The sequence below is a fragment of the Arthrobacter sp. 10T416 genome (assembly GCF_056394165.1).
Window position 1 is genome coordinate 57,672 of record NZ_JBFTHI010000006.1, and the last position, 55,818, is coordinate 113,489.

Genomic DNA, 55,818 nt, shown 5'->3' on the forward strand with positions numbered 1-55,818 from the left:
GTGGACCATCACGCTCGGCGAACTTGACGAAAAGATGGGCGTCAAGATCCTCGAGCAATCAGTGGAGCGCGTTGTGGCGACCATGCCGGTGGAGGGCAACCGCCAGTCCTTCGGCCTGCTGCACGGCGGTGCCTCGCTGGCCGTGGGCGAGGCAGTGGGCTCCTGGGCCGCGGTGATTCACGCCAGCACCATGGGGAAAACAGCGGTGGGGGTGGACGTCTCGGCAACCCATCACAAGTCCGCCCGCGGGGGGCTTGTGACGATCACCGCCACTCCGGTGCACCTTGGCGGCACGCTGACCACCCACGAGGTCCTGATCACCAACGAAGCCGGCGACCGGCTGTGCACCATGCGGATCACCAACCTGCTGCTGGACCGGAAGAACTAGCCAGGGCCGAAGCCCTAGCGGACGGCCCGACGCCGGCTGGCGGCCAGCAGCGCGCCGCCAAGCAAGAGCGCCCCTGCTCCCCAGCCGGCGGCGGTCAGTGCACCGCCGGCGCCGGTGCTGGCCAGGGCCGCCGGGCCACCCGGCTGCTGGACGGGGCCGGCTGCCCCCAGGGCGGCTGCTCCCGGGGCGGGGGCAGCAGGTGCCGCAGCGCCTGCTGGTCCCGCCGAGGCGGCGGGTCCGGCCGAGGCGGCCGCGGCTGCCAGCGGATCAATACGGAACCGGAAACCCGCCGGCGGCGAGGCAACTCCGTCGACCGACTGGGACACCGAAACAATATGCGGGCCCAGGGTCAGGCCCTCCGGGAACGCCACACTCCAACGCCCGCCGGCCACGACAACCTGCGGCACCAGCGACCCGGACACTCCCTTCGTCCCCATCCCTGCGGCGCCGGCGCGCGCTGCCCCAACGGCCCGGCCGTCGATCAGTACCGTGACGGACGCTGCGTCCACGCCGGTCCCCGAGATGGCGGCGGGCACCTCGCCCTGGCGGAACGAGGCCCCGGCCCAGTCCCCGTCGACCACCGGGGCCGGCGGCCGCACGCTGAACTCCGCCGTCGTCGCCGGACTGTCCGTATGGCCGGCCGAGACCTGGACGGCCGAGACGGAAACCTTGCCGTAGACCGGTTGGTTGCCCAGCGGGATACTCCACTGTCCGTCCGGCGCGACCGTCGCCGAGCCCGCCAGGTCGCCGGAGAGCGTCACGACGCTGCCCGGGGTGCCTGTGCCTTTGACGCTGTCGAGGCCCGTGGTGGTGGATCCCGGCGCGGGCGTTATGATTGCGGGCGCCAGCAGTGCCGAGACGTTGAGGCGGAAGTCCTTGGCCCCGGACCTGCTGAAGCCGTTGACGGTTTCGGCTGTGAACTGGAACGGGCCCTCGGCTGCGGGTGCGCTGAACGACCAGTTGCCTGCCGCGTCCACCGGGAGGTCGACGGCGGCCTGGTCCGGCCGTGTCAGGCGGACCTTGGAGTCGGCGGCAACGGCCGAGGCGGGGGCGGCGGCCACGTGCCCGCGGATGACGGAGCCGGGCAGGACCGTGCCGCCATCGGCCGTTCCGGCCAGGTTGGGTTTGTTCAGGAACAGCCGGAGCTGGACGGGGCCAGGCACGTACCCGAGCGCATCCTGCAGTGTGGTGGCGACGGCGAAGTTCTGCGTGGCGCCCTTCGGTTCGCCGGCGGAGTGGGTGCCGACCGCGTAGTTGCCGCTGATCCAGGGGCCGCCTGAGTCGCCGCCGCTGGACTGGACGTCGTGGGACAGGAATCCCTTGAAAGCGCGCAGGTCTGCCGGGTCCGTGGTCCGTCCCGCCACCACGTAGATGCCGGTCTCCGCCACCGTGCCGCAGGACCACCCGGTGGTCCGGCCGGAGCGGCACACGGCCTGGCCCTGGTACGGCGCGGCGCTGCCGATGATCTTCACGGACGTCCGGGCCGGCCCGGCAGGGTTCTGCCAGGTCGTGGCCGACGGCTGGACGTCGAGGCCCGGCCGCACGTCTTTGATCACGGCGATGTCGGTGCCGATGTTGCCGGGGTTGGCCTCGGTGCCGGTGATAACCGAGTTGTTGGGGCCGCCGAACTGGCTGAAGCCGAACGTTCCGAGGAGCCCTGGAGCGGCTGGCAGCGCCGTCGTTGCGCCGCCCGCCGGTGCCGCGGTGGAGGGTTCGACGTCGGCCCGGGCTGCGGTTCCGTCCTCGGCGCAGTGGCCGGCGGTAAGGACCAGCGGCAGGCCGTGCGGATCGAAGGCGCTGAAACCGGCGGAGCAGATGGTCATGTTGTCGATGACAAAGCCCTGGCCGCCGAAGTAGTCCTCCTCGGTCTTGATGGCTGCGCCCTTTTCCAGCTCCACGTTGGCGTAGCGCGCCACGAAGTCTGCCGCCGAGATCTTGCCGGGGGCGGGCTGCGCTGCCGGATCGGCGGTGCCGGCGGCCGGCACCTGGAACGGGCGGGCACTGCCGGGCGCCAGGAGGCCGGCGGTGCGGACCTCGGCGGTGTTTGTGCCGCCGGTGCGGATGATGAAGTGCCCGTCCGCGTAGGCGACGGCTTGCAGCCCGTCCGGCCCCACATCTCGGACGTAGGCCTGGAAGAGCTGTTCGGCGCTGCCGGCGCGAAGTTCGGGCGCGGCCTTGGGTGCGGCCTTCGGTGTTGCCTTGGGAGCCGGCGAAGCTGAGGGCGAGGGTGCCGGCGCCGTCGCGGCAGCCACCGCGGGTGCCTCCAGCACGAAGTCGGCCGGGGCGGTCTTGTTGAGTTCGTTGACGCCCGCCTGGAGCTCGGTCCCGTGACCCTGGACCACGATTTTCCCGTCCCGCAGGACGATCCCGAGGTACCCCGGCAGCGCGCGCAGGGTGGTGGCTGCGGCGGCGGCCCGTTTGGCCTGCGCACCGGCGGCGTTGAACTCTTCCATCGTCATGCCCAGGTCCCGTTGCACGGCTTCGGCAAGTCCGGCGTCGCTGATGTCCGACGACGAGGGGGAGGACGCGGCGGGGTCGGGGGCGTTGGCTTCGGCGTAGGCCGGGACGGCCAGCGAAGACCCTCCGAGAGCAACGGCGGTGGCCGCCACTGCCCGCATCACAAGGCGGTAGGTGGGAGTCTTCACCCGGTTACTCTAACGCGCCAGTTTGAACCGGATGGCGGCCAACTCGTGGACCGTTACGCCATTGTGGCCCAAAAATTCGGCGGTGGTTACCTCCCGGACGAACCGCAACAGGCTGTTCCGGCGTCGTTCAATCAGGGGCGCCAGGACGTCCTCGGGAAGGTACCGTTCGTGCGGGTGGGGCATCCCGGACCGGCGGTGGTGCTCATTGATTCCCCGCATGGCGCGTTCGTAGGCCGCCGCGATGGCGGGCTCCCCGGCCCCGCCGAGGTCCTGGAGCATAGCCGCGATCATGCCGCTGCGGTCCCGGCCGGCGGAGCAGTGGATGACGACGCCGCCGCGCGCTGCGGCCACAGCCTTGAATACCTGCGCGAGCTTCCCGGGGAAGATCCTGGCGTTGTCCCGATAGTACGCGGGGTCGTTCAGGTAGGGAACGCAGAGTTCACCGAATTCGCTGTTCGCCGGGTCCTCCGTGGGGGCGTGCACGACGTCGAACGCGGCCAGGGTTTCGGCGCCCACCACGGGGTCAGTGTCGCGGCGGCGCAGCTCCTCGGGGTTGCGCAGGTCAATGACGGTGCGGATGCCGCCGTCGTACGCCTGCTGCCAGCCGGTCTCGGTGAGCCATTCCCGGCGTCCCATCCGGTACACGTCCCCCGCAATATGCCAGGCGTTGACGGCACCGTCCCAATCCACGGCGCGGCCGTCATCCGGCGGGCCGGCCGGGGCAACGGGCTCCGGCCGCATCCCCGGGCTAGCCATCGGCCCGGCCGTCCGCCGAGCCCCGGCGGCGGCCGACGAGGCGGTATTCCAGGCCGGTCCGGACCATCGGCCATTCGTGTTCGAGGATGGAGAACACCACGGTGTCCCGGAGCTGACCGTCGGCCGTGCGGCTGTGGCTGCGCAGCACACCGTCCTGTTTGGCGCCGAGCCGGGCGATCGCCTCGCGCGACTGGTGGTTGAGCCAGTGCGTGCGGAATTCCACCGCCGGGCATCCGAGCGTCTCGAAGGCATGCCGGAGCAGCAGCAGCTTGGAGTCGGGGTTGCTGCCGCTGCCGTGGGCGGAGAGCGCGTTCCAGGTGGAACCGATTTCCACCCGCGGTGTGGCGGCGTCGATGTTCATGTAGGTGGTCATGCCGATCACCTGCCCTGGACCCCCGGTGGCCGGATCGAGCAGCCGCGTGGTGAAGGGCAGCATGGACCCTGCCTGCTGGAGGGCCAGTCGCCGGTCGATCTCGGCTGCCATGGCTTCCGGGGCCGGCACGGAGGTGTACCAGAGTTTCCAGAGTTCGCCGTCGCGGGCAGCTTCCACCAGCCCGTCGTGGTGCGCGTGGCTGAGCGGTTCCAGCACCACGTGCGTGCCGGTGAGGGTGATGGGTTCAATGCGCGGCGGGGCGGTAGTCACCGCTCCATCCTAGGCATGCCGGTCCGGCTCAGGCAGTCCAGTCGAAGAAGCCCTTGCCGGTTTTGCGGCCAAGCTCGCCACGGGCCACCTTGTCACGGAGGATCTGCGGCGGGGCGAAGCGTTCACCCAGCGTCGAAGCCAGGTATTCGGCAATGCCCAGCCGGACGTCCAGGCCCACAATGTCGGTGGTGCGCAGCGGGCCCGTGGGGTGCTTGTAGCCCAGGACCATCGCGTTGTCGATGTCCTCGGCCGAGGCCACGCCTTCCTCCACCATGCGCATCGCCTCCAGGGCGATGGCTACCCCCAGCCGTGAGGACGCGAAGCCGGGGGCGTCATTGACGACGACGGCGGTCTTGCCCAGTGCCGCGACCCAGCCGCGGGCGTCCCGGGCGAGGGTTTCGCTGGTCTGCTCGCCGAGCACCACCTCGATCAGGGTGGAGGCCGGAACCGGGTTGAAGAAGTGCAGGCCCAGGAAGTTCTGCGGGCGCTTCAGCTCGCGGGCCAGGCCGTTGACGGACAGCGACGAGGTGTTGGAGGCGAGGTAGGCGTCGGCGCCGAGGCGTTCCTCGATCCCGCGCAGCGAGGCGACCTTCAGGTCCCAGTCCTCGGGTACGGCCTCGACAACCAGCTGCCGGTCCTTGAAGTCGTCGTAGTCCACAGTGACGGAGAGCCGGGAGACCATCTCGTCCAGGTTGCCGTCGGTGGCGCCGAGTTCGATGCTCTTGGCGGCGGCGGACTCCACCCGTTCCCGGGCGGCCTCGGCGGATTCGTCGTCGCGTTCCACCACCAGGACGTTGGCCCCGTTGATCAGGAAGGCGTGGGCGATGCCCGCGCCCATCCGGCCGCCGCCGAGCACTCCAACGGAGGCGGGGAGGGCGGGAACGTTGGCGGGAACTACGGGGATGCTCATGGCTGCTTCTTCCGGTCTGAAGAGGTCTCTGGCGATGCGGCGGCTGGTGCGGCGGCTTTCTTGGCGGACTTCTTATCCAGGAAGGCCTGCATCCGGTCGAACTTCGCCTGGGATTCGAAAAGGATGCCCTGGGCGAGCTGGTCGATCAGCGGGTGTGCCTCGGCCGGGGCATGGAACACGGACTTGGTGATCCGCACGGCGAGGGGGTCCTGCTGCCCGATCCGGTCTGCCAGCGCGTGCGCGCCGTCCATCAGCTGCGCGGGTTCGTGGACCTCGGTGATAAGCCCGACGGCGAGCGCCCGGTCGGCGCGGAGCACAGCACCGGCCAGCAGGATGTCCTTCGCGACGGGCTCCCCCACCAGTTCCTTGAGGCGCCAGCTGGCCCCGGCGGCGGCGAGGATGCCCAGGCCCGTCTCGGGGTTGCCGATCCGGACCCCGGGGGTGCCGATGCGGAAGTCGGCCGCGTAGGCCAGCTCTGCCCCGCCGCCGAGGCAGAAGCCGTCGAGGGCGGCGATGACCGGCATCGGCAGCTTGGCGATGCGGACAAAGATGGTGGAGTTGATGCCCTGCAGGGCGTCGTCACGGCGGCGTTCACGCAGCTGTGCGATGTCCGCGCCGGAGGCGAAGACGCCCTCCGTGCCGGCCAGGATCAGCACCTTGGGGGTCTGCTCCAGATAGGCGCAGACCCGGTGGAGCTCGTCGACCATCTGCTGGTCGATCGCGTTGCGGACCTCGGGCCGGTTCAGCAGCACCACCAACCGGTCCTGCTGCTCCTCGACCAGGAGCGTGCTGAAGCCAGCGGTATCCAGGCCGGCGGGCTGGGCCGCCATTAGACGCGCTCCAGCAGCATGGCGGTGCCCTGTCCCACGCCGATGCACATGGTGGCCAGGCCGATCCGCGCATCTTCGCGTTCCATCCGCCCCAGCAGGGTGATCGCGATCCGGGAGCCCGACGAGCCCAGCGGGTGCCCCAGTGAGATCGCGCCGCCGTCGCGGTTCACAATCTCCGGGTCCAGACCCAGCCGGCGCATGGAGGCCAGGGACTGCGTCGCGAAGGCTTCATTGAGTTCGACGGCGCCGAGGTCACCGACGCCGAGGCCGGCGCGGGCGAGGACCTTTTGGGTGGCCGGGACGGGCCCGATGCCCATGATCTCGGGTTCGCAGCCGGCGGACGCCCCGTCGATGATGCGGGCCCGCGGGGTGAGGCCCAGCTTCTGGATGGCCGCCTCGGAGGCGACGATGATCGCGGAGGCGCCGTCGTTCAGGGTGGAGGAGTTGCCCGCGGTGACCACGGAGCCCCCGGCAACCACCGGCCGGAGATTGGCGAGCACGTCCATGGTGGTGCCGGCGCGCGGGCCCTCGTCGGTGTCAACCACCGTTTCGGCCTTGCGGGTCTTGACGGTCACGGGGACGATCTCCGCGGCGAAGCGGCCGGCGGCGATCGCCGCGAGGGAGAGTTCGTGCGAACGGACGGCGAACGCATCGGCGTCCTCGCGGGTGATGCCGTCCACGCGGGCCACTTCTTCCGCCGTTTCCGGCATGGAGTAGGTCATCTTGCCGTCGCGGGAAAGTTCACCCTTCTGGAACAGCGGGTTGGCGAAGCGCCAGCCGATGGAGGTATCAAAAATCTGGCCGGGCTTGGCGAAAGCGGTCTGCGGTTTTTCCTGCACCCACGGGGCGCGGCTCATCGATTCGACGCCGCCGGCCACCACGATGTCCGCGGCACCCGATTTGATCATCTGGCTGGCCATGATGATGGCGCTCAGGCCCGAGGCGCACAACCGGTTGACGGTRATGCCCGGGATGTGGAGCGGCAGGCCGGCCAGGATGGTGGCCATCCGGGCGACGTTGCGGTTTTCCTCTCCGGCACCGTTGGCGTTCCCGAGGATGACCTCGTCGATTGCGTCCGGGTCGACGCCGGCACGGGCCACGGCCTCGCGGACCACGAGTGCGGCCAGGTCATCGGGACGGACCCCGGAAAGGGCGCCCCCGTACCGCCCCACCGGAGTGCGGGCACCGCCAACAAGAAAAGCCTCGACCATGAGAACATCCTTCACCAAGGGAGCTGGGCCGCAATAAAATTACCGACCGTTCGTTCTATAAAGATTACACACCGGCCCAGCGGGGTCAACCGGACGGCCCCTGATGACGCCGCCGGGCTCAGGCGACCGTGATGCCCAGGTGGCCTGCCAGCAAGGGGGCGAGCAGGGTGAGCTGGTACTCGTCGACGACGACGCCGGAGAGGCTGCCCAAGCCGCTCACAGAGCGAAATTCCGTGCTGCGGAGGTCAAAATCCTTGAGCCGGGCGCCGCTGAAGTCCACGCTTCCGATGATGCAGTTCTTCAGCGCGACCCGGGTGGCGGTGCAGGAGCCCAGGTCCAGTTCGTTGATGATGCAGTCGCTGATCTGCACGTCGGTCAGTTTGGACCCCCGGAAATTGACGTAGTCCAGCTTGCCACCGTCGATCCGCACGGACTGCCAGCCGCTCTCATACAGTTCCGCCGAGCCCCAGCGCGGATTGCGGATCTCGACGTCGCGCAGGTGTGAGCGCGCGGCCGTCAGCACCGGGGCATACACCTCGGCCAGGATGCTGTCCCGGAACCCGGCACCGCGCAACTGGGTCTCGTTGAACGAGGCGCCGTTGAACTCGCATTCGGCGAAGTCGGTGCCGCTGAGCTCCAGTCCGTCGGCGTCCGCCCGGCTGTATCGGACGCCGTCGTACCTCATCCCGCGGCGGAACTGCGGCGCGGGATCATCGACGAGGTCCGGGAGGCGGACCGGCGCGAGCCGCGGCGCGGTGATTTTGGATTTCCCCGACGCCGCCATCAGAGGCCTTCCGCTTTGCCGGCGATCTCGGCGAGGTCCCGGGCCAGGCCCTTGCGCGTGAGCCTCATCCCCAGCGGGCCAAAAACCACCATCGCGGCCCTGGCGAGCCGGGTGGTCCGGACGGGAACGGCGGTGAACGTCAGGGTGAGGTCCGTGCCGCCGTCGCGCTCCGCCAGGCTGAACCGGGACGTGTAGTCGGTGCCGCTCTGCCGGGCCTGCACGGTGGTGCTTCCGGTGCTCCCCGCACTGCCAGCGCGTCCCGGGGAGGGCGGTTCGCAGCGGGAAACCCACATCTCCACGGTCTCGGGCCGGCCGAACATGGTCCGGGTCTCCCGCCAGCGGGTCCCTTCGGCATAGGCGCTGCCGGTGATGAGCTGGACGGATTGGACGGCGGACAGGGTTGCGGGCGAGCCGGGAATGTCCGTCACGACGGCCCACACCTTGGCCGCCGGGGCGTTCACGTGCTGGGTGAGGGTGGTTTTTAACTCCATGGTTCGAGCCTAGTCCGGCGCCCCAAGATCCCTCAGCCACACCCTGGCCGAAGTCCGCCGAAAAAAGGACTTGAATTAGTAAGCATGCTTCGTGTTAGGCTAAAACTGCGTTGAATTTCAACCGGAAACGAAAGGTGGAGCACACCATGGGTATCGGAGACAAGATTCAGAACGAAGCGGAGCACCTCGGCGGCAAGGCCAAGGAAGCTACCGGAAACGCCACGGACAATGACCAGCTGAAGGCCGAAGGCCAGAAGGACCAGGTCGTTGCCGACGCGAAGAAGGTTGGCGAGAACGCCAAGGACGCGTTCAAGCGCGACTAATCCGCACATAGACGGCGTCGGGCGTTCCTTTGGGGGACGTCCGGCGCCGTTTTTTGTGCTCTTTTCACTTTGGTGCCCGGCCGGATCTTGGGAGCCCCCGGCGCGCACGCGGTGCACACCCGGGGCTTCCGGCGCGCACCCGGCGCGCTTCAGTGCAAGACTGTCGGCAACCGCCCGCGACCAGCGGGCAGGACACCACAGGAGCGCAGATGGCCAGGAAAGCTTCGGACCCGAGCGGCCCGGATACAGAGCGGCACAATGTCGACCTGAGCGCGGCCGGTATGGCGGCCGGGGGCTCGCCCCGTCTTTACGGCTACCTCGCCGAGCCGGCCGGGGACGGGCCGTTTCCGGCCCTGCTGATGATCCACGAAGCGTTCGGGCTCGATGACATCACTATCCGGCACGCGGAACGGATGGCCGCCGCCGGTTACCTGACGCTGGTGGTGGACCTGTTCAGCGACGGCGGCGCGCGACGCTGCCTCGTGTCGACCATGCGCGCCGTCACGGCGGGGCAGGGACGTGCGTTCACGGATCTCGCCGCCGCACGGCAGTGGCTCTTGGATTCGGGCCGCACCACCGGGAAGATCGGCGTGATTGGCTTCTGCATGGGCGGCGGTTTCGCGCTCCTGCTGGCCAATGACGGGTTCGACGCCGCGGCCGTGAACTACGGGCGGCTGCCGAAGGACCCGGAAACGGCCCTCGCCGGCGCCTGTCCGATCGTTGCCAACTTCGGCGCGAAGGACCGTGGGCTGCGGAACGGGGCGGCGCAGCTGGAAGCGGTGCTCGGGACGCTGGGAGTGGTGCACGACATCAAGGAATTCGAAACTGCCGGCCACTCATTCCTCAACGACGCCGAGATCGGGCCCAGGCCCCTGCGTCCGCTGTTCCGCGTCCTTGGGGTGGGCCCGGATCCGCAGTCGGCCCCCGAGGCCTGGCACCGGATCGAGGAACACTTCGGCCGGTACCTGGAGAATCCCGGATCGACTGCTCCGTAACCGCCCTTTTGGGACCCCAAAACGGCGGTTACGGAGTAATCGATGGGGCTGGAGACTAGCTGAAGAGCTCGCTCTTGGGTTCGTTGTGCTTGACCTTCTGCCAGCCGAGCCAGAGCACCACCGCGAAGAACGGGATGGTCGCGAGGGTCCACAGGCCCAGCTGGAACACCTCGCCGGTCTTGCTGGTCATCGTGTCGAAACCGATCAGCACCGTAATGGCGAGCAGTGCCACCAGGCCGGCCCAGCTGGTCCACGGCGAACCCGGCATCGGCAGGGACGAGGCGTTGCCCTTGATCTTCCGCAGCGCGATCTGGCTGGCGAAGATGGAGCCCCAGGTGAAAATGACGCCGATCGAGGCGGTGTTCAGGGCGAGGTCGAACGCGTGGGAGCCGCCCAGCCAGATGTTCAGCAGGATGCCCACGAGGTAGACCGCGCCGATCGCCAGGATCGCGGCGTAGGGTACGTGGCTCTTGGACATCCGGGTCAGCCACTGCGGGGCGTGCCCGTTGTTGGCCATGGTGCGGAAGATCCGGCCGATCGAGTACAGGCCCGAGTTGCAGGAGGACAGCGCCGCGGTGATGACGATCATGTTCATCACATCGCCCATCCACGGCAGGCCCATCTGGCCGAAGACGGTGACGAAGGGCGAGGTGCCGGCCTTGTACTGGTCAGAGGGCAGGAGCATGGCCAGCAGGGTGACCGAACCGACGTAGAACACCACGATGCGGATGACGACGGCGCGGATGGCCTTCGGGACCTCCTTGGCCGGGTCCTCCATTTCGCCGGCGGTGATGCCGACAAGTTCGATCGCGTTGTAGGCGAAGATCACGGCGTTGAGGACCAGGATCATCACCAGGGCACCCTTGGGGAACATCCCGCCGTCGCCGGCAAAGAGGTTGGTCACGGAGGCGTGGCCGTTGCCGACCTTGGCGTTGGTGACCACCATGAAGGTGCCGACGGCCAGGAAGATCAGGATGGCGGCGACCTTGAGGACCGAGGCCCAGAATTCGAATTCGCCGAACGCCTTAACGCTCAGCAGGTTCACGCCCACCAGCAGCAGCAGCGCCGCGATGGCCGTCAACTCGACCGGCACGTTGGGGAAGAAGAACTGGAAGTACAGGCCGATCGCGATCAGCTCCGCGATTCCGGTCATGGCCCAGTTGATGAAGTACATCCAACCGGAGAGGTAGGCGCCCTTCTTACCGAACATCTCCCCGGCGTAGCTGACGAAGGAGCCGGAGGTCTGGCGGTACATGATCAGCTCGCCCAGGGCCCGCATCAGCAGGTAGGCGATTACGCCGGCGATGGCGTAGGAGAAAATCAGCGCGGGGCCGGTGGAAGCCAGCCGGCCGCCGGCTCCCATAAAGAGGCCGACGCCGATCGCGCCGCCCATGGCGATCATGGTGACCTGGCGGCCGCTCAGGGACTTCTTGTAACCCTCGGCGCTGAGGGTCGAGTCGACGGCGGTTTGCTCCGGCGCGCTCTTGGCTTCTGTGGAAGTACTTTGTGGCACAACTGTTCCTTGTATGTCGGGGTAGCGCCGCAGCGGGAGGCGGCTCCGGGAGCACAGGCACAGGCCCGTCCTGCGCCCTCAGCGGAGGAAGGCGGACAGGGACGGGGACCGGAACTCACAGGGGGTCGCAGCGTCGCGCGGCTCGTCCATAGTACTAGCTTTCGGGGCCGCACCGTGACGCGGGCAACATCTTCGGCTGCCCGGAGGACGCCCCGCCGCGGCACCCGGACCGCCGCGAATACGCATTTTTAGACAACGTTTTGATACATAAACGCTGGTCAGGCCGTTGTTTCCATTACTCTGAGCGAACCGGCGGGAACTTCCCCGCCGGTTCGCCTGCACACTTCGTTGCAGGCCATGGCAGAAGTGCCGTGAGTCAGGGGGAGACTATGAAACGGAGAGCGCTACTGCCTGCAGTGCTGCTTCTCGCTTTAGCGGGGTGTTCAAGCGGCGGCCCAGGGCCCGCCACATCCAGCGCCGGCACCACCGCAGCACCATCCGCACCAACATCATCAGCGTCAGGATCGGCGGCACCGGACACGTCCGCGCCCGCCGACGTGTCCACATCCCTGAACGCGCCCTACGCCTGGCGGCAGTACTCCTGCAGCCCCTCCGCGGACGGGTCCTGGTCGTTCAAGGGAACCCTCGATAACACCAGCACCAAGAGCAAGGTGTTCACCGTGGCGATCGCGGTCACCGCGGGTCCCCTGGTGGCAGGGCACACGATCATCACCAAGACCATCGCGGCCGGCCAGTCGGCCGACGTCGATGCACCCGACTTCGCCAAGACGAAGGACAAAACCACGGCCTGCACGCCGGTCGTTTCCGTAGAGGATGCCCCATGAAAAAACTACTTCTTGTCTCGGCGGTGGTTTTTGGCCTGGCGGCCGGCCCGCTCGCCGTCGCCCCGGCATTCGCGGAGACCGCTACTCCGGCGCCCTCGGACACCGCCAGCCCTACGGCGACGCCGACGGACACCCCGTCACCGACCGGCTCCGCCCCGGCACCGGCCGATCCCGCGCCGGTCATCAGCCCGACGCCGACCACCACGGCCACCCCGGATCCGACCTCACCGGCGGTCGACCCAACACCAACCCCGGCACCCACCCTGACTCCCCCGCCGGCGCCGGATCCCGTCGTCGTCGTCGGCCCGATCGGCCTGAAGTGGACCTCGCTGAGCGGTGCCGCCGGCGCCCTCGGCGCTCCGACGGCGAACCAGCTGTGTTCCGGCGACGTCTGCAGCCAGGCGTTCGCCGGCGGATCGGTCTACTGGACCGCGGCAACGGGCGCCCGGCTGGTCCTGCGGACCGCGGGCCACACCGGCCCCTGGTGGCATGCGAAGGGCGGAGCGGCCCTGTACGGCTACCCTGTCACCGACGAAACCGCGGTGGCGGGCGGGACCATCCAGAAGTTCTCCAGCGGCCGCTTCCTGACTTGGACCACCAAGGGAGTCCAGCAGATCTGGTCCCGCGGCGGGATCGGAAACCTATGGCGGGCACAGGGTGAAGCCGCCGGACTCGGGCTGCCAAGCACGGCCGAGGTCTGCGGACTGACCGCCCGGGGCTGCTACCAGTACTTCGCCAACGGCGCCGTGTTCTGGTCCCCGAAAACCGCGGCCCGGGTTGTCCAGGGCGTCATTTACACCCGCTGGAAGGCCTCCGGCGCACAGGCCGGCGTGATGGGCTATCCCACCACCGCGAAGGCGTGCGGGCAGGCCGCCGGCGGATGCCTGCAGCGTTTCCAGGGCGGAACCGTCTACTGGTCCTCGGCCACCGGAGCCTGGATTTCCCGCGGCGCCCTCGGCGCCCGGTACCTCCGGGTCGGCGAGACCCGGAGCAGCCTGGGCTACCCGCTGGCCAACGAGAAATGCGTCCCGGGCCAGTGCATCCAGGCGTTCCAGCGCGGCTTTGTGGGCTGGACCGTCAAACCCGGGTACCGGATCTTCGGGATGTCGGAGTGCCAGAACCTGAACAACGGCAAGTCCAAGTACTCCACGTACGGCGCGAACCGTGTGCTGCTGACCTGGACCCAGGGATACGGGCTGAACCATGCGACCAACCTGTACTGCATGAAGATCGCCGGAACGTATGTCCCGGACTGGCGCACCGACGGGTACGTGGGCAAATCCGGGTTCAAGCCGCCGGGAGTTCCGTCCGGCCCCACCCGGAACCTGTTCTCGCCCACGGGATCCTTCTCCGTGACCGAGGCGTTTGGTCTCGGCAACCCGGGCACCAAACTGGCATACCGCACGCTSAAYCCSCGCTCRCGCTGGGGCGGCAACCCSTGGACGSCSACSTACAACAAGTACCACGAGTCCTCSTCSTGGGTYGGCTGGGACGAGAACATGTGGTGGTTCGCCAGCCTGGGCTACTACCGGCAGGGCGTGGTCATCAACTACAACCGGCCCACCATCGTCCAGGACGCCGGTTTCGCCATCTTCCTGCACATGAACAAGATCCCGACGGCGGGCTGCATCTCGCTCGATGACTGGGCCGTGGTGGATTACATCCGCAAGTCCACCCCGGGTGACCGGATCATCATGGGAACCTACTCGGCGCTCTTCCGCTAGGACTCCGCACCGTATCCACCACAGCTAACGCCCGGCGCCCTCGGCCCGGGCGTTAGCTGTCTCCGGACCCACCCAGGCCCACCGCGCGGGCCCGCCGCGCGGGCTAGGCTTGGTGGCATGGGCACCGCACTCCGACAACCACCCGCGCCGCGTCCCGAACTGTATGCCTTCTCCCGGCTGGACTACGTCACCGCCGGCACCTATGTGGCGGTTGCGGCGTTCTTCGCCACCGCGTCCGGGCTGCTCGCCCCGCTGGTGGTGCACCTCTCGTCCAACCCGGCTGTCGTCACTTACGCCGTGAACCTGGTGTTTTACGCGGCCATCGGCCTGCTTGCCCTCTCCGCCGCCCACCAGGTGGCGCGCCGGGATCTCCGGGTGCTGGCCACCAGGCCGTGGTTCACCCTGCTGATGGTGCCCCTGGCCGTGGTGGCCGCGATGATCCTCACCGCCGTCCTGGTCGCCGTCACCGGTCCGCCGCAGACGTCCGCCAACCAGGCAGGACTGCAGGCCCTGATGCAACAGGTTCCCGCCTGGCTGATGGTGCCGCTGCTGGTGATTGTGGGGCCGTTCGTCGAGGAGTACATCTTCCGGCATCTGCTGATCGGCAAACTGAGCCGGCGGCTGAACATCTGGGTGTGCTGCGCCCTGTCAGTGGTGCTGTTCGCGGCCCTGCACATCGTGGGCCAGGAAGCGCTGACCCTGCCGGCCCTTATGCCGTATCTCGCTATGGGGGCGGTTTTGGTGTTCGCCTACGTCTGGACCGGCAAGAACCTTATGTTTTCGTATTCAGTCCACGCCGCCAAGAACCTGCTGGCCGTCATCTTTATCTACGCGATCCCGCCCGAAGTCCTCGAGCAGCTCCAGTAGGCCGCCCAAAAAGCCGGTACGGGGCGGAACTTCCGCCCGGCACCTAGCTTCCGGGCCGCCGTCGTCGTAGGTTTTTCCCATGGCACTGAACATCCAGATAGCTGTCGATTGCCTTGACCCGCATGCCCTTGCCGACTGGTGGGCCGAGACCCTGGAATGGGCCGTCGAACCGCCGGATGAGGCCTTTATCCGGTCCATGATCGAGCAGGGCTTCGCGACGGACGCGGAGACCAAGCTGCACCACGGGAAGCTGGTCTGGCTGACCGGCGCCGCGATCCGTCCGCCGGGGGACCTCGATGCCAAGCCGCCCACCCGCAGAATCCTGTTCCAGACAGCGCCCGAGCCGAAGACCGTGAAAAACCGGATCCACTGGGACGTGAACCTGGCCGGGGCGGACAAGGACGCGGCACGGGCCGCCCTGGAAGCGCGCGGCGCCACGTTCCTCTGGACTGCCAATGAGGGCCCGCATTCCTGGCACACCATGGCGGACCCGGAGGGCAACGAGTTCTGCATCAGCTGAGTCGATTACTACACTCGGACTGTGAGCAACGAAATCCCCGCCAAGGTGTCCGACGTCTTTGACCCCACCCGCTGGCGCACCGTGACCGGCTTCGACGACTTCCAGGACATCACGTACCACCGGCAGGTGGAGCGCGCCGCGGACGGCACCGTGGTGCGGGACCTGCCCACCGTCCGGATCGCCTTCAACCGGCCCGAGGTACGCAACGCGTTCCGGCCCGGCACCGTCGATGAGCTCTACCGGGCCATGGACCACGCCCGGATGAGCCCGGATGTCGCCACCGTCCTGCTGACCGGCAACGGCCCCTCCCCCAAGGACGGCGGCCACTCGTTCTGCTCCGGCGGCGACCAGCGGATCCGCGGCCGCGACGGCTACCGGTACGCAAACGGCGAGACGACGGAAACGATCGATCCGGCCCGCGCGGGCCGCCTGCACATCCTCGAGGTCCAGCGCCTGATGCGGACCATGCCCAAGGTGGTCATCGCCGTCGTCAATGGCTGGGCGGCCGGCGGCGGGCACTCCCTGCACGTCGTCTCAGACCTCACCATCGCGTCCCGGCAGCACGGCAAGTTCAAGCAGACCGACGCGACCGTGGGCAGCTTCGACGCCGGATATGGCTCGGCCCTGCTGGCCCGCCAGATCGGGCAGAAATCAGCCCGCGAAATCTTCTTCCTCGCCCGCGAATATTCCGCTGAGGACATGGTCCGGATGGGCGCGGTGAACGAGGCCGTCGACCACGAGCGGCTCGAGGAAGTGGCGCTGGAATACGCCGCCGACATCGCCCGGCAGTCCCCGCAGGCCATCCGGATGCTGAAGTTCGCCTTCAACCTGGCTGACGACGGCCTGGCCGGCCAGCAGGTGTTCGCCGGCGAGGCGACGCGGCTGGCGTACATGACGGACGAGGCCGTGGAGGGCAAGGAAGCCTTCCTCGAAAAGCGCGATCCCGACTGGTCCAACTTCCCGCACTACTTCTAGGCCGCGCCATGACCTCCGTAGCGGTAGACATCGAGCCCGCCCTCGCCGCCCTTGCCGCCGCCCTCGGCGGGGAGGGTCCCGCCGTCGAACTCTCCGCCGGGCCGGATGGCTCCCCCGCCGTCTCGCGGGTGGAAACGCCCGGCATCGAGGATGCCGCCGTTGTGGTCCGGACCTCTGGGTCCACCGGCGCGCCCAAAGCCACGGTCCTGACCGTGGACGCCCTTGCGGCCTCCTCCATGGCGACAGCCATGGCGCTCAAGGGCGAGGGCCAGTGGCTGCTGGCGCTGCCCGTGCAGTTCGTGGCCGGCGTCCAGGTCCTGGTCCGGTCGCTGTTCGCCGGCACCCGCCCCTGGGCCATGGACCTCTCCGACGGGTTCACCGCAGAGGCCTTCACCGCCGCTGCGCAGGAACTGACGGACAAACTCCGGTTCACGTCCCTGGTGCCCACCCAGCTGCAGCGCCTGCTCGACTCGCCGTCCCAGGAGACCCTGGCCGTGCTCCGGCGCTTCAACGCCGTACTGCTGGGCGGCGCCCCGGCGTCGGCGGACCTCCTCGCGGCGGCCCGGGATGCCGGTGTCCGGGTGGTCACCACCTATGGTTCTGCCGAGACCTGCGGTGGGTGCGTGTACGACGGCGTGCCGCTGGACGGCGTCGAGGTCAAGATCGCGCCCGACGGACGGATCTTGCTAGGCGGGGCGACCATCGCCGCCGGCTATCTCGACGAGCCGGAGCTGACCGCCGCGACCTTTGTCGACGACGGCGGGATCCGCTGGTACCGGACCAATGACCTCGGGGAGTTCGCGCCCGACGGGACTCTCACAGTGCTGGGGCGCGCGGACGACGTCGTGATCACCGGCGGCGTGAAAGTCTCCGCCGCGCACGTGCAGGCGGAGTTGGAGCGGCTTGAGGGTGTGCAGGCGGCGTTCGTGGCGGGGGTGCCGTCCGCCGAGTGGGGACAGGCCCTGGCCGCCTACGTGGTGCTGGCCGATGGCTCCGCCGAAGCGGCCGAGGCCTTTACCGCCGGGATTCTCAGTGGTGCCGCGGGTGCCCTGACCGGCGCGCTGGTCCCGAAAACCGTGCTGACCGCCGCGGAACTGATGATGCTTCCCAACGGCAAACCTGACCGGCTGGGCATGAGTGTTCTGCTGGACGCCCGTCATCGGGGAAAATAGAAAAGTCCTTCCACCAGATCACCACCGAACCAACGAGGTACTGACCGTGGCCACAGCCGCACAATGGATCCAAGGCGCCCGCCTGCGCACCCTGCCGGCTGCGGTCGCTCCGGTCCTGATCGGGTCCGCCGCGGCCTACGAGATGAACGCGTTCCGCCCGGTCAACGCCCTACTGGCAGCCCTGGTGGCCCTGCTGCTCCAGATCGGCGTGAACTTCGCCAACGACTACTCCGACGGTATCCGCGGCACCGACGAGGACCGGGTGGGCCCGCTGCGGCTGGTGGGATCCGGTGTGGCCAAGCCGGAACACGTCAAGCGTGCCGCCTTCGCTGCGTTCGGCCTGGCGATGCTGTTCGGGCTGGTCCTGGTCATCATCACGCAGGCCTGGTGGCTCATCCTGGTGGGTGTGGGCTGCGTGATGGCGGCGTGGGGCTACACCGGCGGTAAGAACCCCTACGGCTACCTCGGCCTGGGCGACCTGTTTGTGTTTGTGTTCTTCGGGCTGGTGGCCACGCTGGGCACCACCTACACCCAGGCCGGACAGCTCAGCGTCGCGGCCATCATCGGCGCGATCGGCACGGGCCTGATCGCCTGCGCCCTGCTGATGGCCAACAACGTGCGGGACATCCCCACCGACCGTGTGGCCGGGAAGAAGACCCTGGCTGTGCGCCTCGGCGACAAGCACGCCCGGGAAAGCTACGTGCTGATGCTGGCCGTGGCGATCCTGCTGGTGATTGTGCTGGCGCCGGGACGGCCGTGGATGTTGATTGTGCTGCTGCTGATCCCGGCCATCCTGATGCCGTCGTGGCTGATGATCGCGGGCCGCCGCCGCAAGAGCCTGATCCCGGTGCTGAAGCAGACCGGCTTGATCAACCTGGGCTACGCCGTGCTGTTCTCGCTGGGCCTGGTGCTGAGCCGCGGGTTCTAGGGCAGGGTCGGTTATTCGGGGGGTTCGCCGGAGCCGGCGAGGGGCTGCCGGGACTTAGCGTCGGCCACGGAACCTCCGGTGCCTCCCGGCACCTGGCCTCGGCCGCGGAACTTCCCGGGCCTCCCGGCACCTGGCCTCGGCTGCGGGCCTAGCCTCCGCCGCGGAATCCCCCGGGCCTCCCGGCACCTGGCCCCTGCCGCGGAATCCCCCGGGCCTCCCGGCACCTGGCCTCGGCTGCGGGCCTAGCCTCCGCCGCGGGACCTCCGAAACCTAGGAGTCCTTGGGGCGGATCTCGTTTCGGACGGTGACGTCCGGGTGCTGGTCGACGAGGCGGTCCTCGGCGTCGGCGTCGTCGATCTCCCCGGCGCTGCGCAGCGGCTTGGCCTGGCCCGAGAGGCGCGAGTGAATGGCGGCGGTGGCCTCGTCGCGCTGCTTCTGGAAGAAGAGGAAGCTGATGGCGAAAGCCATCATCCCCGCGCAGAGGGCGGCCAGCAGCCAGCCGAGCTGCAGGTAGATGAACAGCGCAAACAGCGGGGCGAATAGCGCGAGACGGATCAGGGAGTATTTCAGGAAAGCCACGTACCCAGTTTAGCCGTCCTGGCCGGGCCGCCGCCCGACGCCGGAAGCTCGCGCGGAGGCTAAACTGAAGCTATGCTCCGTGTCGTGGTACCAATCCTTGTACTGGTCGTTTTTATCTACGGTCTCATCGACCTCATCCGGACCGACGCACGCCTGACAAAGGGCATTTCCAAGCCTGCCTGGATCGTAGTGCAGATCGTCCTCCCCGTACTCGGAGCGGTTTTGTGGTTCCTGATCGGCCGGCCGCGGGGCCAGGCTCCGGAGGCCCCAGTCAGCTACCGGCACCCCACTGCGCCGGACGACGACCCCGATTTCCTCCGCAACCTCGAACAGCGCCGGCGCAACCAGTCGGAGGCTGACCGGCTCAAGAAGCTGAAGGCCGAACTCGACGCGAAGGAGCGCGAGCTCGGCAACAACAGCGGGGAGAACCGCGGCCCGGACTCCGGCGAAACCCACGGCAGCGGCGACACAACGCAAGGCACCGACGAGGTTAAGTAGCGGTACCCGGGTGTAGGTGGGCCCAGTCCCCGCAGCTTGGCGCGGACTGCACGCCGCCCACAACCCGCCCGTCGCATCCCCACACGCCGCAGGCACGCCCATTTGCCACAAACGGCCGCTTCATCTGCCTCATAGCGGCCATCTCTGTCATCTCGGCGTGCTCCCCGCGCCAGTGGCCCGCCACGGACCTCGTTGTCCGGCCCACCCAACGCCCCGCGTGCACGCCCATTTGCCACAAACGGCCGCTTCAGGAGACCCATAGCGGCCATCTCTGTCATTTCGCCGCGCTACTACATCCACGAACGGCCGGCACGGCCCAAGTCCACTACTTCCCCCACACCGCGCCTGTCCTGTGGATAACGCCGCGACGACCTTCTGTAGGGCCCAGAATTTTCCTATGCGCCAACCGAGCAGTCTCCCGCCACAGCTTCGGAGTAGACCCTTCACCGTCGCGGAGGCCCGCGCAGAGGGGCTGAGCCGCCGTCGGATCCGCGCGCGCGACCTCGTCACCCCCTGCCACGGTGCGCGTGCCGCCGCCTCGCTTCCAGACACACTGCTGGAACGGCTCCATGCGTTGTGCGCGGTGACGGGTGCGGTGGTGAGCCACCTTTCGGCCGCCGTCCTGTGGGGGTTTCCGCTGCCTACGTCGCTGGCCAATCCCGCCGTCGTTCACCTGACAAGCCAGCGGGGCCAGCGTGCCGTGCGCCGTAAGGATGTCGTGGGTCATCAGGGCGTCCTTGAAGCGGACGACATCGTGGCCGGCGCCCGCGTTCAATGCACCTCCCCGCTGCGCACGTGGTTCGACCTCGCCGGCACACTGAGCCTGGACGAACTTGTCATGGCAGGCGACTATCTGCTGCGTCGACGGAATCCCTTCACCACCGTGGCTGAGCTTGACGCCTACCTCGCGCGTCGAGCCGGCATGCCGGGCTACCGACCCGCAATGCGGGCGCGGGCGCTGGTTCGCGCCGGCACGGACTCGCCCAAAGAGACGGAACTCCGGCTGCTCCTGACCCGCCACGGCCTCCCCGAGCCGGCCATTAACGTTCCAATGTTCGACGCAACCGGCGGCTGGATCCAGGATCCTGATCTGTCTTATGAGCGGGAAAAGATCGCGATCCAGTACGACGGCGGACACCACGCCAATCCAACCCAACGGCGAAGCGACATCTTTCGGGATGAAAACGCGCGGGACGCCGGGTGGCGGGTGGTTGTGTTGACGCAGTGGGATCTGACCCCGTTCGCGCCCGGCATGGAGCCGACGGCGGTCACCAGGGTGCGGGCGGCGCTGGCCGAACGCGGCTGGACCCCCAAGACCAACAGCACCCGGCGCTGACCCACAGGGGTTGGCCTGCGCCGTCTAGAGGGCCAACGTCGTCCATCTGACACAAATGGCCGCTAAACCGAGGGGTTTAGCGGCCATTTGTGGCGAATCGTCGAGCGTAGCGCGTGGCGGACCGTCGAGCGTCGTCGCGCGGGCGGAACCAACTAGGCCGGCGCGCCCCCAGAAACCTACAGCCCCGAGTAGGAGTGCAGGCCGTTGAAGAACTGGTTCACGATGGTGAAGTTGAAGACCACGCAGAGGTAGCCCACGATCGAGAGCCACGCCGCGCGGGTCCCGGTCCAGCCGCGGGTGGCACGTGCGTGCAGGTAGCCGGCGTAGACCACCCAGATCACGAACGTCCACACTTCCTTGGTGTCCCAGCCCCAGAACCGGCCCCAGGCCTTCTCGGCCCAGATGGCGCCGAACATCAGCGTGAAGGTCCAGCCGACGAAGGCGATCGCGTTGATCCGGTAGGACAGGTTCTCCAGGCTCAGCGCGTTCGGGACCAGGCGCATGAAGCCCAGCTTGTCCGCCCCGCCGGCCGCAATGGTCTTCTGCCGGTGCGACTGGACCAGCTGCAGCGCCGACATGGCGAACGTCAGCGTGAAGAGCGCAGAGGACAGCACGGCGATGGAGACGTGGATGATCAGCCAGTAGCTCTGCAGCGCCGGCACGAGGTGCCCCACGGGGGTCCAGAACGCGACGGACGCGGCGACCAGCATGATGATGGCCAGCCCGATCACGAAGGTGCCGAGGAACCGCAGGTCGCGGCGGATCAGCACCAGCAGGAAGACGGCCACAGCGACGAAGGCGCCCGTGGTCAGGAACTCGTACATGTTGCCCCACGGCACCCGGCCCGCGCCAAGGGCACGGGTGATGACGCCGGCGGCGTGGATGGCGGCACCCAGCACGGCGAGGGCGACGGCGACCCGCGCCGGAGCCCGGCGTTCACCGCCGTAGCGCATGCCGCCGTCGGCGGTCAGGCCCGCCCCCTGCCCACCGGAGACGGACGACGTCGGACGCTCGGCGCGCCCGATCGGGCCGCTGACGTCGGAATCGGCCCGGTCCACACCCGCGGAGGAACCGCCGACGCCTGCGCCGGCACCGGCAGAAACGCCTGCGCCCACCGGGACGCGGGCGGCCTCGGCACCGGAGAGCTCCGCGGCCTTGAGGTCCACGGCGCGCAGCGTCTTGCTGCTCTTGGCCAGGTCCCACGCGAAGGCGATGAAGGCCACGGTGTAGGTGCCTGCGGCGAGCAGCATAAAGAGCTCGCTGTACTGGCCCATGGTTTCGTTAATGGGGAACATTACTGATCCTTCTTTGACTCGGGAGAGCCTGCTGTGGACTGGGTGGAGTCTGTTGCGGGTTGTTCCGGGGCGGTCTGTACGCCGGATTGGGCGCCTGCATCCGCCCGGTCATTATCCGCTGTCGCGCTGGGAGCAGGCTGGGAATCGGCGGCGGGTTCGTCCACCGGCCATGCTGCGGAGAGCAGTGCACGGATGGCGGCGGCCTCGCCCGCCAGGCGGTGGTCCTCGCCGCGGGCGAGGAGCCCGTATTCCACCATGGTCCGGCCATCCTCATGGGTTCCGGTGCGGACCCAGACGCGGCGGCGGTTGACGTACAGCGAGGTGACCAGGCCAGCGACGGCGAGCAGCGCGAAGATGAGCGCATACACCTGGCCCGGGTTGTGGTGGATGTCCACGCCGACGTAGCGCTTGACGCCGTCGAAACTGATGGTGCCCTTGCCGTTGGGCAGCGTGTGGGTGGTGCCCGGGGTCAGCACAATGCCCTTCGTGGGCAGGTTTCGGGCGTTCAGCGGCGTCAGCTTCTTCACGTCGAGCTCGAAGACGTTCTGCGGGGACCCGCTGTCCAGGCCGAGGTCGCCGTAGTAGGAGTTGAGGGTCAGCTGCGGGTTGAAGAGTTCGGGGTCGCCGCTGAAGGACACTCCGTCCTTGGTGATGAACGCGGTGGGCAGGAAGAAGCCGGCGAACGCCAGCTGTTCCGGTTTCGCGTCCGGGACCTTGATGACCACCGAGGAGTAGTAGTTCTCGCCCTGCAGCTTGGCCACCACCGGGCCCTGCATGGCGATGTTGCCCTTGCCGTCCCGCACGGTGACCACGGGGGCGTAGCCGTTGCCGGTCAGGTAGATGCTGGTGCCGCCGAGGCTGAGGGGATCGTTGACCTTCAGCACCTCTTTTTTGGCAGGCGCACCGGGGTTTTCCTTGGTGGTGACATCAGCCTTGAAGTCGATGGGCTGGCCGAACTTGCCCTTCGATTCCCGGTCGAACGTGATGTGGAACTTGTCCAGCTGGATGGAGTACGGCTCCAGCTGGCTGCTCTGGAAGTTGGTGCCCGGGGTGAACTGGTCGTAGCCCACCAGGGTGTTCACGAACGTGTCGCCCTCGACCAGGATCCGCTGGCCGCTGTACCCGAACAGGCCGCCGGCGGCGACGGAGACCAGGACCCCGATCAGGGCCGTGTGGAAGACAAGGTTGCCCACTTCCTTGAGGAAGCCGCGTTCCGCGCCCAGGGAGGGCCGGGCGCCGTCGCGGTCCCGGACCTCCACCCGGTAGCCGCGCTTCTTCAGCAGGGCAGCGGCGTCGTCAATAGCGGCCGACGCCGGGATCCCGGCACCCGCGGGGACCACCAGGGTTCCGTATTCGGGCAGCCGGGACAGCCGGGCCGGGGTGCGCGGCGGCTGGGAGCGCATGGCCTTGTAGTGCACGATCGCGCGGGGCACCACGCAGCCGATCAAGGAGATGAACAGCAGGATGTAGATGGCGGAGAACCATGCCGACGAATAGACGTCGTAGAGCTGCAGCGAATCGAGGAGCTTGCCGTAATCCGGGTGGTCCTTGATGTACTGCGTCACGATGGCGGGGTTCGCGGGACGCTGCGGGAACAGTGAACCGGGCACGGCCGCGACGGCGAGCAGGAGCAGGAGGAATAGGGCGGTGCGCATGCTGGTCAGCTGCGTCCACGCCCAGCGGAGCATGCCCAGCGGCCCGAGCGTGGGCAGCACGGCGTCCGACTTGGCCTCCGCCACGGTGCTGGAACCGGTTCCGGGCGTGCCGGGGGACGGGGTTTTATTCTCTACGTTCACTCGCTCGCTCATCAGATCGGCAATGTCACATCGGTTTGGAACCAGTACTGCAGCCCGGACACCCAGGCGCCCCACACTCCGCTGGCCATCAGCAGGCCCAGCACAATCAGGATGCCGCCGCCGCTGCGCTGGATGGCGAGCCGGTGCTTCCGGAAGAAGGACAGCACACCGATGCCGCGGCGGACGGCCAGGGCGATCAGCAGGAACGGGATGCCCAGCCCGAGGCTATAGACGAAGGCCAGGAGTGCGCCCTTGGCAGCGGAGGACCCGCCGGAGAGGCTCAGCAGCTGGACGGCCGAATACGTCGGGCCGATGCACGGCGCCCAGCCCAGGCCGAAAGTGATGCCCAGGAGCGGGGCGCCCCACAGGCCGGCCGGCGGCTTCGCGTGGATCTTGGCGTCGCGCTGCAGCCAGGAGAAGCCGCCCAGGAACACCACGCCCATCACGATCACCACGAGCCCCAGCACCTGCGTCACCCAGGCGTTCTGCGAGCCGGTGATCAGTGTGCCCAGCTGGCCGAAGGCCCCGCCGAGGAGGACGAAGATCACCGAGAAGCCGAGGACGAAGAGTCCGATGCCGGCCAGCATCCGGCCCCGACGCTGCTTCTGCAGGTCGACGCCGGTCAGCCCCGTTACGTAGCCAAGGTAGCCGGGGACCAGGGGCAGCACGCAGGGCGAAAGGAAGGAGACAAACCCGGCCAGCAGCGCCACGGGGATGGCGAGCAGCAGCGAACCGCTCAGGATGGCTTCGGCGAAGGGGCTGTTCATGGCGTTGATGCCCGGCTACTCGGCCACGGCGGCGGCGATGAGGGACTTCAGGGTGCCCTTTTCGATTTCGCCGAGCACCCGGGAGGCGACGCGGCCCTTTTTGTCCAGGACCAGCGTGGTGGGAACGGCACCCGGCGGAACGAGCCCGGACACGGACAGCAGCACGGCGCCGTCCTTGTCGTTGAAACTCGGGTAGGTCAGGTTGAAGGTCTTGTCGAAGGCTTCCGCCGTCGGCTTCTCATCGCGCAGGTTGACCCCGAAGAACTGCACGCCCTGGCTCTTGAACTCCTGGTGCAGGGCCTCCAGCGAGGGTGCCTCCACCCGGCACGGCGCGCACGCTGCGAACCAGAAGTTCAGCACCGTGACCTTGCCCTGGAACGCCGACGCCGAGACCTCGGTGCCGTCGAACAGTGTCCCCTTGATGTCCACCGGGCGTTTGCGTTCGGCGGCGGCGAATTCGGTCACGGAGCCGTCGCCGGCCACATAGTTTTTGTTGTCGCCGGCTTTGGCCTGCTTGGCCAGGTCATCCTCCTGGGCGCAGCCGGAGAGGCCCAGCACGACGGCGAGGGCGGCACCGCCCGCGGTGAGGACGTTCCGGCGGGACAAGCGGGGATCGTTAGCCACCATGCTTATGCCCCCGGGGTGCTGGAGGCACCGGGCAGCAGGGCGGCAGCAGGTTCGCTGTAGTCGACGCGCAGGATCTCACCGGCGTCGTCGAACACCAGGGACGTGACCGAGGTCAGGGTGCATTCGCGTTTCCGCGGATCGTGCCACAGCGGTTTTCCCTCGGCGCTGAGGCGGGTGGCCCAGATGGGCAGCTGGTGGCTCACCAGGATGGCCTCGGCGCCGTCGCCGCCCAGTTCAATGGCCCGAAGGCGCGCGTCCTGCACCGCGGCAGCCACCCGGGCCGCCTGCTCCTTGTAGGGCTCGCCCCAGGAGGGCCGGAGCGGGTTGCGCAGCATCGGCCAGTGCTTGGGCTTGAGGATCTCGCCCTTGGAGACCTGGAGGCCCTGGAAGTAGTTTTCAGCCTCGATGATCCGCTCTTCGGTGACGATGTCGAGGCCAAGCGCCTCCGAGATCGGCTGGGCCGTTTCCTGGGCGCGGGTCAGCGGAGACGCGACCAGATGCACGATTTTGGCGCCCTGCGCGGCCTGTTCCGTGAAGTGCTCGGCGAGCGTCCGGGCCATCTCCCGGCCCAGCTCGGAGAGGTGGAACTCCGGCAGCCTGCCGTACAGGACGCCGTCGGGGTTGTGGACCTCGCCGTGGCGGAGCAAATGAACAGTGGCTTGGGGCATGTGTACCAGTTTCTCAAAGGGCAGGGGCAATGACGAAATCTTCTACGAGAAGTAGAACTGAAAGTTTTTTCGAAATGTTCCCCGGAAGTGGAATAAAAGATGCAAATGCATGTTTATACTGGGTGAAGCAGTTAGTTGAGTCTTCAACAAATGAAGCGTCAACCCACGATCAGACGAACTCAGGCACCACCCCACCCGACTCAAGGAGAACCACCATGGCACTTCCCGCTAACCTCACCACCGGCACCTGGACCCTCGACAACTCGCACAGCGAAATCGGCTTCACCGTCCGCCACGCCGGCATCAGCAAGGTCCGCGGCCAGTTCAAGGACGCCGACGCAACCCTGGACCTCGCCGAGAACGTCGCCGACTCCAAGGTGAACGCCACCATCAAGACCGCGAGCTTCGACTCCGGCGACGCCAACCGCGACGGCCACGTCCGCGGCGAGGACTTCTTCGACGTCGAGAAGTTCCCCGAGATCTCCTTCGTCTCCAACGCCATCGTGGCCAAGGGCGACGCCTACGAGCTGCAGGGCGACCTGACCATCAAGGGTGTCACCCGCCCGGTGGCGCTGGAAACCGAGCTCAACGGCGTGGCCGTTGACCCGTTCGGCAACACCCGCGCCGGTCTGACCGCGGAAACCACGATCAGCCGCAAGGACTTCGGCCTGACCTGGAACGCAGTCCTCGAAGCCGGTGGCGTGCTGGTCAGCGACAAGGTTGCCATCAACCTTGAGCTCGCCTTCATCGCCCCCGCAGCCTAGTTCCCACGCCCTCCAGGGCGGACGAGCTCACCGGCTGACCGCCGGCGGCCTCCTGGACACCCCGCACCGCCTCCAAGGCGGCGCGGGGTGTCGTCGTTTAAGCCCGGCACTCCGCGCCATGAGCCTGGTGGTTCCGCTGCGTCGGTGCCGGGCGCATCGGGTGCTTGCGGGACGCCGCGCGCCAGTCCCGGAGTCCTCTGGGAACCCCCAGCCTGGCGGTCTAAAGTGAAATCCATGAGCAATTCCGGCGACGTCCCCGAGCCACCCCAGCCCGACGGCACAACACCGCCGGAGCCGGGCGCCGCCCTGCCCGGCCCGGCCGACGGCCCCGCAGCGGGCGGCACCCCCGGCCCCGGACGGGCACCCGGGTTCCGCTTCCGTTGGCCCGAGGACCGGCCACGGACCTTCCGCGAGGCACTCCCCGTTGGCGGCTACTCGTCGATACTCAACGTCCCGGCGATGCCTACGGAGCTGAAGATCTCGTATTGGGTGTGGGTGGTCGGCGGCGTATTGGGACTGCTCGCAGGGGTGATCGGGCTGTTTGGCACCCTCGTCCTGTTTGTGGTCTCACCGCTATCCGGCATCCTGCTGCTCTTGCTGGTGCTGGTCTCTGTGGCCCTCGCCGCGGTGCAGGTCACGCTGGCGATGAAAATGGCGGAAGGCTGGGAATGGGCCCGGTTCGGCCTGACCCTCGCGGCCGGTGTCAGCCTGGTGCTCGCCGCGCTGAGTTCTGGGATGGCCGGAGGCGGAAGCTGGCCCGGCTTTGTCATCAGCCTCGTGGCGACGGCCCTGATGTGGCTGCCCCGGTCACAGTCCTGGTTTGAGGGCTTCAAGGGACGTTTCCGGCCAGGTCCCGCGGCATAGTCGCGGCCGGGAAACGGGACCCGGCCACCCCGTCCTCCCGCTCCCGCGTGCCGCCGCTCGTGCCGCCGTTCAGTGCGCCCCTCGTGCCGCCGAGAATACCTCTTGGGAATGACCCAAACGGCCGCGTGTGCGCGGTACGGTGTACTTAAACCACGCTGGGGGCAGGGTTGTAACGCTGGTCCCGGTAGCCCATTCCGTCAACCACATGCAAAGGACCGCCATGAGTAACCCGCCAGTCGAGCCTTCCAGCCCGGACGGACCCGAGTCGGGCAAGCAGGCCCCGCAGTACGGCCAGCAGCCTCCCCAGTACGGACAGCAGCCGCCGCAGTACGGGCAGAAAGCACCGCAGGCCCCGCAGTACGGCCAGCAGCAGCCCCAGTACGGGCAGAACGCGCCGCAGTACGGCCAGCAGCAGTATGGGCAGCAGTCTCCGCAGTACGGCCAGCAGCAGTACGGCCAGAACGCGCCGCAGTACGGGCAGCAGCCGTCGGCCTATGGCCAGGCTCCCGGCCAGTTCGGCCAGAGCCCTTACGGCCAGTCGCCCTACGCGCAGTATCCCTCGGAGCTCCCGGGCGGCGGCACCGCGACCCGGCCCGCGCAACTGGATCTTGCCTTCTGGCTCATCATCGGTGCCGGCGTCCTCGCGTTCGTCAGCAGCCTGGTCATTGCCTTCACCGGTGCGGCGTACTTTGAAACCGCCATGCAGGAAGCTGCCGTCCAGCAGGGCAAGAGCCTCTCCCCCTCCGAAATCAACGCCGTGCGTGGAATCATCCCGGCCAGCGGCATCATCGGCGGACTCATCTCCCTGGGCCTGTACGCACTGGTAGCCTTCCCGGTCCGCAAGGGCAAGAACTGGGCCCGCATCCTGGGCACCGTATTCGCCGCCATCTCGCTGCTCGGCCTCTTCGGCGGAGCCTTCTCCTTCGGCGTCGTCTCCGGCATCCTGCAGATCATTGTGATCCTGATGGGTGTGGCCGGCATTGTGATCCTGTACTTGCCGACGGTCTCGCCGTACTTCCAGAAGCAGCAGCCGTTCACCAACCCCTACGCGCAGAACCCCTACGGGCGCTAAGCCAGTACCCGCAGCCAAGGGCGCGGGATCCGGACGGGCAGGCTGATCCTAGTCAGCGTCCTCCGGGTCCTGCGCCCTTTGTGCGTGGTAGGCGAGGATCTGGAGTTCGGTGGCCATGTCCACCTTCCGGAGGTTGACCCCGGCCGGCACCTGCAGCATGACCGGGGCAAAACTCAGGATGCTGCGCACCCCGGCTGCCACCACACGGTCACATACACCCTGCGCCACGGCCGCAGGCAGCGCCAGGACCACCATGTTGGCGCCGGTGCGCTGCAGCACGGCCTCAAGGTCCGCGGCGTCGCTGACCCGCAACCAGCCCACCTCGCTGCCCACCACCATCTGGTCGGCGTCGAAGATCGCCACGATGTCAAAGCCGCGGGACTCGAATCCGCCGTAGCGGGCGAGGGCCTTGCCGAGGTTGCCGGCCCCGACGATCGCGACTTTCCAGTCGTGCGTCAGCCCCAGGGCTGCCGCGATATGCCTGTTCAGGTACTGCACCTCATAGCCCACGCCTCTGGTCCCGTAGGAGCCCACGTAGGAGAGGTCCTTGCGGAGAGTGGAGGAACTGACGCCCGACGCTTCGGCGAGGGATTCCGAGGACACGCGGTCCACGCCGTCGGCCAGCAGGGTGGTGAGGGCGCGCAGATAGATCGTCAGCCGGGCCACGGCCGCGGGCGGGATCTGCTTGGCGGCAGTCCCGGTTCCGCCGGGCAGGGCATCGGGTGAGGAATCCAGCGAAGTCACTATCTGCTCCATTGAGTCGCGTTGTGCCTCCACTCTAGGGCCCCCGCAGTTCGGGCCACAAAGCCGCGCCCGGGGGCCCGCTTAGGCGGGCGGTGACTCGGGCAGGCCCAGGGCGCGCCGCAGGGTGCGCGCCAGCCGGACTTCGTCAATCCGCCAGAAGTCGCGCTGGACGCCGTCCACCAGCAGCACCGGGATCTCCTCCGCATAGCGGTCGCGGAGTTCGGCGTCGCCGTCGATGGATTGCTCGGACCAGCCAAGTCCCAGCGCGGCGGTGACCCGGCCGACGGCGGCACGCGCGTCGGTGCAGAGATGGCAGTCGGCCTTGGTGATGAGGACGACGTCGGGGGCGGGTTTGGTCATGGCTCCACGGTAGCCCGGACCCGATCCGGTCGTCGACGCCGGCACGGTTTCCACCCCCGCCGGCGCGACGCCGGGCAGTCCTGCGCGAGGGATCCCCGTGCATTGACTAGACTCGTGGCATGCCCGAGGAGAAGATCGTCGCTGTGGCCACGCCGCCGGTTGCGTCTGCGCAGCACGGCGAAGCCGCCTTCTTCGACGTCGATAACACCCTCATGCGGGGCGCCAGCCTGTTCCATGTGGCCCGGAAGATGCACCAGCGCGGAGCGTTCACCATCCCGCAGGCCGCCGGGTTCGCCTGGAAGCAGCTGATGTTCGTATTCCGCGGCGAGAAGCTGGACGATGTCCACGCCGTCCGTGACACCGCGCTGAGCCTGGCCTCCGGTTTTACCGTCAAGGACATCGAGGCCCTCGGCGAGGAAGTCTACGACGAGATGATCGAGTCCCGGATCTGGCCCGGGACCAAGGCGCTGGCCGAACAGCACCTGCGGGTGGGCCGCCGCGTCTGGCTGGTCACCGCCACCCCCGTGGAGGTAGCCACCGTCATCTCCACCCGGCTCGGCCTCACGGGCGCCCTCGGCACCGTGGGCGAGATCCACGATGGCTCCTACACCGGACGCCTCGTGGGTGAAATCCTGCACGGCCCGGCGAAAGCCGTGGCGGTCCGCGCCATTGCCGAGGCCGAAGGCCTGGAGCTCGCCCGCTGCTGGGCCTACAGCGATTCGCACAATGACATCCCGCTGCTGAGCATGGTGGGGCATCCCGTGGCCATCAACCCGGATGCCCGGCTGCGCCGCCACGCCCGTGAACACAACTGGCCGGTCTACGACTTCCGGTCCGGCCGCCGGGCCGCGACGCTGGGGCTCAAAGCCGCGACCGTCGGCGGAGCCGTCTACGGCCTTTGGCGCGGGTTCTCCAGGTTCCGCGGCCCGACCGTCTAGCAGCCACTGCCTACAGCCACCGCCGCGTCCGGCCAGCCGCACCTGCCGGGAAAACGGAAAATGCCCGCCGCCGGAAGGCAACGGGCATTGACGCTGGGGAAGTATCTCTACTTCTTGTTGCGACGCTGGTGGCGCGTCTTGCGAAGCAGCTTGCGGTGCTTCTTCTTGGCCATACGCTTGCGACGCTTCTTAATAACTGAACCCACGAAAGTTCCTTACCGGCTAGATGCATTACCTGCCTGTTGGGAAGGGTCCGCGGGCTAAGCAGCAGACTGAACAACTGACAGGTTCTTACAATGACGTAAAACGTTCCTTAACAGGGTACCGCCTATCGGGGGCACACCACGACCGCAGGCCCCGCGAGGGGGTCTGCTGCGGCACGGCGCGGCGGCAGAAGACTCAGGCCGTCTCAGTGCGTCCGTCGACGACAGCACCCTTGAGGTACTGTTCGACGGCGTTTTCCGGAACCCGGTATGAGCGGCCGAAGCGCACCGCCGGCATTTCGCCGGAGTGCACCAGGCGATACACGGTCATTTTCGATACCCGCATCACATCCGCGACCTCGGCCACGGTGAGAAAGCGCGCGTTGGAGAAGTTGGCCTCCGAAGACATTTCCCTTATTCCTTTTGCTCAAGCGAACGGCTGCCCCGTCTGAACGACATGGCGGTGTGCCGATGCTGAGCCATCAAACAACCATGTGCTAGATACTCTAGGGGTTAGTGGTGCCAATGTGAAAGGTTTCCGCAAGAATCTGCGAAGGATTTCCGCAGGATTTGCGCAGCGGCCACCCTTCCACGCCTGGCCCTTAGCCCCGGTTCCGCCGGGCCCGCGCCGAGGCCGCCAGCTCCCCGAGCAACGACGCCGTCACATCCCAGTCCATGCAGGCGTCGGTGACGCTCTGGCCGTACCGGAGGCTGTCGGTTCCGGCCGCGTGGTCGGCGACATCCAGGGCCTGCGCGCCCCCGACCAGGAAGCTCTCCAGCATCACGCCGGCGATGGCAGCCGCCGAGGCTCCGCCGTGTTCGAGCTGGGCACCAATTTCGAGCGCCACCTCTGCCTGCCGGTGGTGGTCCTTGCCGCTGTTGGCGTGGCTGGCGTCCACGATCAGGCGCGGGTTCAGCTGCTGGGCGGCGAGCCTGGCCGAGGCGGCCTCGACGTCGGACGCGGCGAAGTTGGGCCCGCCGCTGCCGCCTCGGAGGATGACGTGGGTGTCCGGGTTACCGGCGGTGCTGACCAGGGCGGCGCGGCCGTCGTCGTCAATTCCCAGGAACGCCTGGGCGGCACCCGCGGCGCTGCAGGCGTCAAGGGCCACCTGGAGGCCGCCGTCGGTCCCGTTCTTGAACCCGATCGGCATCGAGAGGCCGGAGGCGAGCTGGCGGTGGATCTGGCTCTCCGTGGTGCGGGCGCCGATGGCCCCCCACACGACGAGGTCCGCCATGTACTGCGGGCTGATCGGTTCGAGGAATTCCGTGGCGGTAGGTAGCCCGAGTGCCGTGACCTGGCGGAGGAACTGGCGGGCGGCGCGCAGGCCGGCGGCGATGTCATGGCTGCCATCGAGCCGCGGGTCGTTGATCAGGCCCTTCCAGCCCACCGTGGTGCGCGGCTTCTCGAAGTAGGTGCGCATGACGATGAGGAGGTCCTCGCGGTGCTTTTCGGCCTGGCTGACCAACCTCCGGGCGTATTCCAGCCCGGCCTTGGGGTCGTGGATGGAGCAGGGGCCCACGATCACCAGCAACCGGTCGTCGACGCCGTCCATGATCGCCCGCACCTCGTCCCGGCCGCGGCCGACGACGTCCGATCCGCGGGTGTCCAGCGGGAGTTCCGCGATCATTTCCTGCGGGGTGGGCAGCGGGGTGAAGCGGCTGACGCGCAGGTTGGATGTGGACTGCTGGCTGTCAGTGGCTGCTTCGATACTCATGGTGGGGTCCTGTCCGGGGTGCGGAGCGGGCCCTGATCAGAACCCGCCGGAGAAATGGCGAAGGGCAGAGAATGATCTCTGCCCTGTTGGCTCTGAAGGTACGTGGATGCGTGTCAGTTAGACGCGGGCCCCTCCAGAGCCAACGAAAAATACGCATACCAACGGTTAGTCATGCCATTGACCATAACCCCGCCCGGGCGGCAGGGCAAAGCGGCGGCGTAACATTGCCGCCGCGCGGCGGCGGCGCGGATGGGTGCGGTCAGGACCGGCCGCCCAGCCCCGCCTCCGCGTAGTAGCCCTCGATATGGTCCGCCACCAGCCTGGCCGCCCCGGCGCCGTCGTTCCTGCCGATGGCTGAAAGGATGCCCCGGTGCTCATGCCGCAGCCGCGCGGCGGTGGCCTGCCAGTCCGGCAGGTTGGCTGTCAGCCGGCTGGCGTAGTCCTGGATGGATTCACGCAGGGAACCCATCATGGCGCTGACCACGGCGTTGCCGGCGGCGTCCGCCAGTGCCAGGTGGAACCGGACATCCAGGGCCAGGAACTCGGCAGTGTCCGCGCAGTCCTCCATCCGCTCCAGCAGGGCAGCGGCCTCGGCCAGGGCCGGCGCATCCGGCCGCGCCCGTGCCGCCGCCCAGGACTCGAGCAGCACACGCGTCTGCACAATGTCCGCCACGGGAAGATGCGACGTGGCCACGTGGAGCCGCAGGGCAGCGCCCAAGGCCGCCGTCGGATCCGAGATCACCACGGTCCCGGCGTCGGGGCCGGAGCCCACGCCGGCCCGGACCACACCCATGGCCTCCAGGATCCGGATGGCCTCGCGCACCGAGGTGCGGGAGACGCCCAGCTGCTCGGCCAGTGTCCGTTCCGCGGGGAGCCGGCCGCCCACGAGGAGCTGTCCACTGGAGAGTTGTTCCTCAATCCACTGCAGGACCAGCTGGTGCGTACGCATGGACCCATAGTACTTGTTGTGGTCCGACCACATCCCCTAAAGTGTGGTTGGACCACAGAACCGCAGCCACTGCATTTGGACGCCCGGAGGACGCTATGACGCAACCCACCATCACCGGCAACCCGGAGGCGCCGACGACGCCGTCGGAAACAGCCGCCGCCACCGCCGCCCCCCAGCGCGGCGTCCCGGCCGCCCTGAAACGGCGCATCCCCAAGTACGCGGACCTCGCGCCGCTGATGCAGTTCAAGAAGCCCGATTTCGGCCGCGAAGCGCGGCTGCGGCGGGCCAGCACCATCTGGGACCTCCGGGACATGGCCAAGCGGCGCACGCCCAAGGCACCCTTCGATTACACGGACGGCGCGGCCGAAGCGGAGATCACCCTCCGCCGGGCACGCGAGGCGTTCCTTGATATCGAATTCCGCCCGGGCATCCTGCGAGATGTCTCCCGCGTGGATCTCAGCACCGAAATCCTCGGCAGGACCGCCCGCCTGCCTTTCGGCATCGCACCCACCGGCTTCACCCGGATGATGCAGTCGGAGGGCGAATACGCCGGCTCGCGCGCCGCCGCGGACGCGGGCATCCCGTACACACTCTCCACCATGGGCACGGCCTCCATCGAGGACGTCGCTGCGGCCGCCCCCGACGGCCGCAACTGGTTCCAGCTGTACTTGTGGACGGACCGGGACCGCTCCCTGGAACTGATCGAGCGCGCCGCCCGGGCCGGGAACGACACCCTGATGGTGACCGTGGATACCGCCGTCGCGGGCGCCCGGCTCCGTGACGTCCGCAACGGCATGACCATCCCGCCGGCGCTGACGCTAAAGACCGTGCTGGACGCGTCCTACCGGCCGGCGTGGTGGTTCAACTTCCTCACCCACGAACCCCTGACCTTTGCCTCGCTCTCGCGCTACACCGGCACGGTGGCGGACCTGATCAACTCCATGTTCGATCCCACCCTGACCTTCGAGGACCTCGACTGGCTGCGCGAAACCTGGAAGGGCAATCTGGTGGTCAAGGGAATCCAGACGGTCGAGGACGCGCGCAAGGTGGTGGACCACGGTGCCGACGGCATCGTCCTGTCCAACCATGGCGGCCGCCAGCTGGACCGCGCACCCATTCCGTTCCATCTCCTGCCGGAGGTCTCCGCGGCCCTGAAAGCGGACCACAGTGACGCCGCCGTCATCCTGGATACCGGGATCATGAGCGGCGCGGACATCATCGCGGCCCTGGCCATGGGAGCCGACTTCACCCTGATCGGCCGCGCGTATCTTTACGGCCTGATGGCCGGCGGCCGGGCCGGGGTGGACCGTGCCATTGGCATCCTTGAGGCGGACATGCGCCGCACCATGGCCCTGCTGGGCGTCAGCCGGATCTCGGAGCTGACCCCGGACCACGTCCGGCTGCTCGCCAGGTAGCAGTCCGTCCGGCGGGCTGTTGTCCCCTGGGGGCGGGTGCTGCTACTTCTTCCGGCCGAACTTCGGCAGGTTCGCCAGCAGGTCTGCGGCGCGGGTGGCGGCGCGGCCTACGCTGCGCCCGATCTGCTGCGGCCGGGTGTCTTCTCCCGCGGTGCCGACCGGGAGAGCGACGGCGGGGCTCAGTGAGCTGTCCTTCGGCAGGTCGGGCGCATTGGCCCCGGAGGGGACAGCCGCTGCTGCCAGGGTGCCGGGAGCGGCCTGCGCCGGGGCGGGAGGGGCTGCTGGCTCGGCAGCGGGACGGCCGACGTCGAACGTCTCCAGCCAGCTGGCGACGCCGGCCAGCGGTTTCGGGTTCAGCGCGTAGTAGCGCTTCTGGCCCTGGGCACGCATGCTCACAAGGTCTGCTTCGCGCAGCACCTTGAGGTGTTTTGAGATGGTGGGCTGGCTCGCGTCGAGCTCCTGGACCAGCTCCCCCACTGCTTTGTCCCCGTTGCGCAGGGACACCAGAATGTCACGCCGGGTTGCCTCAGCAATGACTGCAAATACGTCGTCTGTCACCATGCAGTCCACCCTAGCGACATATACGCCGGATGGCATCCACCAATTACAGCCCCGGTCCGGGGACCCGTCTGGGGCTCGTGGGCGCCGGTGTCAGTCGAACCAGGGGTCAAGGCCGTAGAGCGGGAAGACTTCCTTGCGGGTGGCCATAACCGTGCGGTCAACCTCGTCGTTGGGGTCGAAACCGACCTCCCAGGAACGCCACCAGAGGTCGACGTCGTCGCCCATCACGGCGGGCGGTTCGACGCCGTATTTGGCCCCGTACTTGTCCTGCACATACTGCCGCCAGTCCTCGGGGACCGGGGTCCGGAGGGGCACGGGCCTGCCGGCGGCAATGGCAATCAGGTGGCTCCAGGACCGGGGCACCACGGTGATCACGTTGTACCCGCCGCCGCCGGTGGAGATCCAGCGGTTCTCGCAGTAGCGCGCGGCGAGGTTGCCGATCGCGGTGGCAGCCTCGCGCTGGCCGTCCACACTGATGTTCAGGTGCGTCAAGGGATCCAGGCGGTGCGAGTCGCAGCCGTGCTGGCTGACGATAACCTCCGGTTCAAACGCGCCCACGAGCTGCGGGATTACCGCGTGGAAGGCCCGCAGCCAGCCTGCGTCCCCCGTTCCGGCCGGCAGTGCCACGTTCACGGCGCTGCCCTGGGCATTGGGGCCGCCGATCTCGTTGGCGAAGCCGGTCCCGGGGAACAGCGTCAGCCCGGTTTCGTGCAGCGAGATGGTCAGGACCCGGGGGTCGTCCCAGAAAATACTTTGCGTGCCGTCCCCGTGGTGCGCGTCGACGTCGACGTACGCCACCCGCTGCACTCCGCCGTCGAGCAGCCGTTGGATGGCCAGGGCGGCGTCGTTGTAGATGCAGAAGCCGCTGGCCCGTTCCCGCGAGGCGTGGTGCATGCCGCCGCCGAAGTTCACCGCCCGGACCGCGGTTCCGTCCAGGATGGCCGCGGCCGCCAGGAGGGACCCGCCGGCCAGCCGGGCACTGGCCTCGTGCATGCCGGCGAAGGCGGGGTCGTCCTCGGTGCCGAGACCGCGGGCAAGGTCGGGAGTGTCCGGGTCCGCGCTGACGCGGCGGACGGCGTGGATGTATTCCGCGCTGTGCACGGCGCCCAGTTCCTCATCACTGGCCACGGACGGGGCCGCGACCCTCACATGGTCCAGGTCGAACAGCCCCAGGCTGCCGGCAAGCCGCTCGGTCAGCTCCATCCGCTCCGGCGCCATCGGGTGGCCGTGGCCGAAGTTGTAGGCCGTCATGGCGGAGTCCCACACCACCGTCGTTGGCAGGGCGGTCTGAACGAGTCCGGGCAGGAAGGTCATCAATCACAGGCTACCGGAGCGCACCGCCCCGCTCCCCCGTCATTGCGCGGAATAAAGTGGTTTACTACTGAGGGACGCCGTTACAACCGAGGACAAGCCGCACATGACGCAAAGCCAGTCGAGGTCACAGAACCCGGCCAGCTGGCACCCCGGCCAGCCGGAGCGCGAGGGCCTGTGGGTCTTCACCCGGCTGCGCGACTTCATCGACGACATCGCCAACACCTCCCCGGCCCGGCTGGCGGTCTCGGCATTCGCCGTCGTGATCCTGATCTTCACCGCACTGCTGTCCCTGCCCGTATCCTCGGCCACCGGGCAGGTCACGCCGCTGCACCAGGCCCTGTTCACCGCCGTCTCGGCCGTCTGCGTGACCGGGCTGACCGTGGTGTCCACGGCCGTCCACTGGTCCTTCTTTGGCCAGCTCATCATCCTGGTCGGCATCTTCGTCGGCGGCCTCGGCACCCTGACCCTGGCCTCCCTCCTGGCGCTGATGGTCAGCAAGAAACTTGGCGTACGCGGCAAGCTGATCGCCCAGGAAGCCATGAACAACGCCGGCCGGCTCGGCGAGGTGGGCACCCTGCTGCGGATCGTGATCGTCACCTCCGTGGTCATTGAAGCCGGGCTGGCCGTGGCCATGATCCCCCGCTTCCTGGCCCTGGGCGAGAGCGTGGGCGAGTCCGTCTGGCACGGGGTCTTCTACGCCATTTCCGCATTCAACAACGCCGGTTTCACCCCGCATTCGGACGGAATCGTCCCCTACGAAACCGACCTGTGGATCCTGGTCCCGCTGATGGTCGGCGTGTTCCTCGGCAGCCTCGGCTTCCCCGTCGTGATGGTGCTGCAGCAGAACGGGCTGAACTGGAAGAAGTGGAACCTCCACACCAAGCTGACCATCCAGGTCTCGCTGATCCTGCTGGCTGCGGGCACGGTCCTGTGGGGCCTGCTGGAGTGGGAAAACATGCGCACCATTGGGGGCATGAACCTGGGCGACAAGATCACCCATTCACTTTTTGCTTCCGTGATGACCCGCTCCGGCGGCTTCAACCTGGTGGACCAGAACCAGATGGACTCCACCACCATGCTGCTGACGGACGCGCTGATGTTCGCCGGCGGCGGTTCGGCCTCAACCGCTGGCGGCATCAAGGTGACCACCATCGCCGTTATGTTCCTGGCCATCATTGCCGAGGCGCGGGGCGACGCGGACGTGAAGATCTACGGCCGCACCATCCCCGAGGGGACCATGCGGGTGGCAATTTCGGTGATCGTCGCCGGCGCCACCCTGGTGGCCGTCTCCGCCCTGCTGCTCCTGCAGATCAGCGGCGCATCCCTGGACCGGGTGCTCTTTGAAACGATTTCCGCGTTCGCCACCGTGGGCCTGAGCACCAACCTCAGCGCCGAACTGCCCCCTGCCGGCGTGTACGTGCTGACCGCCCTGATGTTCGCTGGCCGCGTCGGCACCGTCACCCTCGCCGCTGGGCTGGCCCTGCGCCAGCGCAGCCAGTTGTACCACTACCCGGAAGAGAGACCGATCATTGGCTAGTACCTCAGGCGCCGTCAACCGCCCCGCCCACAACGCGCCCGTGCTGGTAATCGGGCTCGGCCGCTTCGGCGCGTCCACCGCTGAGCAGCTGGTCAAGCAGGGCCGCGAGGTGCTCGCGATTGAACGCGACCGAAGCCTGGTGCAGAAGTGGGCCAGCGTGCTGACCCACGTGGTCGAGGCCGACGCGACCAACATCGACGCCCTCCGCCAGCTCGGCGCGCAGGAGTTCAGCTCCGCCGTCGTCGGCGTGGGCACCTCGATCGAGTCCTCGGTGCTGATCACGGTCAACCTGGTGGACCTCGGCATCGAGCACCTGTGGGTCAAGGCCATCACGCCCTCCCACGGCAAGATCCTGACCCGGATCGGAGCCAACCACGTGATCTACCCGGAGGCCGACGCCGGGGTCCGCGCCGCGCACCTGGTCTCGGGCAGGATGCTGGACTTCATTGAGTTCGACGACGACTTCGCGATCGTGAAAATGTACCCTCCGCGCGAAACCGTGGGGTTCACCCTGGATGAGTCCAAGGTGCGTTCCAAGTACGGGGTCACGATCGTGGGTGTGAAATCCCCCGGCGAGGACTTCACCTACGCCCGCCCGGAGACCAAGGTCTCCGCACGGGACATGCTCATTGTTTCCGGCCACGTGGACCTGCTGGAGCGGTTCGCGGCCCGGCCCTAATCCTGGGCCACGGCCGGCGGAGTCCGGGGTTTCCGGGCGTGGGTGACCGTGACGTGGACTTTGACCTCCAGATGCCCCTGCTCGCTCATGAACTTGGCGGTACAGGTGGTGGTGCCTGCCCTCGCGGTGGCCGGGACGCGCACGCGGACGGCTGCGGTCGCAAAGCCTCCGGCAGCGATTGCGGGCACCTCCGCGTCCGTCGAGGTCCAGCCGGCGGGCAGGCTCAGCGAGAGACGTCCGGGCTTGAAGGTGAGCTCATCTCCGTTGGTCACCGTAAACGTGACGTCCACTCGCCCGCCTGCTGGCACCGAGGGGGAATCGCTGATGAGATGTCCGCACAGGGGGTCAAGCCATCTGGAGTCGAACCTATCGAAGGTAATGGTGTTGTGCGCACCCTCATAGAGGATGCCGTACAGCCCGCTCCCCAGCGCGGTCACGGTGGAGTAGTTTGTCGGCAGGCCGGGTGCGAAGGCGCGTGAGGTACTCCAGGTCGCCCCGTCGTCGCACGAATAGCGGATCGTGCCGTTCTTCCGGGCGAACGGCGGGTTGTTGGCGTTGGAAAAGAGCAGTTTGCGGGCGTCGGCTGAGCCCTTGGGCGCGTCGGGGAACATCCGTGTGATCGTGGCGTTGTTGCGGGGGTCGGTGAGCACGGAGTTGTAGGTGACGGGGCCGTAGGTCTCGCCGCCGTCGTGCGAGACCGCGATCCGCCGTCCGCCGCCGCCTGCGTTGTCTCGGGAATTGAGCATCACATCGCCGTTGGAGAGCTCGACGACCTTGTTTTCATTCATGTTCACGCCCACTGGTTTGCCCCTGCGCCAGCTACGGCCGTGGTCGTCGGAGAACACACTGTACGCCTGGAGCCGCTTCGAGCCGTCCCGCTGGATGATCCTGCCGGCGAATTGCTGGATGAGCCGTCCCTTGTGGGGCCCGTACCGGAGTTGTATGCCCTCCCCTGAGGTCGCGAACTGACCTAGGACGCCGCCGACGTTGGCCACCCGATGGACCCTGGTTCCCACCGGTTTGACGACGCGGGTGATGAGGGGGCCCGCGAAGGCCGCGTACTTGGACCCCCGGGCATAGGACGGGCGCGGGGGCAACGCCCGCCGGTTCGCCGGGTCCGTCGACCATGTCAGCCCGCCGTCGGTCGAGACGGAGACCTCGGAGCTGATGATTCTCCGATCGGCATCGTTTTTACCGAGCCTGCTGCTGCCGAAGCCCGCGCCCTTCGAGTAGACGTGGAAGTTGAAGATCGTGCCGGTTTCCCGGTCCACTACGTAGCTCGGGTCGCTAAAGCCAAAACGACGTGCTTTGCGCGCGGCGACCTGGCCGCGCGCGACGAAGGTGGGGGCGCCCCAGGTCTTGCCCCGATCGGTGCTGCGCCGCTGGATGATTGAGTTGGCCGACGGGGAGTCGCCGCCGTCGGGACGGCCGTCATAGGCGGCGAGCACGACGCCGTTGCCAAGGCTTGCGAGCGCGACGATTCGATAGTGCCTGCCAAGGACGGGGTCGATGGCCTTGTCGCCGTTGGACGCGAGGACCCGGCTGCTGAAGTGTCTGGCGTTGTCGTCAATGCTGGTACCGCTGCTGATTCCGGCACTTATGCTGCTGCCGATGCTGATAACGCTGCTGGTACTTGTGCCGGGGCCGGAAACTGGCTGGTCGCCCGGCGCGAGCATAACGGCGCTGAGCACACAGGCGACGAGCGGTGCCAGGATTGACCGTGCGCGCCCCGGCTGCGGTACCCGTCCGCGGCTGTTCATAGTCCAATTAGTTACCGCGGCGGCTGACCCCACAACGAGCCATAAGTCACTATCTTGTGGGAGGTCAGCCGAACACCCGCGGCACGGCGCAAGCAGCGGCGGGGAACGCCTCCGCCCGCTAGCTCCCCTTGGCCGCCTTTGCCGCGGCTTTGGCCGCCTGCTTGCTGGCCCGGACCTTGGTCAGCGACTCCGGATCCACGATGTCCGCAACGGACAGGTAAGCGTCCGCCTGGCCGTAGTGGCCGGCCGCCTCACGCCATCCTTCGGCCTGGAGTCCGCATTGTTTACCCAGCAGCGCCAGGAAGATTTTGGCCTTCTGCTCGCCGAACCCCGGCAGCGACTTCAACCGGCGCAGGACCTCCTGGCCGTCGGGGTTTCCCTTCGTCCAGATGGCGGATGCGTCGCCGTCCCAGTCGCTGTGCACCCTCTCGGCGAGGGCCTGGACGCGGCCGGCCATGGAGCCGGGGAAGCGGTGGACGGCGGGGCGTTCCTTGAACATCTCGACAAAGGCCTGCGGGTCCTGGCCGGCGATCCGTGCCGGGTCCATGGAGCCGATGCGGGCACGGATCTTTTCCGGACCGGCAAACGCGGACTCCATGGTCACTTGCTGGTCCAGCAGCATGCCGGTGAGCAGCGCAAACGGATCGTCACTGAGCAGTTGGTCCGCGGCGGCGTCTCCGGTGATATGCAATTCCATGGTCCTATCCTGCCACCCGGGTCCGCTCCGCGTCCCGGCGCTAACCCAGCTGTTTGGTGATCTCGGCTGCGCGCCGGGCAGCGGCCCGCGCGCCTTCGGCGATGATGCCCGGGAGCCCGCGCTCGTCAAAGGTCACGATCGCCCGTTCCGTGGTCCCGTTCGGGCTGGTCACTGCCTTGCGCAGCGCGGCGGGGTCGGCACCTGGTTCGGCGAGCATAAATCCTGCGCCGGCAACCGTTTCACGTGCCAGCAGCAGCGACAGTTCGGCGTCGAGCCCCAGCTCGGCGCCGGCGGCAGCCATCGCCTCGGCCAGGTAGAACGCGTAGGCCGGTCCGGACCCGCTGATGGCGGACAGCGCGTCCACCTGCTCCTCCGGAATCTCGACGACGGTGCCCACGGCCGCGAAGATGTCCTTGGCCTGCTGGAGCTGCTCCGCGGAGCAGTGCTTCCCTGCCGAGACCGAGACGACGCCGCGGCCCAGCCGGGCCGGGGTGTTCGGCATGGCGCGGATGACGGGCTGGCCGGCCGGCAGTGCGGCTTCCAGCTGCTCGAGCGAGACGGCAGCGGCCACGCTGACAACAATGGTGTCCGGGGAAAGTGATCCGCTGATCTCACGGGAGAGGTCGGCGATGCCGACCGGTTTGACGCCCAGCACCACGACGGCGGCGCCGGTGGCGGCCTGCGTGTTGTTCTCCGGTTCCTCCTCGCCGGCAATGGCCGTGATTCCGGGGTGCCGCTCAGCCAGTTCGGCGGCGCGTTCGGCCCGGCGGACCGTCGCGACGATGTCGGCGGGGTCGGTCCCGCCGGCGATCATGCCGCCCATAATTGCCTCGTTCATTGATCCACAGCCCAGGAATGCGATTCGGTTGCTCATGCCCCCATCATTGCAGTCCGCCCCGATTCACAGCCAGCTCACATATTTAGCGCAGGTTGCTCACAACCTCGGTGATTAACGTAGGAACTGCCTCATTGAGGGTGCGAGTGATGATAGGTAGTCATGCGGATGACTGCCCGGCACCGGTGGTCTGCAGCGGGTTTCCCCCATTTTCCCGCAGCGGAACGCCGGTGCCTTCGCTTTTAAGCGACAGCCGGGGCGCCGGGACGCCGTCCTAATGCTGGATAGGGCGCACTTCGATGGGAAGGGTGGTGGCGCGGGCCAGCTTGCCGGCCCAGCCGAGCGCCGCATCGAGGTCTTCCGCCTCAATGACGGTGAACCCGCCGAGGTGTTCCTTGGCTTCGGCGAACGGGCCGTCCGTGATGAGCATCCCGCCTTCCTGCGGCCGCACCACGGTGGCCGTGTCGGTGGGGTGAAGCCCGGCGGCGAACACCCACGCGCCGGCAGCCTTCAGCTCGCGGTTCACGGCGTCGAGGTTCTCCATGATGGGCGCCAGGACGTCGGGGGCGGGTGCCGGGCCTACGGGCTGGTAAATACTGAGCAGGTACCGTGCCATGATGCTGTCCTCCTTGACGTTGGCCGGTCCGTTGCCGGCCTCTCACCTTGTCCACGAACGACGCACCCCCGGATCGACATGTCGTGCCGTCACCGGGGCGCCGCGGAGGCCCGCCGTTAAGAGGCGGCCGGTCCCTCGACGTCGGGGGTCTGCGGTTCGGCGGGTTCCACGGCCTGGATGACGTGGGGCGCCGGCTGCAGCGGGCCCTCGGTGACCAGCTGGTCCAGCCGGCGGAGGATCAGTCCCTCACGGAGGGCCCACGGGCAGATCTCCAGGCTGGGGAACTCGAACATTTCCAGGGCCGCTTCGGCCACCAGCGCCCCGGCCAGCAGCTGCGGGGCCCGTGCTTCGGAGACGCCGGGGAGGTTCAGCCGGTCCTCCACTTCCATGGCGGAGATCCGCTGGGCCCAGAGGCCGAGGTCCGTGGCGTGGAGTTCGCGCTTGACGTACGGGCCGGCGCCGCTGGGCGCGGCACCGGCGATGCGGGCCAGGGACCGGAAGGTCTTGGACGTCCCGGCCACGTGGTTGGCCTTGCCGAGCTTCTCGAACTCACGGACGGCCGGCTTGAGGGTGGAGCGGATGTAGCGGCGGAGTTCCTTGACGCTTTTGGCCGACGGCGGGTCCTCCTGCAGCCAGTCCCGGGTGAGCCGGCTGGCCCCGAGCGGGACCGACGTTGCGAACTCGGGCAGTTCGTCCTCGCCGTAGGCCATTTCGAAGGAGCCGCCGCCGATGTCCAGGTTCAGCATGGGTCCGGCGCCCCAGCCGTACCAGCGGCGGACCGCGAAGAACGTCATGGAGGCTTCCTCGCTGCCGGTCAGTTCCCGCAGCGTGACGGTGGTTTCGTGCTTGACGCGGGCCAGGACCTCGGCCCCGTTGGTGGCCTCGCGGATCGCCGAGGTACAGAACGCGAGGAGGTCCTCGGCCTTGTGCTTGGCGGCGAACTCCCACGCTTCGAGGACAAACTCCGTCAGCTCGTGCTGGCCGGCGTCGTTGATGTTGCCGTCCGCGTCGAGGAACTGCACCAGCGAGAGCGGGCGCTTGTGCGAGGCGAACGGTACCGGGCGCGCGCCGGGGTGGGCATCCACCAGGAGGAGGTGGACAGTGTTTGACCCGATATCGAGGACGCCTAGCCGCATGCTGCCATTATTCTCCCCGCAGGGCCTGTGCCCTAAMCGGGCGCCGCGGCACCGCCGCGGACGCCCCGCAGGCCGGTCTTAGGCCTGGTTCGCGTCAGGGGCGGCGTCCGGTTCGGCGTCGGACGGCTTGAAGTCGCGGCGGATGTTCGCCACGCCCTCCGGATCGATCTCGAATCCGTAGGCGGCACCGGGGTTGATGACCATACCCAGCTGGTCGCCGAGGTTGCCGATGATGGCCGAGCCCTGCGTGCCGAGCACGTTCGGCGCCGCGGCGAGGTACTGCTCGGTGACACGGCTCGGGTGAGAGAACACGGCCAGCACCGGTTCGCCGGAGCCGTTGGCGAGGACCAGCGGCTCCACCTGCGAATCCGGGCCGTCAATGGTGTCGGAGCTGACGATGTAGACCTCGTTGTTGAGGAACGACAGGATGACATCCACCGGGTTGGCGTCGGGCTGCTCCCCCCGGGCAAGCTTCTCTTCGAGGTCGTTGAGGGGCTGGAGATCCATGGGTGCAGGCTGTTCAGTCATGTTCCTACTCGATCACGTTGGGCCCCGGTCCGCAATTCCCGGGCGCCGGAAGGCGCCGCCTACTTCTTGGCGGCAGCCTTCCGGGCGGGCGCCTTGCGGGCCGCCGGCTTGCGCTTGACCGGGCCCTTGGCGCGCTTCTCGGCGAGGAGCTCGACGGCGCGTTCCCGGGTCAGTTCCTCGATGGCCGTGGTGCGCGGAACGGTGATGTTGGTGACGCCGTCGGTGATGTACGGGCCGAAGCGGCCCTCCTTCACCACGATGTTCTTTTCCGAGACCGGGTCCGGACCGAACTCCGCCAGGGGCGGGACGGCCGCACGGGCACCGCGCTGCTTGGGCTGCGAGTAGATCTCCAGCGCCTGCTCCAGCGTGATGGTGAAGATCTCCTCCTCCGAGCCGATGGAACGGGAGTCGGTGCCCTTCTTCAGGTACGGTCCGAAGCGGCCGTTCTGCACCGTGATGGGGTTGCCCTCGGCGTCCTGGCCCAGCACCCGCGGCAGGCTCATCAGCTGCAGGGCCTCATCCAGGGTGACGGTGTCCACGGCCATCGAGGCGAAGAGCGACCCGGTGCGCGGCTTGGCCTTGACGGGCTTCTTCGGCGGTTTCGGTTTGCCGTTCTTGTAGTACTCCACCGGCTGGTTGGCGAGCTGCTCCTCGGTCATTTCCGGGATGACCTCGGTGACGTAGGCGCCGTAGCGGCCGTTCTTGGCCACGATGGTGTGCCCGGTGTGCGGGTCGGCTCCGAGCACACGCTCCTCGGGCGCGGCGGTCTCCATCAGCTCGATCGCCTTGGCGGCTGTGAGCTCGTCCGGGGCAAGGTCCTCGGGGACGTTGGCGCGGGCCGACTCAACCACTTCGCCGGTCTTCGGGTCCACGGTGGGGATGGAGCTTTCCAGGTACGGCCCGAACTTGCCAACCCGCAGGGTGATGCCGTCGGTGATGGGCACGGAGTTGATTTCGCGTGCGTCGATTTCGCCCAGGTTGTTGACGATGCTCAGCAGCCCGGGATCGGAGTCCTCGCCGAAGTAGAAGTGCTTGAGCCAGGCGGCACCCGCCTCCTGGCCGTTGGCGATCTTGTCCAGGTCCGCTTCCATGTCGGCCGTGAAGTCGTAGTCCACGTAGTCGTGGAAGTGCTGCTCAAGAAGCCGGATCACGGAGAACGCGATCCAGCTCGGGACCAGCGCGGAGCCCTGCTTCCGGACGTAGCCGCGGTCCTGGATGGTGGAAATCGTGGAGGCATAGGTCGACGGGCGGCCGATGCCCTTCTTTTCCAGTTCCGCGGTCAGGGACGCTTCGGTGTAGCGCGGCGGCGGGGAAGTCTCGTGCCCGACAGCGACGATGTCCGAGGCGGTCAGGGCGTCGCCCTTGGCCACGTTCGGCAGGCGGCGCGCTTCCTCGGAATCCTCGTCCCCGCGGCTTTCGTCCTTGCCCTCTTCGTACGCGGCCAGGAAGCCCGGGAAAGTAATGACGGTGCCCGAGGCGGAGAATTCGGCGTCCCTGCCATCGCCAGCGACGGCGCCGAGGCGGATGGTCGCCGTCGAGCCCTTGGCGTCGGCCATCTGCGAGGCGACGGTGCGCTTCCAGATCAGCTCGTAGAGCCGGAACTCGTCGCCGGAGAGCTGCTTCGCGACCTGCGCCGGGGTTCGGAAGGAGTCACCGGCGGGACGGATGGCCTCGTGGGCCTCCTGCGCGTTCGCTGCCTTTCCGGCGTAGACGCGCGGCGACTGCGGGACGTACTCCGGGCCGTACAGCTCGGAGGCCTGGCGCCGGGCCGCCGTGACGGCCTCGTTGCTCAGCGCCGACGAGTCCGTACGCATATAGGTGATGTAGCCGTTTTCGTAGAGTCGCTGGGCCACCTGCATGGTGCTCTTCGAGGAGAAGCGCAGCTTACGGCCGGCCTCCTGCTGCAGCGTGGAGGTGGTGAACGGCGCCGCGGGACGGCGGGTGTACGGCTTGGTGTCGACGGAACGGACGCGGAAGTCCGCGTCCTGCAGGCCGGCGGCGAGGGACGCGGCCAGCTCTTCACTGAGGTGCACCACACCGCGGGAGGTCAGTTCGCCGTCGTCGTTGAAGTCCCGGCCGCTGGCCACCTTGGACCCATCGACGGAGGCCAGCTTGGCCTTGAACGATCCCGACTCCGCACCGAACTGGCCCGTCAGGTCCCAGTAGGACGCGGACTTGAAGGCCATGCGTTCGCGTTCGCGGTCCACCACCATGCGCGTCACGACGGACTGCACGCGGCCGGCGGAGAGGCCGCGGGCCACCTTGCGCCAGAGCACGGGGGAGATTTCGTAACCGTAGAGGCGGTCCAGCACACGGCGGGTTTCCTGCGCATCCACCAGATCCTGGTCCACGTCACGCAGGTTGTCCATGGCGCGGTGGATGGCTTCCTTGGTGATTTCACCAAAGGTCATCCGGTACACCGGGACCTTGGGCTTAAGGACTTCCAGCAGGTGCCACGCGATGGCCTCGCCCTCGCGGTCCCCATCGGTTGCGAGATAGAGCGCGTCGGCGCCCTTGAGCTGGGCCTTGAGTTCGGCGACCTTTTTCTTCTTGTCCGGAGAGACCACGTAGTACGGCTTGAAATCGTGCTCGACGTCGACCGCGAACTTGCCCAGCGGGGTTTTCTTCAGTTCCGCGGGGAGCTCCGAGGGCTGCGGCAGGTCCCGGATGTGACCGATGGAGGCCTCAACGATGAAACCCTCGCCCAGGTACTTGGCGATGGTCTTGCTCTTGGCCGGAGACTCCACAATCACGAGTTTCTTGCCGGTGGGGGCCTTGCTTGGCACGGTGCTCCTACAGAAAAAGGTGGCTCGGGCAGATGCGCCCATACCCGCCTAGTTCACCATATTTTGCGGCAACCCGCGCAACCGGCCCCGAAATCATCACGGATCCGGGACCCGCGCTGGAGGCCGGAACGGGGGTGTCCGGGCGGATCCGGCTGACCGCCGGGACAGCATCCGCGAGCCCCTCCCCTGCAGTAGGCACGCTTGCCATATCGCAGGATGGCGGCCTCGGAAAGGACGCCGAGGGAGGGGCCGCGACCCGACGCGCCCCCTTTACGGGGGCGCGTCTTCGCTGATAAAGCTGGAGGCACCGCCGGCCGCCGGCCGCCGCCGGCCGCGGGAGACCCGAGGGCACTCGATGGGGAGGATCACGATGGTTGACAGGATCGCCGAGATTTGGGGCACGAGGACCCCTTACCCCAAGGACGGCCTGTGGCCGGTCCGGGTGGACCAGGCGCTGAAGGACGGCGTTGCGGAGGGCGACGTCGACCGCTGGGTGCAGTCCGCGTGTGTCCTGTGCAGCAACGGCTGCGCCTGTGACATCGCGGTGAAGGACGGCGCCATGGTGGGCATTCGCGGGCGGTCCGGCGACTTGGTGAACCACGGCAGGCTCGGGCCCAAGGGCCTGTTCGCCAGTTGGCAGGGTGTGTCCCACAAGGACCGCCTCGAACGGCCAATGATCCGCGAGAACGGACGCCTCGTGGAGTGCGATTGGGACACCGCCATGAAGCGGATCACCGAGCGGAGCCAGCAGCTATTGAAAGATCGCGGGCCGCTCAGCCACGGGTTCTACACCAGCGGGCAACTGTTCCTCGAGGAGTACTACGCCCTGGCGGTCATCGGGAAGGCGGGCATCGGAACCCCGCACATGGACGGCAACACGCGGCTGTGCACGGCGACGGCTGCGGCGGCGCTGAAGGAGACCTTTGGCGCCGACGGCCAGCCCGGGTCCTACACGGACATCGACAGCTGCGACGCGATCTTCCTCTACGGCCACAACATGGCGGAGACGCAGACGGTGCTGTGGTCGCGGGTGCTGGACCGCATCGCGGGACCGGACCGGCCCAAAGTGGTCTGCGTCGATCCGAGGGACACCGAGGTGGCGCGCTACGCGGACGTCCACCTCGCCGTCCGCCCGGGCACGAATCTGGCGCTGATGAACGCGCTGGTCCACGAGGTCCTGGCCAACGGGTGGATCAACAAGGACTACGTCCAGGCGCACACGGTGGGCTTCGAGCAGCTGAAAGCCACCGTGGAGCCCTGGACGGCGGAAGCCGCGGCGGCCGTGTGCGATGTCAGCGCGGCGGACATCCGCGAGGCCGCGCGCATTTTCGGGACAGCGCCCCGGGTCCTCTCTACCGTCCTCCAGGGCTTCTACCAGTCCGCGCAGGCCACGGCGTCCTCCTGCCAGGTCAACAACCTGCACCTGCTCCGCGGCCTGCTGGGACAGCCTGGGTCCGGCATCCTCCAGATGAACGGCCAGCCGACCGCGCAGAACAACCGCGAGTGCGGGGCGGACGGGGACCTGCCCGGTTTCCGGAACTGGGAAAACCCGGACCACATTCAGGAACTCGCAGAGCTGTGGGACGTGGATCCGCTGACCATTCCGCACTGGGCACCACCCACACACGCCATGCAGATCTTCCGCTACGCCGAGCAGGGGTCAATCGAATTCCTTTGGATCTCGGCCACCAATCCGGCCGCGTCCATGCCGGACCTGCCCCGGATCCGCGACATCCTCGCCAAGCCCGAACTCTTCCTGGTGGTGCAGGACCTGTACCTGACCGAAACCGCGCAGGCCGCCGACGTCGTGCTGCCCGCGGCTGCCTGGGGCGAGAAGACAGGCACCTTTACCAACGTCAACCGCACCGTGCACCTGTCGGACAAGGCCGTGGAACCGCCCGGCGAGGCCCGCAGCGACCTCGAGATCTTCCTCGACTACTCCCGCCGGATGGAATTCACCACACTGCAGGGCGCCCCGCTGTTGGCCTGGGACGGGCCCGAGGATGCCTTCCGGGCGTGGCAGGAGTGCTCCCGGGGACGGCCCTGCGACTACACCGGCATAACCTACGACCGGCTCCGCGGCGGCAGCGGCATCCCGTGGCCCTGCAATGCCGAAAACCCAAACGGCCGCGACCGGCTCTACGCGGGCGGTGTCTTCCCCACGGACCCTGGCTACTGCGAAAGTTACGGCCACGACCTCCTCACCGGCGCCACGGTGGGGGCGGAGTCGTTCCGCGCCACCGTTCCGGCCGGCCGGGCCGTGCTGAAAACCGCTGATTACTTTCCGCCGCACGAGGAACCCGACGGCGAATACCCGCTGCGGTACACCACGGGCCGCACCGTCTACCATTTCCACACCCGGACCAAGACCGGACGTTCCCGCCCGCTCACCCACGCGGCCCCCAGTGCCTGGGTGGAACTGAGCACGGACGACGCCGGGCGCCTGGGAATCCGGGAAGGCGACCTTGTCCGGGTAACGTCGCGGCGGGGCCGGATCGAGGTCCCCGCCCGAGTCAGCGACATACGGAAGGGGACGGTCTTTGCCCCCTTCCATTACGGCTACTGGGACCGCGGCGGAGCCCCCGGCGAGCGTCCCACCGCGGCGAACGAACTGACGCTCACCGAATGGGACCCGGTCTCCAAGCAGCCGGTCTTCAAAAATGCGGCCGTCCAGGTGGAGAAGATCGGCGACGCGGACGGCCCCGCCCCGGCTCCCACGACGGCGGCGTCGCGCCCGGCGGCCGGAACCGGCCAGCGGCTGCGGCCGACCACCGGCGGCAGCGCAGCCGAGGCCTCGGAACACATCCGCGCCGCCCCGCCGCCCACGTTCCCGGAGGCAGTCAAACCCGGGCCGCCGGCCATGGGCGCCTCCTCCGGGACGAGCGGGCGGGAGGTCCGGCGATGAACCTCAGCATCTACCTGGGCATGCTCCACCAGGCCGAAAACACCCTCGCGGAATCTTTCCGCCAGGTCGCCGAGGGCCACGGCTCCGAACCCGACGTGCATTTCCTGTGCCAGACGCTGGCCCGGCAGTGCGAGGAACACGGGCGGCTGCTGCAGCCCATCGCTCAGCGCTACGGAGAGGATCCCTCCGACGCCGAGCCGGAGCGTCTCCACGCCGAGGGCCTGTCCAGCACACGGGAGGGCCCGGTGGGGCTCCTGCGGGACCTGCAGGACCTGTACCTGCTGGCGAGCCTGGTGGACGTCACCTGGACCATGGTCAAGCAGGCCGGCTCGGCCCTCCGCGACCGGGAACTGCTGGACGTGGTGTCCCGGTGCGACGGCGAGACGGCAGTGCAGTTGCGGTGGCTTCAGACTCGGATGAAGCAGGCCGCGCCCCAGGCACTGATCGCGGCGCGCTGACCGCGCCAAGCCAGCGGCGGGACGGCGGCGGGCTAGCAGCGGCGGCCGGCCAGCTAGGACCCGCCGGCTAGGACGCGCCGGAATCCTCCGCGACGGCGGCGCGTTCGATCCGTTCGCGCTGCCGCTCGATTTCCTTCTCGCCCTCGTTCTCGGCGTCGTACAGTTTCGCGTTGCTGACTTTGAGCTCGAGCATCAGCGCATCCAGTTTCAAGTGCAACGCGGCGGTGTCCCGGTTCTGGGTGTTTTGAATGATGAACACCATCAGGAAGGTGACGATCGTGGTGCCGGTGTTGATCACCAGCTGCCAGGTGTCTGAGAACTTGAGCAACGGGCCCGTGCACGCCCAGACCACCAGCACGGCGACGGCCGCACTGAAGACCCAGGCGTGGCCCAGTACCCTCGCAGTGGCTGTGGTGAACCGGGTAAATACATCGGGCCGGTCGTCATCGTGGGCTTTACCCATTGCTGAACCCTTTCGCCGTTACTCCGTGGCCGGTTGGCTTGGCGGCCCGCGGGCCTGGGCCCGCGGTATGACCAGTCTGGCACCGGCTGCACTGTTTTGGCCGACGGCGCCACAAACTGGGCCCACCGGGCGGCCGGGCGGGAATGCGGGAGGGCCGGGGGTCAGGAAGCAGGCGCGGCGGTGCCCCGGTCGTCCGGAATCATCGACCACATGGTGGCCATCCGCACTGCACCCTCGGGCACCTGATCAGGGTCCTCGAGTTCGTAGTCCTTCAGGAGGTCGAAGAGCTTGTCATTAAGCTCCGTGCGCTGGGCCGGTGTCAGGTAGAGCAGGTTGCTTGCCAGGACCACGGAGGACGGGCCGTCCACGGCTTCACCGCGCTGGCGTTTCTCGTCCCGGGTCTTGGCGTAGGCGTTGACGCGCCGACGGTAGGCGTCCAGCTCGAGGTCCAGCACGGCGAACTCGGGACTCGCCACGCCGCCGCCGGAGTTGATGGTGAAGTCAGTGCCGGCGGCTTTCCAGCGGCGTTCCCGGGCGTCACCGGCCGTAGCTGCCGGGGCCACGATGCCCCACTTCTGCAGGGCACGCAGGTGGTAGCTCATGGCACTGGGGGTCAGGCCGGTCTGGGCGGCCAGTTCGGTGGCGGTCCGGCTCACCTGGGTGGAATACAACTCGGAGATGACCTCCAGCCGGGCGGCATGGGCCAGGGCCCGGATCGCCTTCGGGTCGGTGATCTCGACCTTCTTTTCCGGGCGCGGCCTGCGCTTGGCGGCCGGAGCGGCGGACAGTTCCGCCTTCGGGTTCTCTGCATTCACGTCTCAAGTCTACCGACGTCCGCCAAACTATGAAAGGAATGCTTGACACTATGATTCGGAACCGGCTACTTTGCCTACTATGAAACAAACACTTCATAAAGGCAGTGGCTTCTCCGGCGGGCGCGCCCTCTGGCGCAACCGCGACTTCCTGCTCGCCGGAAGCTCCCGTTTCCTGGCCACGGCCGGGATGGGCGCCGTCGTCGTCAGCATCATGCTGCACCTGCAGAACATTGCCGCGACGGGACCGGCCGGGCCGTGGCTGGTGGCCGGTTACCTGCTGTGCTCGGCGTTGCCGCTGGTGCTGCTGGCGCCCTGGGCCGGAAGGCTTGCCGACACCCGGGATTCCCGCCTCCTGGCGACGGCGTCCTCTGTGGTCAGCGCTGCCGCCGTGGCTGGGATGGGGTTCGCCCTGCAGTATCTGGATAGCCCCGTTCTGTTGCTGTTCGCCCTGACCTTTGTGCTGGACGCGGCGCAGGCCGTGGCCGGACCCACCTGGCAGGCGCTGCTGCCGCGGATTGTCGGCGAGGAGCGCACCCCCAGGGCTATGGGCACCATGCAGGCCACCATCATGATTGCCGGCATGGCCGGGCCTGCCGCGGGCGGACTGCTGAGCGGCTGGGGCGGTTCCGGGCTGGTCTTCGGTGTGGCCAGCGCCTGCTATCTGGCAATGGGCGCCGGCGCCTTGCTGATCCAGACCCGGCGCGGCACCGCGGCGGAACTGGCCGGCCGGGAGGCGCCCGCGCTGCTGGACGGCCTGCGGCTGATCCGCGGCGACAGCCTGGTCTGGGCGCTGGTCCTCGGCGCATTGTTCTTCATCCTGGTGGGCGAGGCCACCAACGTGCTGGAGGTCTTCCTGGCCCGGGGCGAACTTGGCGCGACCGAGACCCAATACGGGCTCCTGGCCGCAGCCTTCGGGCTCGGCATGGCCGCGGGCGCCGCACTCGCGGGGCGGATCAAGACCCCGCCGGCGCGGCTGCGGGTGCTGCTCGGATCGATGGTCCTGACCTCGGCCTTCCTGGCGGTTATGGCCCTGGTGCCCACCGTGGGGCTGCTGTTCGCGGCGTACACGGCGATGGGCACGGCCTGCGGTGCGCTGAACGCGTGCTTCGGCGCGATCGCGATCCTGCGGATGCCGGAAAGCGGCCGGGGGCAGGCCATGGCGATCATCGGCGGCCTGACCCGCGCCGTTTCCATTGCCGCCCTGGCCATCGGCGGGCTGCTCGGCGCCATGCTGCCGATCCGGCTGAGCTTCCTCCTCACGGGGGTGGCCGGCGTGCTGGTGGCCCTTGCCGTGACCGCCTATGTGCTGCCCCGGTTCGGCCGGGACGGTGCGGCCGGCTCAGCCCGGCAGCAGGAACCCGTCGCGCACCAGGTTGCCGACTTCGTCGAGGAGCCGCTCACGGAACGCCCCGCCGTCGAAGCCCTCATACCCGCCCAGCAGGGCGTCAAGGGCGCCGATGATCTGCCCGACGGAGAGCTCGCCGTCGCACGCTGAGACGAAGCCGGCCAGCTCGGTGCTGAGCAGGTTGGTGCGGCGGAACCCGGCACCCTGCCGGAGCAGGATGACGCCGGGGTGTTCGGCGCCGGGGCGCTGGTGCCGTTCCTCGGTGACATCATCGGCCACGAGCAGGTGCGCCGCTTCGAGTTCGTGGGCGGCCAGCCAGTCCGCGCGTTCAACGGCTGCACCCAGGTGCGGGCCGGCGGGCTGCTCGATCGGGTGGGTGATCTCTTCAAACCGCCGCAGCACGGGCCAGGCGCCGGCGGGGCGGCGCAGCCAGATCATCCCAAAGCCGATCCCCTGCACGCCGCGCGAGGCGAAATCATCCAGGTACCCGGCGTAGGAGGCCTGGTAGAGGCCCCGGTCGCGGGCCTCGGAGGCGTCCTGCAGCCACGTCTCGGCGTATTGCTCCGGGCCCACCTCCTCGCGCTGGATGAACCAGGTGTCCACGTCCGGACTGGCCCAGCTTTGCGGCCGGTCAGCCCAGTCCGCCCCCGCCGGGATTTCCCAGTTGCCTAGAAGCTGGGCCGTTCCGCCCGGGGCGAGCACCGAGGGGAGGTCGCGGACCAGTGCGGCCACAATGTCATCGCCCGGCAAACCGCCGTCCCGGTAAGTGAACTGGTCCGCGGCGGTCTCGCCGACGCCCCGCGGGGTGATGACGAACGGCGGGTTGGAGACCACCAGCTCGAACTCCTCCCCGGCCACCGGGTCCAGCAGCGACCCCAGCCGCAGGCTCACCCGGCCCTCGAGTCCGGCCGGATCCAGGTGCAGGGCCGATGCGTTGAGCATGAGGTTGAAGCGGGTGAACGCCAGGGCACGGGCTGAGATGTCGGTGGCCGTGACGTGGTCGGCGTGGTGCAGGAGGTGGAAGGTCTGGATGCCGCAGCCGGTCCCCAGGTCCAGGGCCCGGGCCACGTGCCGCCGCGCCGTGACCTGCACCAGCGTGGTGGAGGCCTGCCCAATCCCCAGCACGTGATCGTGGCGCAGCACCCCCGGACGCTGGTGGGCCGCGAGGTCGCTGGCCACCCAGAGTTCGGCGCCACCGCTGCTGACAGTGCCGTCCGCCTCGGCGCCTTCCCAGCCGTACGGTCGCAGGTCCACCTTCGCCTGCACCAGGCCGTCAGCTGACGCTTCCACCAGGCCCAGCTGCAGCAGCCCGTCCGTGCCGATGCCCGGCAGGGCGGCGTCCAGCGTCGCGGCCGGCTGCGGTTCGGCCAGCAGCCACAGGCGGACGACGGCGGCGAGCGCCGCCGTCGTCCGCTCGCCTTCTGCGGCGGCTTCGGTGGCGATCAGGGCCGGGATCAGCTGGTCCCGGCCCAGGGCGGCGTGGGCTGCCGGGCCGAGCAGTTCGGCAACCCCGTCCACTGTGTAGCCGATGCCGAGCAAGTCTGAGGCGAGCGCCTGGAGCAGGTCCGGGAGATCGCTGCGGGGAGCGTCGGGGGTGTTACCGGCCGTGAAAAGTGTCGATGGGGTCACCGGATAAGTTTAGGCGCGGCACCGCTCCGGGTGGTTCGCCGGAGGGAAGGTCCCGTCAGAGGTGCTTCTGCGCGTAGACCTGCAGCGCATCCCGGACGAACGCCGCGCCGGCCGCCCCGCCGTAGTTCGCGGCGAACCTCGGGTCCGCCACGTACATGTCGCCGAGTCCGGACAGGTACTCCTTGAGGTGCCCTGGGGGGCCGCCGGGTGCAGAGGCGGGCGTTCCAGGGATCCCGGTCAGCCATTCGACCTGGCGGCGGGCAAGGTCCTGCGCCTCGGGGCTGTCCGGGGCCGCACCGGACTCGGCGGCGGCCGCCCAGTCCCTGCCCAGCTGCACGGACCGCTGCTTCCTGGCCTCCTTTTCGGCAGGGCCCATCCCCCGCCACCACGCGTCACCCTGGGCGTAGGCCGCCTTGCCCCAGCGCTCCTCCACCTCGTCCTTGTAGCTTGTGTGGTCGAACCCGTCGAACATGTCTTCTGCCATGATGTCCCTTCCTGCCGTCAGTTCCGTGAGCGTGTGCTGGACCGAGGCGATCTGCCGCGCCAGCCGGTCCTGTTCCTGGCGCAGCCACTTGAGATGGCCAGCCAGCGCGGGCCCGGCTTCCTGCCCGCGGGCCAGGATGTCCGCGATCGCCGGCAGCCCC

Annotated in this window: 55 protein-coding genes and 1 pseudogene (2 of these 56 running past the window's edge); 22 read left to right on the forward strand and 34 right to left on the reverse strand. The window is 68.3% G+C overall.

Annotated features, from left to right (window positions below; translation table 11 throughout):
- On the forward strand, positions 1 to 388 hold the 3' portion of the coding sequence (locus AC1DBE_RS08640) for a PaaI family thioesterase (protein WP_476970262.1). Its footprint begins 29 nt before the window's first position; the window shows 388 of its 417 coding nt (coding positions 30-417); its start codon lies beyond the left edge, outside the window; it ends in the stop codon at positions 386 to 388.
- A gap of 14 nt (positions 389 to 402) precedes the next feature.
- Here the strand turns inward: AC1DBE_RS08640 and AC1DBE_RS08645 are convergent, their stop codons facing one another.
- The 8 genes from AC1DBE_RS08645 to AC1DBE_RS08680 all read right to left on the reverse strand — a co-directional run bounded on the left by AC1DBE_RS08645 (position 403) and on the right by AC1DBE_RS08680 (position 8,658).
- Positions 403 to 3,033 (reverse strand): S1 family peptidase, encoded by a 2,631-nt coding sequence (locus AC1DBE_RS08645; protein ID WP_476970263.1) that lies wholly within the window; start codon positions 3,031 to 3,033, stop codon positions 403 to 405.
- 9 nt (positions 3,034 to 3,042) lie between these two features.
- Positions 3,043 to 3,774: a tyrosine-protein phosphatase gene (locus tag AC1DBE_RS08650; RefSeq protein WP_476970264.1), complete on the reverse strand. Its 732-nt coding sequence runs from the start codon at positions 3,772 to 3,774 to the stop codon at positions 3,043 to 3,045.
- 7 nt (positions 3,775 to 3,781) lie between these two features.
- Complete coding sequence (locus AC1DBE_RS08655; protein ID WP_476970265.1) at positions 3,782 to 4,432, reverse strand: GNAT family N-acetyltransferase; 651 nt, start codon at positions 4,430 to 4,432, stop codon at positions 3,782 to 3,784.
- Positions 4,433 to 4,460: 28 nt separating this feature from the next.
- Positions 4,461 to 5,342: a 3-hydroxyacyl-CoA dehydrogenase family protein gene (locus tag AC1DBE_RS08660; protein WP_476970266.1), complete on the reverse strand. Its 882-nt coding sequence runs from the start codon at positions 5,340 to 5,342 to the stop codon at positions 4,461 to 4,463.
- Complete coding sequence (locus AC1DBE_RS08665) at positions 5,339 to 6,172, reverse strand: enoyl-CoA hydratase/isomerase family protein (protein WP_476970267.1); 834 nt, start codon at positions 6,170 to 6,172, stop codon at positions 5,339 to 5,341. Before AC1DBE_RS08665 ends, AC1DBE_RS08660 begins: the two co-directional genes overlap by 4 nt.
- The gene (locus AC1DBE_RS08670) at positions 6,172 to 7,383 is read right to left on the reverse strand and encodes a thiolase family protein (RefSeq protein ID WP_476970268.1); all 1,212 of its coding nucleotides are present in this window, start codon (positions 7,381 to 7,383) and stop codon (positions 6,172 to 6,174) included. Before AC1DBE_RS08670 ends, AC1DBE_RS08665 begins: the two co-directional genes overlap by 1 nt.
- Positions 7,384 to 7,501: 118 nt before the next feature.
- Entirely contained in the window at positions 7,502 to 8,167 is a 666-nt protein-coding gene (locus tag AC1DBE_RS08675; RefSeq protein ID WP_476970269.1) for a pentapeptide repeat-containing protein, read from the reverse strand.
- Complete coding sequence (locus tag AC1DBE_RS08680) at positions 8,167 to 8,658, reverse strand: SRPBCC family protein (RefSeq protein ID WP_476878198.1); 492 nt, start codon at positions 8,656 to 8,658, stop codon at positions 8,167 to 8,169. The genes AC1DBE_RS08675 and AC1DBE_RS08680 overlap by 1 nt, the downstream gene beginning before the upstream one ends.
- A 146-nt stretch (positions 8,659 to 8,804) precedes the next feature.
- On the opposite strand from AC1DBE_RS08680, the gene AC1DBE_RS08685 reads away from it, so the two are divergent.
- Positions 8,805 to 8,981, forward strand: a complete 177-nt coding sequence (locus tag AC1DBE_RS08685; RefSeq protein ID WP_476878199.1) for a CsbD family protein — start codon at positions 8,805 to 8,807, stop codon at positions 8,979 to 8,981.
- Positions 8,982 to 9,190: 209 nt separating this feature from the next.
- Positions 9,191 to 9,976, forward strand: a complete 786-nt coding sequence (locus AC1DBE_RS08690; RefSeq protein ID WP_476970270.1) for a dienelactone hydrolase family protein — start codon at positions 9,191 to 9,193, stop codon at positions 9,974 to 9,976.
- A gap of 55 nt (positions 9,977 to 10,031) precedes the next feature.
- Here AC1DBE_RS08690 and AC1DBE_RS08695 read toward each other — a convergent pair whose 3' ends face one another.
- Entirely contained in the window at positions 10,032 to 11,489 is a 1,458-nt protein-coding gene (locus AC1DBE_RS08695; protein WP_476878201.1) for an amino acid permease, read from the reverse strand.
- 557 nt (positions 11,490 to 12,046) lie between these two features.
- On the opposite strand from AC1DBE_RS08695, the gene AC1DBE_RS08700 reads away from it, so the two are divergent.
- From AC1DBE_RS08700 to AC1DBE_RS08730, 7 genes are all read left to right on the forward strand, one after another.
- Positions 12,047 to 12,334 carry a hypothetical protein gene (locus tag AC1DBE_RS08700; protein ID WP_476878202.1) on the forward strand — a complete coding sequence of 96 codons (288 nt, stop codon included), beginning with the start codon at positions 12,047 to 12,049 and terminating at the stop codon, positions 12,332 to 12,334.
- Complete coding sequence (locus tag AC1DBE_RS08705) at positions 12,331 to 14,058, forward strand: hypothetical protein (protein WP_476970271.1); 1,728 nt, start codon at positions 12,331 to 12,333, stop codon at positions 14,056 to 14,058. Before AC1DBE_RS08700 ends, AC1DBE_RS08705 begins: the two co-directional genes overlap by 4 nt.
- Positions 14,059 to 14,175: 117 nt before the next feature.
- Entirely contained in the window at positions 14,176 to 14,925 is a 750-nt protein-coding gene (locus tag AC1DBE_RS08710) for a lysostaphin resistance A-like protein (RefSeq protein ID WP_476970272.1), read from the forward strand.
- 79 nt (positions 14,926 to 15,004) lie between these two features.
- On the forward strand, positions 15,005 to 15,445 hold the full coding sequence (locus tag AC1DBE_RS08715; protein WP_476970273.1) for a VOC family protein: 441 nt from the start codon (positions 15,005 to 15,007) through the stop codon (positions 15,443 to 15,445).
- A gap of 21 nt (positions 15,446 to 15,466) precedes the next feature.
- Positions 15,467 to 16,420: a 1,4-dihydroxy-2-naphthoyl-CoA synthase gene (locus tag AC1DBE_RS08720; RefSeq protein ID WP_476970274.1), complete on the forward strand. Its 954-nt coding sequence runs from the start codon at positions 15,467 to 15,469 to the stop codon at positions 16,418 to 16,420.
- Between the two features lie 8 nt (positions 16,421 to 16,428).
- On the forward strand, positions 16,429 to 17,592 hold the full coding sequence (locus AC1DBE_RS08725; protein ID WP_476970275.1) for an AMP-binding protein: 1,164 nt from the start codon (positions 16,429 to 16,431) through the stop codon (positions 17,590 to 17,592).
- A gap of 46 nt (positions 17,593 to 17,638) precedes the next feature.
- Complete coding sequence (locus AC1DBE_RS08730; protein WP_476970276.1) at positions 17,639 to 18,520, forward strand: 1,4-dihydroxy-2-naphthoate polyprenyltransferase; 882 nt, start codon at positions 17,639 to 17,641, stop codon at positions 18,518 to 18,520.
- Between the two features lie 270 nt (positions 18,521 to 18,790).
- Here AC1DBE_RS08730 and AC1DBE_RS08735 read toward each other — a convergent pair whose 3' ends face one another.
- Positions 18,791 to 19,099, reverse strand: coding sequence for a DUF4229 domain-containing protein (locus AC1DBE_RS08735; protein WP_476903161.1), 309 nt, complete (start codon positions 19,097 to 19,099; stop codon positions 18,791 to 18,793).
- 72 nt (positions 19,100 to 19,171) lie between these two features.
- Between AC1DBE_RS08735 and AC1DBE_RS08740 the strand changes: the two genes are divergently transcribed.
- Entirely contained in the window at positions 19,172 to 19,597 is a 426-nt protein-coding gene (locus AC1DBE_RS08740; protein ID WP_476970277.1) for a PLD nuclease N-terminal domain-containing protein, read from the forward strand.
- A 397-nt stretch (positions 19,598 to 19,994) separates the two neighbouring features.
- The gene (locus AC1DBE_RS08745; protein WP_476970278.1) at positions 19,995 to 20,933 is read left to right on the forward strand and encodes a hypothetical protein; all 939 of its coding nucleotides are present in this window, start codon (positions 19,995 to 19,997) and stop codon (positions 20,931 to 20,933) included.
- Positions 20,934 to 21,109: 176 nt separating this feature from the next.
- Here the strand turns inward: AC1DBE_RS08745 and ccsB are convergent, their stop codons facing one another.
- From ccsB to AC1DBE_RS08770, 5 genes are read right to left on the reverse strand one after another with little or no spacing between them, the layout of a single operon-like run.
- Positions 21,110 to 22,228 (reverse strand): c-type cytochrome biogenesis protein CcsB, encoded by a 1,119-nt coding sequence (gene ccsB / locus AC1DBE_RS08750; protein ID WP_476880176.1) that lies wholly within the window; start codon positions 22,226 to 22,228, stop codon positions 21,110 to 21,112.
- On the reverse strand, positions 22,228 to 24,036 hold the full coding sequence (resB, locus tag AC1DBE_RS08755; RefSeq protein WP_476880177.1) for a cytochrome c biogenesis protein ResB: 1,809 nt from the start codon (positions 24,034 to 24,036) through the stop codon (positions 22,228 to 22,230). The genes ccsB and resB overlap by 1 nt, the downstream gene beginning before the upstream one ends.
- Positions 24,036 to 24,791 (reverse strand): cytochrome c biogenesis CcdA family protein, encoded by a 756-nt coding sequence (locus tag AC1DBE_RS08760; RefSeq protein WP_476903163.1) that lies wholly within the window; start codon positions 24,789 to 24,791, stop codon positions 24,036 to 24,038. Before AC1DBE_RS08760 ends, resB begins: the two co-directional genes overlap by 1 nt.
- Before the next feature lie 15 nt (positions 24,792 to 24,806).
- Entirely contained in the window at positions 24,807 to 25,418 is a 612-nt protein-coding gene (locus AC1DBE_RS08765; RefSeq protein WP_476970279.1) for a TlpA family protein disulfide reductase, read from the reverse strand.
- Between the two features lie 2 nt (positions 25,419 to 25,420).
- Positions 25,421 to 26,086 (reverse strand): histidine phosphatase family protein, encoded by a 666-nt coding sequence (locus tag AC1DBE_RS08770; protein WP_476970280.1) that lies wholly within the window; start codon positions 26,084 to 26,086, stop codon positions 25,421 to 25,423.
- 215 nt (positions 26,087 to 26,301) lie between these two features.
- Between AC1DBE_RS08770 and AC1DBE_RS08775 the strand changes: the two genes are divergently transcribed.
- From AC1DBE_RS08775 to AC1DBE_RS08785, 3 genes are all read left to right on the forward strand, one after another.
- Positions 26,302 to 26,850, forward strand: a complete 549-nt coding sequence (locus AC1DBE_RS08775; RefSeq protein ID WP_476970281.1) for a YceI family protein — start codon at positions 26,302 to 26,304, stop codon at positions 26,848 to 26,850.
- Between the two features lie 234 nt (positions 26,851 to 27,084).
- Entirely contained in the window at positions 27,085 to 27,714 is a 630-nt protein-coding gene (locus AC1DBE_RS08780; RefSeq protein WP_476878428.1) for a hypothetical protein, read from the forward strand.
- Positions 27,715 to 27,934: 220 nt separating this feature from the next.
- A complete protein-coding gene (locus AC1DBE_RS08785; protein ID WP_476970282.1) occupies positions 27,935 to 28,786 on the forward strand; it encodes a hypothetical protein in 852 nt (283 codons plus the stop codon).
- A gap of 48 nt (positions 28,787 to 28,834) precedes the next feature.
- Here AC1DBE_RS08785 and AC1DBE_RS08790 read toward each other — a convergent pair whose 3' ends face one another.
- Positions 28,835 to 29,530 carry a redox-sensing transcriptional repressor Rex gene (locus tag AC1DBE_RS08790; protein WP_476878426.1) on the reverse strand — a complete coding sequence of 232 codons (696 nt, stop codon included), beginning with the start codon at positions 29,528 to 29,530 and terminating at the stop codon, positions 28,835 to 28,837.
- Between the two features lie 81 nt (positions 29,531 to 29,611).
- Positions 29,612 to 29,890, reverse strand: coding sequence for a glutaredoxin family protein (locus tag AC1DBE_RS08795; protein ID WP_476878425.1), 279 nt, complete (start codon positions 29,888 to 29,890; stop codon positions 29,612 to 29,614).
- A gap of 119 nt (positions 29,891 to 30,009) precedes the next feature.
- Between AC1DBE_RS08795 and AC1DBE_RS08800 the strand changes: the two genes are divergently transcribed.
- Positions 30,010 to 30,828, forward strand: a complete 819-nt coding sequence (locus AC1DBE_RS08800; protein WP_476970283.1) for an HAD family hydrolase — start codon at positions 30,010 to 30,012, stop codon at positions 30,826 to 30,828.
- 107 nt (positions 30,829 to 30,935) lie between these two features.
- Here AC1DBE_RS08800 and AC1DBE_RS08805 read toward each other — a convergent pair whose 3' ends face one another.
- The 4 genes from AC1DBE_RS08805 to AC1DBE_RS08820 all read right to left on the reverse strand — a co-directional run bounded on the left by AC1DBE_RS08805 (position 30,936) and on the right by AC1DBE_RS08820 (position 33,695).
- Positions 30,936 to 31,034 carry a 30S ribosomal protein bS22 gene (locus tag AC1DBE_RS08805; protein ID WP_003792170.1) on the reverse strand — a complete coding sequence of 33 codons (99 nt, stop codon included), beginning with the start codon at positions 31,032 to 31,034 and terminating at the stop codon, positions 30,936 to 30,938.
- Positions 31,035 to 31,227: 193 nt separating this feature from the next.
- Positions 31,228 to 31,440: a helix-turn-helix domain-containing protein gene (locus AC1DBE_RS08810; protein ID WP_346957799.1), complete on the reverse strand. Its 213-nt coding sequence runs from the start codon at positions 31,438 to 31,440 to the stop codon at positions 31,228 to 31,230.
- Positions 31,441 to 31,633: 193 nt separating this feature from the next.
- The gene (locus AC1DBE_RS08815; RefSeq protein WP_476970284.1) at positions 31,634 to 32,746 is read right to left on the reverse strand and encodes a 3-deoxy-7-phosphoheptulonate synthase; all 1,113 of its coding nucleotides are present in this window, start codon (positions 32,744 to 32,746) and stop codon (positions 31,634 to 31,636) included.
- 259 nt (positions 32,747 to 33,005) lie between these two features.
- Positions 33,006 to 33,695 carry a FadR/GntR family transcriptional regulator gene (locus tag AC1DBE_RS08820; RefSeq protein ID WP_476970285.1) on the reverse strand — a complete coding sequence of 230 codons (690 nt, stop codon included), beginning with the start codon at positions 33,693 to 33,695 and terminating at the stop codon, positions 33,006 to 33,008.
- 95 nt (positions 33,696 to 33,790) lie between these two features.
- Between AC1DBE_RS08820 and AC1DBE_RS08825 the strand changes: the two genes are divergently transcribed.
- Positions 33,791 to 35,110, forward strand: coding sequence for an alpha-hydroxy acid oxidase (locus AC1DBE_RS08825; protein ID WP_476970286.1), 1,320 nt, complete (start codon positions 33,791 to 33,793; stop codon positions 35,108 to 35,110).
- Between the two features lie 42 nt (positions 35,111 to 35,152).
- Here the strand turns inward: AC1DBE_RS08825 and AC1DBE_RS08830 are convergent, their stop codons facing one another.
- Positions 35,153 to 35,671, reverse strand: a complete 519-nt coding sequence (locus AC1DBE_RS08830) for an ArsR/SmtB family transcription factor (RefSeq protein ID WP_476970287.1) — start codon at positions 35,669 to 35,671, stop codon at positions 35,153 to 35,155.
- 90 nt (positions 35,672 to 35,761) lie between these two features.
- The gene (locus tag AC1DBE_RS08835) at positions 35,762 to 36,985 is read right to left on the reverse strand and encodes an acetoin utilization protein AcuC (RefSeq protein WP_476970288.1); all 1,224 of its coding nucleotides are present in this window, start codon (positions 36,983 to 36,985) and stop codon (positions 35,762 to 35,764) included.
- Between the two features lie 103 nt (positions 36,986 to 37,088).
- Here AC1DBE_RS08835 and AC1DBE_RS08840 point away from each other — a divergent pair, with 103 nt between their 5' ends.
- Positions 37,089 to 38,522 carry a TrkH family potassium uptake protein gene (locus tag AC1DBE_RS08840; protein ID WP_476970289.1) on the forward strand — a complete coding sequence of 478 codons (1,434 nt, stop codon included), beginning with the start codon at positions 37,089 to 37,091 and terminating at the stop codon, positions 38,520 to 38,522.
- Positions 38,523 to 38,562: 40 nt separating this feature from the next.
- The gene (locus AC1DBE_RS08845) at positions 38,563 to 39,201 is read left to right on the forward strand and encodes a potassium channel family protein (protein ID WP_186372291.1); all 639 of its coding nucleotides are present in this window, start codon (positions 38,563 to 38,565) and stop codon (positions 39,199 to 39,201) included.
- Here AC1DBE_RS08845 and AC1DBE_RS08850 read toward each other — a convergent pair.
- From AC1DBE_RS08850 to topA, 7 genes are all read right to left on the reverse strand, one after another.
- Entirely contained in the window at positions 39,198 to 40,961 is a 1,764-nt protein-coding gene (locus tag AC1DBE_RS08850; protein WP_476970290.1) for an exo-alpha-sialidase, read from the reverse strand. The genes AC1DBE_RS08845 and AC1DBE_RS08850 overlap by 4 nt on opposite strands.
- 118 nt (positions 40,962 to 41,079) lie before the next feature.
- Entirely contained in the window at positions 41,080 to 41,658 is a 579-nt protein-coding gene (locus AC1DBE_RS08855) for an HhH-GPD-type base excision DNA repair protein (protein ID WP_476970291.1), read from the reverse strand.
- Between the two features lie 40 nt (positions 41,659 to 41,698).
- On the reverse strand, positions 41,699 to 42,532 hold the full coding sequence (proC, locus tag AC1DBE_RS08860; protein WP_476878415.1) for a pyrroline-5-carboxylate reductase: 834 nt from the start codon (positions 42,530 to 42,532) through the stop codon (positions 41,699 to 41,701).
- 235 nt (positions 42,533 to 42,767) lie between these two features.
- Positions 42,768 to 43,109 carry a YciI family protein gene (locus AC1DBE_RS08865; RefSeq protein ID WP_476970292.1) on the reverse strand — a complete coding sequence of 114 codons (342 nt, stop codon included), beginning with the start codon at positions 43,107 to 43,109 and terminating at the stop codon, positions 42,768 to 42,770.
- Between the two features lie 116 nt (positions 43,110 to 43,225).
- Entirely contained in the window at positions 43,226 to 44,245 is a 1,020-nt protein-coding gene (locus tag AC1DBE_RS08870) for a Ppx/GppA phosphatase family protein (RefSeq protein ID WP_476970293.1), read from the reverse strand.
- Positions 44,246 to 44,323: 78 nt separating this feature from the next.
- Positions 44,324 to 44,773, reverse strand: coding sequence for an SseB family protein (locus tag AC1DBE_RS08875; RefSeq protein WP_476970294.1), 450 nt, complete (start codon positions 44,771 to 44,773; stop codon positions 44,324 to 44,326).
- 59 nt (positions 44,774 to 44,832) lie between these two features.
- Positions 44,833 to 47,559, reverse strand: coding sequence for a type I DNA topoisomerase (gene topA / locus AC1DBE_RS08880; protein ID WP_476903167.1), 2,727 nt, complete (start codon positions 47,557 to 47,559; stop codon positions 44,833 to 44,835).
- A 370-nt stretch (positions 47,560 to 47,929) separates the two neighbouring features.
- Between topA and AC1DBE_RS08885 the strand changes: the two genes are divergently transcribed.
- Together AC1DBE_RS08885 and AC1DBE_RS08890 are read left to right on the forward strand one after the other, a co-directional pair.
- Positions 47,930 to 50,464: a molybdopterin oxidoreductase family protein gene (locus AC1DBE_RS08885; RefSeq protein WP_476970295.1), complete on the forward strand. Its 2,535-nt coding sequence runs from the start codon at positions 47,930 to 47,932 to the stop codon at positions 50,462 to 50,464.
- Positions 50,461 to 50,922 carry a ferritin family protein gene (locus AC1DBE_RS08890; RefSeq protein WP_476903169.1) on the forward strand — a complete coding sequence of 154 codons (462 nt, stop codon included), beginning with the start codon at positions 50,461 to 50,463 and terminating at the stop codon, positions 50,920 to 50,922. Before AC1DBE_RS08885 ends, AC1DBE_RS08890 begins: the two co-directional genes overlap by 4 nt.
- Positions 50,923 to 50,989: 67 nt before the next feature.
- On the opposite strand, the gene AC1DBE_RS08895 is transcribed toward AC1DBE_RS08890, so the two are convergent.
- Together AC1DBE_RS08895 and AC1DBE_RS08900 are read right to left on the reverse strand one after the other, a co-directional pair.
- Positions 50,990 to 51,385, reverse strand: coding sequence for a low affinity iron permease family protein (locus tag AC1DBE_RS08895; RefSeq protein WP_476878296.1), 396 nt, complete (start codon positions 51,383 to 51,385; stop codon positions 50,990 to 50,992).
- Between the two features lie 161 nt (positions 51,386 to 51,546).
- Complete coding sequence (locus AC1DBE_RS08900; RefSeq protein ID WP_476878295.1) at positions 51,547 to 52,200, reverse strand: ArsR/SmtB family transcription factor; 654 nt, start codon at positions 52,198 to 52,200, stop codon at positions 51,547 to 51,549.
- Between the two features lie 79 nt (positions 52,201 to 52,279).
- On the opposite strand from AC1DBE_RS08900, the pseudogene AC1DBE_RS08905 reads away from it, so the two are divergent.
- Positions 52,280 to 53,509, forward strand: a pseudogene (locus AC1DBE_RS08905) (MFS transporter); the annotation flags it as partial.
- Positions 53,510 to 53,539: 30 nt separating this feature from the next.
- Here AC1DBE_RS08905 and AC1DBE_RS08910 read toward each other — a convergent pair.
- The gene (locus AC1DBE_RS08910) at positions 53,540 to 55,174 is read right to left on the reverse strand and encodes a DUF7059 domain-containing protein (RefSeq protein WP_476970296.1); all 1,635 of its coding nucleotides are present in this window, start codon (positions 55,172 to 55,174) and stop codon (positions 53,540 to 53,542) included.
- 55 nt (positions 55,175 to 55,229) lie between these two features.
- On the reverse strand, positions 55,230 to 55,818 hold the 3' portion of the coding sequence (locus AC1DBE_RS08915; RefSeq protein ID WP_476970297.1) for a MerR family transcriptional regulator. The gene runs 179 nt beyond the window's last position; only the last 589 of its 768 coding nucleotides appear in the window; the start codon falls outside the window, past its right edge — the gene reads right to left on this strand; it ends in the stop codon at positions 55,230 to 55,232.

Coding starts and splice junctions, on each gene's coding strand:
- AC1DBE_RS08650 (WP_476970264.1), bottom strand. CDS start 3,774: ATGCGGCCGGAGCCCGTTGCCCCGGCCGGCCCGCCGGATGACGGCCGC.
- AC1DBE_RS08660 (WP_476970266.1), bottom strand. CDS start 5,342: ATGAGCATCCCCGTAGTTCCCGCCAACGTTCCCGCCCTCCCCGCCTCC.
- AC1DBE_RS08665 (WP_476970267.1), bottom strand. CDS start 6,172: ATGGCGGCCCAGCCCGCCGGCCTGGATACCGCTGGCTTCAGCACGCTC.
- AC1DBE_RS08675 (WP_476970269.1), bottom strand. CDS start 8,167: ATGGCGGCGTCGGGGAAATCCAAAATCACCGCGCCGCGGCTCGCGCCG.
- AC1DBE_RS08680 (WP_476878198.1), bottom strand. CDS start 8,658: ATGGAGTTAAAAACCACCCTCACCCAGCACGTGAACGCCCCGGCGGCC.
- AC1DBE_RS08685 (WP_476878199.1), top strand. CDS start 8,805: ATGGGTATCGGAGACAAGATTCAGAACGAAGCGGAGCACCTCGGCGGC.
- AC1DBE_RS08690 (WP_476970270.1), top strand. CDS start 9,191: ATGGCCAGGAAAGCTTCGGACCCGAGCGGCCCGGATACAGAGCGGCAC.
- AC1DBE_RS08710 (WP_476970272.1), top strand. CDS start 14,176: ATGGGCACCGCACTCCGACAACCACCCGCGCCGCGTCCCGAACTGTAT.
- AC1DBE_RS08715 (WP_476970273.1), top strand. CDS start 15,005: ATGGCACTGAACATCCAGATAGCTGTCGATTGCCTTGACCCGCATGCC.
- AC1DBE_RS08725 (WP_476970275.1), top strand. CDS start 16,429: ATGACCTCCGTAGCGGTAGACATCGAGCCCGCCCTCGCCGCCCTTGCC.
- AC1DBE_RS08740 (WP_476970277.1), top strand. CDS start 19,172: ATGCTCCGTGTCGTGGTACCAATCCTTGTACTGGTCGTTTTTATCTAC.
- AC1DBE_RS08745 (WP_476970278.1), top strand. CDS start 19,995: ATGCGCCAACCGAGCAGTCTCCCGCCACAGCTTCGGAGTAGACCCTTC.
- ccsB (WP_476880176.1), bottom strand. CDS start 22,228: ATGTTCCCCATTAACGAAACCATGGGCCAGTACAGCGAGCTCTTTATG.
- resB (WP_476880177.1), bottom strand. CDS start 24,036: ATGAGCGAGCGAGTGAACGTAGAGAATAAAACCCCGTCCCCCGGCACG.
- AC1DBE_RS08760 (WP_476903163.1), bottom strand. CDS start 24,791: ATGAACAGCCCCTTCGCCGAAGCCATCCTGAGCGGTTCGCTGCTGCTC.
- AC1DBE_RS08765 (WP_476970279.1), bottom strand. CDS start 25,418: ATGGTGGCTAACGATCCCCGCTTGTCCCGCCGGAACGTCCTCACCGCG.
- AC1DBE_RS08770 (WP_476970280.1), bottom strand. CDS start 26,086: ATGCCCCAAGCCACTGTTCATTTGCTCCGCCACGGCGAGGTCCACAAC.
- AC1DBE_RS08775 (WP_476970281.1), top strand. CDS start 26,302: ATGGCACTTCCCGCTAACCTCACCACCGGCACCTGGACCCTCGACAAC.
- AC1DBE_RS08780 (WP_476878428.1), top strand. CDS start 27,085: ATGAGCAATTCCGGCGACGTCCCCGAGCCACCCCAGCCCGACGGCACA.
- AC1DBE_RS08785 (WP_476970282.1), top strand. CDS start 27,935: ATGAGTAACCCGCCAGTCGAGCCTTCCAGCCCGGACGGACCCGAGTCG.
- AC1DBE_RS08795 (WP_476878425.1), bottom strand. CDS start 29,890: ATGACCAAACCCGCCCCCGACGTCGTCCTCATCACCAAGGCCGACTGC.
- AC1DBE_RS08800 (WP_476970283.1), top strand. CDS start 30,010: ATGCCCGAGGAGAAGATCGTCGCTGTGGCCACGCCGCCGGTTGCGTCT.
- AC1DBE_RS08810 (WP_346957799.1), bottom strand. CDS start 31,440: ATGTCTTCGGAGGCCAACTTCTCCAACGCGCGCTTTCTCACCGTGGCC.
- AC1DBE_RS08815 (WP_476970284.1), bottom strand. CDS start 32,746: ATGAGTATCGAAGCAGCCACTGACAGCCAGCAGTCCACATCCAACCTG.
- AC1DBE_RS08820 (WP_476970285.1), bottom strand. CDS start 33,695: ATGCGTACGCACCAGCTGGTCCTGCAGTGGATTGAGGAACAACTCTCC.
- AC1DBE_RS08825 (WP_476970286.1), top strand. CDS start 33,791: ATGACGCAACCCACCATCACCGGCAACCCGGAGGCGCCGACGACGCCG.
- AC1DBE_RS08830 (WP_476970287.1), bottom strand. CDS start 35,671: ATGGTGACAGACGACGTATTTGCAGTCATTGCTGAGGCAACCCGGCGT.
- AC1DBE_RS08835 (WP_476970288.1), bottom strand. CDS start 36,985: ATGACCTTCCTGCCCGGACTCGTTCAGACCGCCCTGCCAACGACGGTG.
- AC1DBE_RS08840 (WP_476970289.1), top strand. CDS start 37,089: ATGACGCAAAGCCAGTCGAGGTCACAGAACCCGGCCAGCTGGCACCCC.
- AC1DBE_RS08850 (WP_476970290.1), bottom strand. CDS start 40,961: ATGAACAGCCGCGGACGGGTACCGCAGCCGGGGCGCGCACGGTCAATC.
- AC1DBE_RS08855 (WP_476970291.1), bottom strand. CDS start 41,658: ATGGAATTGCATATCACCGGAGACGCCGCCGCGGACCAACTGCTCAGT.
- proC (WP_476878415.1), bottom strand. CDS start 42,532: ATGAGCAACCGAATCGCATTCCTGGGCTGTGGATCAATGAACGAGGCA.
- AC1DBE_RS08865 (WP_476970292.1), bottom strand. CDS start 43,109: ATGGCACGGTACCTGCTCAGTATTTACCAGCCCGTAGGCCCGGCACCC.
- AC1DBE_RS08870 (WP_476970293.1), bottom strand. CDS start 44,245: ATGCGGCTAGGCGTCCTCGATATCGGGTCAAACACTGTCCACCTCCTC.
- AC1DBE_RS08875 (WP_476970294.1), bottom strand. CDS start 44,773: ATGACTGAACAGCCTGCACCCATGGATCTCCAGCCCCTCAACGACCTC.
- AC1DBE_RS08885 (WP_476970295.1), top strand. CDS start 47,930: ATGGTTGACAGGATCGCCGAGATTTGGGGCACGAGGACCCCTTACCCC.
- AC1DBE_RS08890 (WP_476903169.1), top strand. CDS start 50,461: ATGAACCTCAGCATCTACCTGGGCATGCTCCACCAGGCCGAAAACACC.
- AC1DBE_RS08895 (WP_476878296.1), bottom strand. CDS start 51,385: ATGGGTAAAGCCCACGATGACGACCGGCCCGATGTATTTACCCGGTTC.